This is a genomic window from Sorangium sp. So ce836 (assembly GCF_028553905.1).
GTDB lineage: Bacteria > Myxococcota_A > Polyangia > Polyangiales > Polyangiaceae > Sorangium > Sorangium cellulosum_D.
Genome location: NZ_CP102233.1, coordinates 7301543 through 7356873, shown reverse-complemented (window position 1 = coordinate 7356873; position 55331 = coordinate 7301543). Strand labels below are relative to the sequence as shown.

At 72.5% G+C, this 55331-nt stretch carries 51 protein-coding genes, 1 tRNA gene and 1 pseudogene (2 of these 53 running past the window's edge); 28 read left to right on the top strand and 25 right to left on the bottom strand.

Annotated features, from left to right (window positions below; translation table 11 throughout):
- Both NQZ70_RS26430 and NQZ70_RS26425 read left to right on the top strand, forming a co-directional pair.
- Nucleotides 1-766, top strand: the 3' portion of a protein-coding gene (locus tag NQZ70_RS26430) for a PAS domain-containing protein (protein ID WP_129576682.1). The gene continues 134 nt to the left of window position 1, outside the view; only the last 766 of its 900 coding nucleotides appear in the window; the start codon falls outside the window, past its left edge; the stop codon is at nucleotides 764-766.
- A gap of 220 nt (nucleotides 767-986) precedes the next feature.
- The gene (locus NQZ70_RS26425) at nucleotides 987-2075 is read left to right on the top strand and encodes a lysylphosphatidylglycerol synthase domain-containing protein (protein ID WP_129576681.1); all 1089 of its coding nucleotides are present in this window, start codon (nucleotides 987-989) and stop codon (nucleotides 2073-2075) included.
- A gap of 262 nt (nucleotides 2076-2337) precedes the next feature.
- On the opposite strand, the gene NQZ70_RS26420 is transcribed toward NQZ70_RS26425, so the two are convergent.
- Nucleotides 2338-2862 (bottom strand): DUF1801 domain-containing protein, encoded by a 525-nt coding sequence (locus NQZ70_RS26420; protein ID WP_237244077.1) that lies wholly within the window; start codon nucleotides 2860-2862, stop codon nucleotides 2338-2340.
- A gap of 224 nt (nucleotides 2863-3086) precedes the next feature.
- Between NQZ70_RS26420 and NQZ70_RS26415 the strand changes: the two genes are divergently transcribed.
- The 3 genes from NQZ70_RS26415 to NQZ70_RS26405 all read left to right on the top strand — a co-directional run bounded on the left by NQZ70_RS26415 (nucleotide 3087) and on the right by NQZ70_RS26405 (nucleotide 5498).
- Nucleotides 3087-3260, top strand: coding sequence for a hypothetical protein (locus NQZ70_RS26415; protein ID WP_207217486.1), 174 nt, complete (start codon nucleotides 3087-3089; stop codon nucleotides 3258-3260).
- Nucleotides 3261-3693: 433 nt separating this feature from the next.
- The gene (locus NQZ70_RS26410) at nucleotides 3694-4611 is read left to right on the top strand and encodes a DMT family transporter (RefSeq protein WP_129581587.1); all 918 of its coding nucleotides are present in this window, start codon (nucleotides 3694-3696) and stop codon (nucleotides 4609-4611) included.
- A gap of 446 nt (nucleotides 4612-5057) precedes the next feature.
- Nucleotides 5058-5498: a hypothetical protein gene (locus tag NQZ70_RS26405; protein WP_129576679.1), complete on the top strand. Its 441-nt coding sequence runs from the start codon at nucleotides 5058-5060 to the stop codon at nucleotides 5496-5498.
- Here the strand turns inward: NQZ70_RS26405 and NQZ70_RS26400 are convergent.
- The 4 genes from NQZ70_RS26400 to NQZ70_RS26385 form a co-directional block, all read right to left on the bottom strand.
- Nucleotides 5458-6225, bottom strand: coding sequence for a hypothetical protein (locus NQZ70_RS26400; protein ID WP_129576678.1), 768 nt, complete (start codon nucleotides 6223-6225; stop codon nucleotides 5458-5460). The genes NQZ70_RS26405 and NQZ70_RS26400 overlap by 41 nt on opposite strands.
- Before the next feature lie 468 nt (nucleotides 6226-6693).
- A complete protein-coding gene (locus NQZ70_RS26395; RefSeq protein ID WP_129576677.1) occupies nucleotides 6694-8481 on the bottom strand; it encodes a hypothetical protein in 1788 nt (595 codons plus the stop codon).
- 183 nt (nucleotides 8482-8664) lie between these two features.
- A complete protein-coding gene (locus NQZ70_RS26390) occupies nucleotides 8665-9492 on the bottom strand; it encodes an alpha/beta hydrolase (protein ID WP_207217485.1) in 828 nt (275 codons plus the stop codon).
- A gap of 26 nt (nucleotides 9493-9518) precedes the next feature.
- Nucleotides 9519-10691, bottom strand: coding sequence for a S1C family serine protease (locus NQZ70_RS26385; protein ID WP_129576675.1), 1173 nt, complete (start codon nucleotides 10689-10691; stop codon nucleotides 9519-9521).
- Between the two features lie 173 nt (nucleotides 10692-10864).
- On the opposite strand from NQZ70_RS26385, the gene serA reads away from it, so the two are divergent.
- On the top strand, nucleotides 10865-12124 hold the full coding sequence (serA, locus tag NQZ70_RS26380) for a phosphoglycerate dehydrogenase (RefSeq protein ID WP_129576674.1): 1260 nt from the start codon (nucleotides 10865-10867) through the stop codon (nucleotides 12122-12124).
- A gap of 86 nt (nucleotides 12125-12210) precedes the next feature.
- Here the strand turns inward: serA and NQZ70_RS26375 are convergent, their stop codons facing one another.
- The 5 genes from NQZ70_RS26375 to NQZ70_RS26355 form a co-directional block, all read right to left on the bottom strand.
- Nucleotides 12211-13434, bottom strand: coding sequence for an MFS transporter (locus NQZ70_RS26375; RefSeq protein ID WP_129576673.1), 1224 nt, complete (start codon nucleotides 13432-13434; stop codon nucleotides 12211-12213).
- A 130-nt stretch (nucleotides 13435-13564) separates the two neighbouring features.
- Nucleotides 13565-14437: an alpha/beta fold hydrolase gene (locus NQZ70_RS26370; RefSeq protein ID WP_129576672.1), complete on the bottom strand. Its 873-nt coding sequence runs from the start codon at nucleotides 14435-14437 to the stop codon at nucleotides 13565-13567.
- 131 nt (nucleotides 14438-14568) lie between these two features.
- Nucleotides 14569-16200, bottom strand: a complete 1632-nt coding sequence (locus NQZ70_RS26365) for a hypothetical protein (RefSeq protein ID WP_129576671.1) — start codon at nucleotides 16198-16200, stop codon at nucleotides 14569-14571.
- Nucleotides 16201-16771: 571 nt separating this feature from the next.
- Nucleotides 16772-18178 carry an FAD-binding oxidoreductase gene (locus NQZ70_RS26360; RefSeq protein ID WP_129576670.1) on the bottom strand — a complete coding sequence of 469 codons (1407 nt, stop codon included), beginning with the start codon at nucleotides 18176-18178 and terminating at the stop codon, nucleotides 16772-16774.
- 50 nt (nucleotides 18179-18228) lie between these two features.
- Nucleotides 18229-19053, bottom strand: a complete 825-nt coding sequence (locus NQZ70_RS26355) for a GNAT family N-acetyltransferase (RefSeq protein ID WP_129576669.1) — start codon at nucleotides 19051-19053, stop codon at nucleotides 18229-18231.
- Nucleotides 19054-19162: 109 nt separating this feature from the next.
- Here NQZ70_RS26355 and NQZ70_RS26350 point away from each other — a divergent pair, with 109 nt between their 5' ends.
- From NQZ70_RS26350 to NQZ70_RS26325, 6 genes are all read left to right on the top strand, one after another.
- The gene (locus NQZ70_RS26350) at nucleotides 19163-20242 is read left to right on the top strand and encodes an alpha/beta hydrolase (RefSeq protein ID WP_129576668.1); all 1080 of its coding nucleotides are present in this window, start codon (nucleotides 19163-19165) and stop codon (nucleotides 20240-20242) included.
- Nucleotides 20243-20881: 639 nt separating this feature from the next.
- Nucleotides 20882-21292: a hypothetical protein gene (locus NQZ70_RS26345; RefSeq protein ID WP_129576667.1), complete on the top strand. Its 411-nt coding sequence runs from the start codon at nucleotides 20882-20884 to the stop codon at nucleotides 21290-21292.
- Nucleotides 21293-21824: 532 nt separating this feature from the next.
- Nucleotides 21825-22649 carry a CBS domain-containing protein gene (locus NQZ70_RS26340; RefSeq protein ID WP_165374178.1) on the top strand — a complete coding sequence of 275 codons (825 nt, stop codon included), beginning with the start codon at nucleotides 21825-21827 and terminating at the stop codon, nucleotides 22647-22649.
- 337 nt (nucleotides 22650-22986) lie between these two features.
- Nucleotides 22987-24204 (top strand): glycosyltransferase family 4 protein, encoded by a 1218-nt coding sequence (locus tag NQZ70_RS26335; RefSeq protein ID WP_207217484.1) that lies wholly within the window; start codon nucleotides 22987-22989, stop codon nucleotides 24202-24204.
- Nucleotides 24205-24363: 159 nt separating this feature from the next.
- Nucleotides 24364-25380 (top strand): NAD-dependent epimerase/dehydratase family protein, encoded by a 1017-nt coding sequence (locus NQZ70_RS26330; RefSeq protein ID WP_237244076.1) that lies wholly within the window; start codon nucleotides 24364-24366, stop codon nucleotides 25378-25380.
- 3 nt (nucleotides 25381-25383) lie between these two features.
- Nucleotides 25384-26499, top strand: a complete 1116-nt coding sequence (locus NQZ70_RS26325; RefSeq protein WP_129576666.1) for a glycosyltransferase family 4 protein — start codon at nucleotides 25384-25386, stop codon at nucleotides 26497-26499.
- A gap of 57 nt (nucleotides 26500-26556) precedes the next feature.
- On the opposite strand, the gene NQZ70_RS26320 is transcribed toward NQZ70_RS26325, so the two are convergent.
- The 3 genes from NQZ70_RS26320 to NQZ70_RS26310 form a co-directional block, all read right to left on the bottom strand.
- Nucleotides 26557-28341: a hypothetical protein gene (locus NQZ70_RS26320; protein ID WP_129576665.1), complete on the bottom strand. Its 1785-nt coding sequence runs from the start codon at nucleotides 28339-28341 to the stop codon at nucleotides 26557-26559.
- 126 nt (nucleotides 28342-28467) lie between these two features.
- The gene (locus NQZ70_RS26315) at nucleotides 28468-29547 is read right to left on the bottom strand and encodes an HmuY family protein (protein ID WP_165374671.1); all 1080 of its coding nucleotides are present in this window, start codon (nucleotides 29545-29547) and stop codon (nucleotides 28468-28470) included.
- Nucleotides 29544-31406 (bottom strand): TonB-dependent siderophore receptor, encoded by a 1863-nt coding sequence (locus NQZ70_RS26310; protein WP_272825697.1) that lies wholly within the window; start codon nucleotides 31404-31406, stop codon nucleotides 29544-29546. The genes NQZ70_RS26315 and NQZ70_RS26310 overlap by 4 nt, the downstream gene beginning before the upstream one ends.
- 771 nt (nucleotides 31407-32177) lie before the next feature.
- On the opposite strand from NQZ70_RS26310, the gene NQZ70_RS26305 reads away from it, so the two are divergent.
- Nucleotides 32178-32417, top strand: coding sequence for a hypothetical protein (locus tag NQZ70_RS26305; RefSeq protein ID WP_129576664.1), 240 nt, complete (start codon nucleotides 32178-32180; stop codon nucleotides 32415-32417).
- 186 nt (nucleotides 32418-32603) lie between these two features.
- Nucleotides 32604-32678, top strand: a tRNA-Glu gene (locus NQZ70_RS26300).
- Nucleotides 32679-32867: 189 nt separating this feature from the next.
- On the opposite strand, the pseudogene NQZ70_RS53430 reads toward NQZ70_RS26300, so the two are convergent.
- Together NQZ70_RS53430 and NQZ70_RS26290 are read right to left on the bottom strand one after the other, a co-directional pair.
- Nucleotides 32868-33317: pseudogene (locus NQZ70_RS53430) on the bottom strand (tyrosine-type recombinase/integrase); the annotation flags it as partial.
- Between the two features lie 583 nt (nucleotides 33318-33900).
- The gene (locus tag NQZ70_RS26290) at nucleotides 33901-34275 is read right to left on the bottom strand and encodes a hypothetical protein (RefSeq protein WP_129576657.1); all 375 of its coding nucleotides are present in this window, start codon (nucleotides 34273-34275) and stop codon (nucleotides 33901-33903) included.
- 167 nt (nucleotides 34276-34442) lie between these two features.
- On the opposite strand from NQZ70_RS26290, the gene NQZ70_RS26285 reads away from it, so the two are divergent.
- A complete protein-coding gene (locus tag NQZ70_RS26285) occupies nucleotides 34443-34799 on the top strand; it encodes a hypothetical protein (protein WP_129576656.1) in 357 nt (118 codons plus the stop codon).
- Between the two features lie 15 nt (nucleotides 34800-34814).
- Here NQZ70_RS26285 and NQZ70_RS26280 read toward each other — a convergent pair whose 3' ends face one another.
- The 10 genes from NQZ70_RS26280 to NQZ70_RS26235 form a co-directional block, all read right to left on the bottom strand.
- Nucleotides 34815-36059, bottom strand: coding sequence for a phage antirepressor N-terminal domain-containing protein (locus NQZ70_RS26280; RefSeq protein ID WP_165374177.1), 1245 nt, complete (start codon nucleotides 36057-36059; stop codon nucleotides 34815-34817).
- Nucleotides 36060-36513: 454 nt separating this feature from the next.
- Entirely contained in the window at nucleotides 36514-37422 is a 909-nt protein-coding gene (locus NQZ70_RS26275; protein ID WP_129576654.1) for a DUF2303 family protein, read from the bottom strand.
- An 11-nt stretch (nucleotides 37423-37433) separates the two neighbouring features.
- Nucleotides 37434-37823, bottom strand: coding sequence for a hypothetical protein (locus NQZ70_RS26270; protein WP_129576653.1), 390 nt, complete (start codon nucleotides 37821-37823; stop codon nucleotides 37434-37436).
- Nucleotides 37824-37837: 14 nt separating this feature from the next.
- Nucleotides 37838-38416 carry a hypothetical protein gene (locus tag NQZ70_RS26265; RefSeq protein ID WP_129576652.1) on the bottom strand — a complete coding sequence of 193 codons (579 nt, stop codon included), beginning with the start codon at nucleotides 38414-38416 and terminating at the stop codon, nucleotides 37838-37840.
- Nucleotides 38413-39249 carry a hypothetical protein gene (locus NQZ70_RS26260; RefSeq protein WP_129576651.1) on the bottom strand — a complete coding sequence of 279 codons (837 nt, stop codon included), beginning with the start codon at nucleotides 39247-39249 and terminating at the stop codon, nucleotides 38413-38415. The genes NQZ70_RS26265 and NQZ70_RS26260 overlap by 4 nt, the downstream gene beginning before the upstream one ends.
- On the bottom strand, nucleotides 39242-39898 hold the full coding sequence (locus NQZ70_RS26255; protein ID WP_272825691.1) for a pentapeptide repeat-containing protein: 657 nt from the start codon (nucleotides 39896-39898) through the stop codon (nucleotides 39242-39244). Before NQZ70_RS26255 ends, NQZ70_RS26260 begins: the two co-directional genes overlap by 8 nt.
- Nucleotides 39899-39916: 18 nt before the next feature.
- Nucleotides 39917-40810, bottom strand: coding sequence for an ERF family protein (locus NQZ70_RS26250; RefSeq protein ID WP_129576650.1), 894 nt, complete (start codon nucleotides 40808-40810; stop codon nucleotides 39917-39919).
- Nucleotides 40811-40820: 10 nt separating this feature from the next.
- Entirely contained in the window at nucleotides 40821-41066 is a 246-nt protein-coding gene (locus NQZ70_RS26245) for a hypothetical protein (RefSeq protein ID WP_129576649.1), read from the bottom strand.
- Complete coding sequence (locus tag NQZ70_RS26240) at nucleotides 41063-41338, bottom strand: hypothetical protein (protein WP_129576648.1); 276 nt, start codon at nucleotides 41336-41338, stop codon at nucleotides 41063-41065. The genes NQZ70_RS26245 and NQZ70_RS26240 overlap by 4 nt, the downstream gene beginning before the upstream one ends.
- A 111-nt stretch (nucleotides 41339-41449) precedes the next feature.
- On the bottom strand, nucleotides 41450-41971 hold the full coding sequence (locus NQZ70_RS26235) for a helix-turn-helix transcriptional regulator (RefSeq protein WP_165374176.1): 522 nt from the start codon (nucleotides 41969-41971) through the stop codon (nucleotides 41450-41452).
- Between the two features lie 497 nt (nucleotides 41972-42468).
- On the opposite strand from NQZ70_RS26235, the gene NQZ70_RS26230 reads away from it, so the two are divergent.
- The 13 genes from NQZ70_RS26230 to NQZ70_RS26175 all read left to right on the top strand — a co-directional run.
- Entirely contained in the window at nucleotides 42469-42942 is a 474-nt protein-coding gene (locus tag NQZ70_RS26230) for a single-stranded DNA-binding protein (RefSeq protein WP_129576646.1), read from the top strand.
- A gap of 3 nt (nucleotides 42943-42945) precedes the next feature.
- Nucleotides 42946-43446, top strand: a complete 501-nt coding sequence (locus NQZ70_RS26225) for an ERCC4 domain-containing protein (RefSeq protein ID WP_129576645.1) — start codon at nucleotides 42946-42948, stop codon at nucleotides 43444-43446.
- On the top strand, nucleotides 43443-44078 hold the full coding sequence (locus tag NQZ70_RS26220; RefSeq protein WP_129576644.1) for a methyltransferase: 636 nt from the start codon (nucleotides 43443-43445) through the stop codon (nucleotides 44076-44078). The genes NQZ70_RS26225 and NQZ70_RS26220 overlap by 4 nt, the downstream gene beginning before the upstream one ends.
- The gene (locus NQZ70_RS26215) at nucleotides 44078-44884 is read left to right on the top strand and encodes a DNA methyltransferase (protein WP_324293066.1); all 807 of its coding nucleotides are present in this window, start codon (nucleotides 44078-44080) and stop codon (nucleotides 44882-44884) included. Before NQZ70_RS26220 ends, NQZ70_RS26215 begins: the two co-directional genes overlap by 1 nt.
- Nucleotides 44884-46047, top strand: a complete 1164-nt coding sequence (locus NQZ70_RS26210; protein ID WP_129576643.1) for a CHC2 zinc finger domain-containing protein — start codon at nucleotides 44884-44886, stop codon at nucleotides 46045-46047. The genes NQZ70_RS26215 and NQZ70_RS26210 overlap by 1 nt, the downstream gene beginning before the upstream one ends.
- The gene (locus NQZ70_RS26205) at nucleotides 46044-46331 is read left to right on the top strand and encodes a hypothetical protein (RefSeq protein ID WP_129576642.1); all 288 of its coding nucleotides are present in this window, start codon (nucleotides 46044-46046) and stop codon (nucleotides 46329-46331) included. The genes NQZ70_RS26210 and NQZ70_RS26205 overlap by 4 nt, the downstream gene beginning before the upstream one ends.
- A complete protein-coding gene (locus NQZ70_RS26200) occupies nucleotides 46331-48241 on the top strand; it encodes an ATP-dependent helicase (protein WP_129576641.1) in 1911 nt (636 codons plus the stop codon). Before NQZ70_RS26205 ends, NQZ70_RS26200 begins: the two co-directional genes overlap by 1 nt.
- A complete protein-coding gene (locus tag NQZ70_RS26195; protein WP_129576640.1) occupies nucleotides 48238-49983 on the top strand; it encodes a hypothetical protein in 1746 nt (581 codons plus the stop codon). Before NQZ70_RS26200 ends, NQZ70_RS26195 begins: the two co-directional genes overlap by 4 nt.
- A 579-nt stretch (nucleotides 49984-50562) precedes the next feature.
- A complete protein-coding gene (locus NQZ70_RS26190) occupies nucleotides 50563-51186 on the top strand; it encodes a hypothetical protein (RefSeq protein WP_207217481.1) in 624 nt (207 codons plus the stop codon).
- Complete coding sequence (locus tag NQZ70_RS26185; protein ID WP_129576638.1) at nucleotides 51183-52814, top strand: hypothetical protein; 1632 nt, start codon at nucleotides 51183-51185, stop codon at nucleotides 52812-52814. Before NQZ70_RS26190 ends, NQZ70_RS26185 begins: the two co-directional genes overlap by 4 nt.
- Nucleotides 52811-53041 (top strand): helix-turn-helix transcriptional regulator, encoded by a 231-nt coding sequence (locus NQZ70_RS53425; RefSeq protein ID WP_129576637.1) that lies wholly within the window; start codon nucleotides 52811-52813, stop codon nucleotides 53039-53041. Before NQZ70_RS26185 ends, NQZ70_RS53425 begins: the two co-directional genes overlap by 4 nt.
- 57 nt (nucleotides 53042-53098) lie before the next feature.
- On the top strand, nucleotides 53099-54337 hold the full coding sequence (locus tag NQZ70_RS26180) for a DUF935 family protein (protein WP_129576636.1): 1239 nt from the start codon (nucleotides 53099-53101) through the stop codon (nucleotides 54335-54337).
- Nucleotides 54334-55331, top strand: partial view of a S49 family peptidase gene (locus tag NQZ70_RS26175; RefSeq protein ID WP_129576635.1) — the 5' portion only. 406 nt of this gene lie beyond the right edge of the window; the window shows 998 of its 1404 coding nt (coding positions 1-998); the start codon lies at nucleotides 54334-54336; its stop codon lies beyond the right edge, outside the window. Before NQZ70_RS26180 ends, NQZ70_RS26175 begins: the two co-directional genes overlap by 4 nt.

The following is a 55331-nucleotide window of genomic DNA, read 5'->3' as shown; positions in this document are numbered from 1 at the left end:
GTCGCGCCTGTTCGGCGCAGAGGCGCCCGAGGAGGCCCCCGACCTCCTCCATGGCCTCAGGTTCACCATCGAGTCGGCCCACTCGGGCATGGATGGAATCGCGCTCGTCAAGGCCGATCCGAGCCGGTATTTCCTCGCCTTCGTCGACATGCGGATGCCGCCGGGCATCGACGGCATCCAGACGATCAAGGGGATCTGGAGCGTCGCGCCGGACATCTACACGGTCATCTGCACCGCCTACTCGGACTACAGCTGGGACGAGATCGCGAGCGAGCTCGGGTGTCCGCCGAACCTGCTCATCCTCCGCAAGCCGTTCGAGGCCATCGAGGTCCGGCAGATCGCCACCACCATCGCGCGCATGTACGACTCGCTCTCCGGCGTGAGGACGTCGGTGAGCCAGCTGGAGGAAGAGCTCGTGATCGCGATGGAGAGCGTGTCGCAGCTCGAGGAGCGGTCGAGGGCGCTCCTCGCCGAGATCGCCGAGCCGTGCCTCCTGCTCGACAGCGCGGGGGAGATCCTCGGCGCGAACCCGAGCGCCCACGACCTCTTCGGCGTGGACGAGAAGCTCCTTTACGGGCGCGACGTCGCGTCGGTGCTCGTCGACGTGCAGGCCCCGCTCTCGGCCGCCCGCGCGGTCGCGCGGAGCCGCCTCGTCAGCCCGCACAGCCGCGCGCTCGAGGCGAGCGTGACGCTGACCCCGCTCGGGTCGCAGCCCGGCGCGGGGGGCGAGTTCATCGCGCGGATCCGGGTGACCCAGGACGCGTGAGCGCGGCGTCGCCCCTGCCGGCGCGGCGTCGCCGGCGGCAGCCCCCGCCGGCGCGGCGCCGCCGCCGGCAGACAAACTCGATGTGTCGCGGCGGGGTTGCGCGCGTGTCATGAGGCCGCGACGCGCCCGAGCGCTCGGAGTTGCGCGCGTGTCATGAGGCCGCGACGCGCCTGAGCGATACGAGCACCCGCGCGGCCGACGGCCCGCGCGCGAGCGTGCGATGACCCTCCTTGCCCACGACAAGCCGCCTTCGCAGGCGAGAGCGCGCCCCGGCGCGGGCGCCCTCGCGCTGAAGTGGCTCGGGGTCGCGGTCGCCGCGGCCGCGCTCTGGAGCACGCTGCGCGGCGCGGATCTCCCGAGCGTCGCGGCGCTCCTCGCGTCGACGTCCGCGCCGATGATGGCGCTCGCCCTGATTCCCAACCTCGTCGCGCGGCTGCTCCAGGCCGAGGCGAGCCGGCGCGTCTTCGGCGCGCTCGCGCCGCCCGCGCCGTTCGGGCGGTACCTCTCGCTGACGCTGTCGACCGAGGCGCTCAACATGAGCGTCCCGGCCGGGGCCGCCCTCTCCGAGTCGGTCACGTTCTACCTGCTCCACCGGTGGTGCGGTGTCCCGGGGCCGCAGGGCATCGCCGGCATCGCGGCGCGCAGGTCGCTGATCCTCCTCGCCAACGCCGCCTACGTGGCGATCGCCCTGGCGCTCGGCTACGGCCACCTGGAGCGCGCCTCGGGCCCGCTGCTCGGCGCGCCCGGGCTCCCGTGGCTCGTCGTCCTCTCCGGGCTCGGCCTGCTCGCCGCCGCGCTCGCGCTCGCGGGCGCGCTCCTCTCGGGCACGGTCGCGTCGCGGCTCTTCGCGCAGCTCAGGCGGCTGCCCGGCCGCCGCGTGCGGGCCTTCGTCGAGGCGAGGGCCGCGGGCTTCTCCGCTGCCGATCGGCACGCCGCCGCGCTCGGAAAGCGGCGCGGCGCGCTCGCGGCGGCGGCGCTCCTGCTGCTCGCGATGTGGCTCGCCGAGGGGCTGGAGACGCTGTTCCTGCTCCGGCTGCTCCAGGTCGACGTCTCGCTCGCCGAGGTCCTGTCGTTCGAGGTCGTCCTCGCGCTCCTCCGCGCGGCCGCCTTCATGGTGCCGGCCGGGCTCGGCGTGCAGGACGCCGGCTACGTCGCCTTCCTCGGCGCGCTCGGCGTGCCCGCCGCGGCGACGGTCGGCGCCGCCTTCGTCCTCCTCAAGCGCGCCAAGGAGCTCGTCTGGATCGCCCTCGGCCTGCTCGTCTTCTTCGGCGGCCGCGCGGCCTTCCGCCCCGCGCCCGAGGCGGCCTGAGCCGGGCCGCCCGCGCGCGCCCGTTCCCGGCGAGGTGACAGGTACCTGCGTACCTGCGGCAGGTCTTGTATGCCCTCCGGCGGCCCGAGCGGGCGCGCGAGGCGGCGGCTCCCGCGGGAATGAGCGCGTCTATCGATCTGCGTTATCTCTCTTTCTCTTCAGGCCGCTCGCGGCCCCCAGCGCCACCGGCAGCCCGAGCAGCCGGCCTATCGCATCATGAGCTCACATCACGCGAATCCCACGCGTCGGGCGCTCCAGAGAATCAGACCCATCGGATCCATTCTCGCAGGATGGCCTCCAGCGCAGGCCGCTTGGCCTGGATGTCGTCTCCGTCGCTGAACGTCACGAGGCAGCGGTCCTTCGCGAGCCACTCCAGGAGACCCGCTGGGTCCGCGATCTTCACGCCGCTCGTCGCGGTCTCCTTCACCTTTGCCCCCATGTGGAGAACGAGCCGGACCCCCTCCTTGCCGCGCAAGTTGAACGTCGCGAAGTACTCCGTGGTCCGGAAGCTCGGCGCGTTCCACTTGATCCCCTCGCGGATCTCGGGGCTGGTGCCGAGGATGATCTGCCGAACGGCCTCGACGTCCTCCTTGCGCGGATGATCGAGCTCGCGCAGGAACGCGACCACGGCCTTGTCCTGCTGCGAGCTGCCAGGCTCGCGGGGGGCGGGCGCGTCCTTCCGCGTCTTCGCGCGCGGCTTGCTCGTTTTCTCGAGGGGGCTCGTCTTCGTTTTTCCAGGGGCCAAGGAGGCAGCTTCGCCGAGCGGCGACGCCTCGACAAGGCCCATCGGGTCCTCCTCGAGCGCCATGTTGGCCGCAGCGGGGCCGCTCAGGGAAGCGGTCGTGCACCTTCCATGCTCGCGGCCAGGACATCCACCCGGTCCGCTTCAGGTCTGCCCGCCGCCCGGGCGCCTTCGCTGGCATCGTTGCTCGCCGCTTGATATCGCGGATCGCTATCAGCTCCGCAGCGACCCTGCGCGCCGACGCCGCGCACATCCCTTTTATCCTCGACATGATGGAGGACTTCAACGCCGGCGAGGAGATCCCGTGGGATCGCGGCGCGATCGAGGCGAGCCTCCGGCGGCTGCTCGCCGGCGCCTCGGGTCATGATGACCAAGGAGCCCGAGGCGCGGTCCGGCGGGTGAGCGCCGGAGGGCACCTTCCGGCGGGTTGCGCGCCGGGCTAGCATCGCTGCCCGAGAGGCCAAGCTCCTCGCCGGCGAGACGCTGGCGCGCTGGATGGAGGCGCTCCCCGGAACGGGCGCCGCCGCGCCGGCCGAGGCGGTGCGGCTCGTCGAGGCGGTCGGCGCCGCGGTCGACAGGGCGCACGCGGCCGGCGTCGTGCACCGGGATCTGAAAGCCGGAACCGATCCAACCGGTCCAGGAACCGATCCAACCGGTCCAGGAACCGATCCAACCGGTCCAGGAACCGATCCGACCGGTCCAGGAACCGATCCAACCGGTCCAGGAACCGATCCGACCGGTCCAGGAACCGATCCAACCGGTCCAGGAACCGATCCAACCGGTCCAGGAACCGATCCAACCGGTCCAGGAACCGATCCAACCGGTCCAGGGCCGAGCCCTGGTCCCGGCCTGAGCGGCGCCCTAGTCTGCGCGGCGATGGACCCCGCCGCCGCCCGCGATCAGCGTATCGCCCAGATCCTGCTCTTCCTCACGCCCGCCATGTTCGCCGCCAACACGGTGCTGGCGCGCGCCACCGCCGACTTCATCCCGCCGGTGGCGCTGGCCGCGCTGCGCTGGTCCGGCGTCGTGCTGCTGCTCTTGCCCTTCTGCGGCGCCGAGCTCCGCCAGCGCCGCGACGCGCTGGCCCGCGAGTGGCGCGGCCTGCTCGTCCTCGGCCTGCTCGGCATGGGCATCTGCGGCGCCGGCGTGTATCTCGCCGCGGCCACCACCACGGCGACCAACATCGGCCTGCTCTATTCCTTCTCGCCGATCGGCATCATCCTGCTCTCGCGCGCCATGTTCGGCGAGCGCTTGACCCTGCGCCAGTCGCTCGGCGCGGCGCTGGCGCTCGCCGGCATGCTGGTCATCGTGCTGCGCGGCGATCCGGCGACGCTGCTCCGCTTGAGCTTCACCACGGGCGACCTGCTGATCCTGATCGCCGCCATGTCCTGGGCGCTCTACACCGTGCTGCTGAAGCGCTGGCCCAGCGCCCTCGGGGTCAACGCCCGGCTGACCGCCATCGCCGCGGCCGGGGTGATCGTGATGCTGCCCCTCCTCGCCTGGGAGCTGGCCGTGAAAGGCCCGCCGGCCTTCGATGCCCGCACGGTGGCGGCCGTCCTGACGCTGATCGTCGTGCCGGGCGCCGGCGCCTATGCCGCCTACAGCTATGTCACCAAGCACCTGGGCCCGAGCCGCACCGGGCTGATGCTCTATCTCTCGCCCATCTACACCGCCGCCATGGCGTGGCTGTTCCTCGGCGAGGCCTTCGCGGCCCACCACTGGATCGGCGCGGCCCTGGCCGTGCCGGGGCTGTACCTCGCCACCCACAAGCCGGCGCCGCCCGAGACGCGCTGATCATGCCCGTGCCGGCGCGGCCTCCTTGCGCGGCCGCCCGGCGGCGCTGGGTCCCGCGGGCGCAGCGCGCGCCGCTCGCCGCCTCGGCGAGCGTGGTCCTCGACCCGTCAGCGCGAATTACGTCTTAAGCGGCCATGCATTCGCGATCGCCTGTTATGTGGACATCTATGTTCCAGTAGAGTGCCCGCGCCATGATGTCTCTGTGGACCATGCAGATCCCCAGGTAGTCGAGGTTCGGGGAGGTCGACTCGCTTTCCGCCCTGTTGGCTGCAGCCCGGAGGGCCTTGAAGAAGGCTTCGAGCTTCGATTGTTCCGATTCCGACCTCAATCCCGCGCAGGGGCAACCGCAGCAAGGCGCGCGACTGTGGACGTGGGGGGACGTCGTGGCGTGAAAACGTGGACCACGGCAGGAGCGCCAAGGTATCCTTCCCCCGAGGTCTTGCGCGATGTCCGTCGAGGTGGTCGAGGGGGCAATCTTCGCCGGCCGTTACCGGCTGATTCGCCGCCTCGCCGCGGGCGCCATGGGCGCGGTGTACGAGGCGCTCCACCTCGGGACGGATCGCCGGTGGGCGCTCAAGGTGATGCTCTCCCACATCATCGAGCGCCCCGAGCTCCGGAGGCGGTTCGAGCTCGAGGCGCGCGTGACCGCGCCCATCGAGAGCCCATACATCGTGGAGGTCTTCGACGCCGGGGTCGACGACGCGACCGCACAAAGGGAATGTCACCGCCGTGGCGAGCGAGATGGGCAAGGCGCGGATGCAGATCCAGCGCTGGCTCAAGCGGTATGGGATCGACGCGGAGCGATTCCGGAGATGACCGCGCTCCCGACCGGCGGCGGGCGCGACGTCAGTTGCAGCTCTTGCCGCAGACGCTGGCGACCTTGCTGACGCAACGGCTGTCCCAGGCGTCCGTGCAGCAGGACGAGTCGACCGCGCAGAGGCTCGCGACGCAGTTGGCCTGGGCCGCGTCGCAGCCCGAGGTCAGCGCGGCGCCGGTGGTGCAGGGCGCGTGCGCGCAGGAACCACCGCCGCAGGCCAGGCTGTTGGCGATCGTGCGCACCTCCGTGACGCAGAGGTTATCCCAGCTGGTGTTGCAGCAGTAGGCATCCGCGTTGCAGACGCTCGCGATCGTCCGGCTGCACTCCTTGGCGAGCGGCGCACCGGTCGTGCACTTGTCGTGCGAACAACGGTCTTCTTTCTGCTCGATCCGATAGAAGCAATCCCCACAATTCAAAGTGGCGGCGTCGAAGATGTTCACCTTGACACGGCAGTCCCGAGCGTCGTTCGACGCCCAGCCCACCGCATGGCAGCTCCCGTTCCCGCCGTTCCACACCTCGTGGGAATCACGCACGTAACCTGGTCCGCAGTCGCCACCTACGACGAGATCGAAGCTCCTCGCTCCCCCGAGGTTGCCGCAGTGATGGACCGAAGAGTAGTAGGCGTTGATCTCTTGTTGCGCCTCGGCCACGTCCTCCGCGGGATCGTCGGCCTCATCGGACCCGCCCAGCTCGGGGTCTCCAGCGGCGCTCTCCGCGTCCACGGCGCAACCGACCGCGAGCGAGAAGACAAGAGCAAGCGCGCCGCCGAGGGCGCTCCGGCAGGTGATGCTGGTCATCGTATCTCTCCGAAATGAAGGTTGTAGTTCGAGCCGCCCGTGCGGGTTCGCTCGGACGCGTGCACCAGAGAGTCCCCCGTGCAGCGCGACTGCACCGGGACAATCAGCAATGCACGTGCCACTCGGGATGAGCGGGACCATCCGCGCTCGCGGGCGGGGACGGCGCTCGTCCGCCCGGGGAGGTCACGGGTCGAGCGCCTGTCGCTCGCAGCGAACGAGCCGCGAAAGGAGCCGCAGCGCGGCGGCGCAACAGCGCAACAGCGCTCGCGGAGCCCGGCGTCGCCGCGGCAGGCGGCGGGGAGCGGCCCTTTCCCCGGGCACATGCAGGGGTGCCACAAGGACTGCCACGCCTGCAACCTCGGGGCGCGGCACAGGCGCTCCCGGACACCTCGTCGCTCCGCTCGATCGAGCGCCGGAGCTCGATGTGCCGTGTCGAGGCGGTCGGCGCGAACTATCGCTCGGATGAGCTCAGAAGAACCCGATCGGCCCCGGCGACCACGGCAGCTCCACCGCCTCGCCGATCGCGGGCAGCGCGACGCGGCGGAGCCCCCCGTCGCGCCACGCGAGGAGCACGAGCCCAGGATCCTCGAGCGGCGCGCCCAGATCGATCTCGAGCCGCGAGGGCCTCCCGTCCTCGACCTCCGCGACCCTGATCGTGGCGCCGCACTGGCGGACCTCGTAGCCCGGCGGGATCGGCGCCGACGGCGCGCGGTAGAGGGTCTCGAACGCCCCGAGCAGCATCGTGCGGCCGAGCGGCGCGAGGGTGAACGAGGACGGGCCGGTGCGCGTGAGGCGGTGCGGCGCCTTGGCCGTCGAGAGCATCGACCAGCACGAGAAGGCCTCGGGCGACTCCAGGGCGAGGACCGCCTGAGGATAGATGGACGCCATCGGATCCGAGGAGGCGGCGAGGAAGACCCGCTTGCGGGGCGGCGCCCCGATCTCGGCGGTGCGGGCGATCTGCTCGAGCTTCCGCGCGGCGTACGCGTTCGACAGCGTGGCGACGAGGAACATGGGCGGCGCGAGCGCGACGTGCACGACGCCGAAGAAGCCCGCGCCGGCGCGGCGGGCCCACGACGCGAGCCCGGGCGACGGGCCCGGGCGGAGCCCGCGCAGGATGAGAACGGCGAGGAGCGGCGCGATCCCGAGGTTCGGCAGCATCAGGACGCGCGACCCCGGGAAGCCGCCGACGGTCGTGATGAGCGTGAGGAGCGCCCCGGGGACGAGCCAGCGCAGGGCGGCGCGCTCGCGCTCGGGGATGGCGGGCAGGCAAGCGCGGTAGAGCAGGGCGACGCCGGCGGTCGCCGCGAGGCCGACGGCGATGAAGGCGCCCACGGGGAGCGCGGCAGAGAACTCGGCGGGCACGCTCACGAGGGCGTTGGCGATCAGGGCGGGCAGGCGCACCGCCGCCGTGGCGGCGAACCGGAGCGGGTTGGAGAGCGGGTCGACGTAACCGCCGGTGTGCGCGGCGCCGCCGCCCACCGCCTTGTAGGCGGCGAAGTACACGAGGAGGCCGAGCGCCGGGAGCGCCGCGGTCGCCCGGGCGCGAACGCCGGCCGCGCGGCCCGGCGGCACGGGGCCGGCGAGCTGGTAGGCGACCCAGTACGCCGCCCCGCCGAGGGCCGCCTCGCCGCCGAGGAGCCCGATCCCGAGCCCGAGCGGGCCCAGGTACCGCCCGGGCCGCCAACCCTCGTCGCGGTAGCGGAGATACGCCAGGAGCCCGAGCACCACCGGGAGCGCCGTGATCAGGAAGTGCTGGCAGGAGATCCAGCCGGCCGGCTGCATGTGGCTCGCGCTCACCGCGAAGATCAGCAGCGCGAGCGCCGCGGTCGCGCGCGGGAGCACCCGCAGAAAGAGCCTGCCGGCGGCCGCGACCACCGCGATGTACAGCGCGATGGAGACGAGGTGGTACCCGAGCGGGGCGTGGCCGAAGACGGCGCGCTCGAGCGTGATCAGCGCGCTCGTCAGGGGGCGGACGAGGTGGAGCCGGAGCTCGGGATCGGTCCACCACGGCATCCCGGTGAGCGCGATGTTCGCCCGCGTCTCGTGCGGGTCGCCGCTGACGAATTGGTAGAGATCGTACCAGGGAGGCGAGCCGGGGATCAGCTCGGCGAGATAGCACAGCAGGAGGTAGTCATCGCTGTAGAAGCCGACGATCACCGTGAACGCCGCCAGGGCGAGCGCGAGGAGCAAGACGGTGTCGAAGAAGCGAGGGTGGCAGAGCCACCGCTCGAAGCGATGGGAAGGGGCCGGTTCCATTCGAAGCTGCGACATAGGGCACGCGCGGCGCGCCGTGTAGATCGACGCCGCGCGCCCCGCGCCGCGGCGCCGCGCCCCTGCTCCCTCGCTCGAGTCTCTCCGATAGACGTCGAGGTCGAGCGGACCGCGGCGTCAGGGCAGCTCCTCGCCGCGGCGGAAGACGAGGGGCGAGTCGGGCGGCGGTCACCGCATCTCCGCGGCGGCGCCGCGGATGAGCTGCAGGAGGTCGCGCCGCATGTCGCCGCTCACCGTGTGGCCGACGCCCGGGTAGCTCTCCAGCCTCGCCTTGACGCCGCGCCCGGCGAGCGCCGCGATCGCGTCGCGCGTCGGGCCGAACGGCACGCGCCGATCGGCGTCGCCGTGCAGCGCGACGAGCGCCGGGGCCGCCGGATCCGCCGCGCTCGCGCCGGACAGCACCGCGGGGGGGACCCAGCCGCTCACGGGGAAGGCGGCGCCGACCACGCGCGGGTGGTGCAGGGCGAGCGCGAACGTGAGCGCGCCGCCCTGGGAAAAGCCGGTCACGATGGCCTTGCCCCGCGTCGGCCGCTCGGCGGAGATCCGCTCGATCGTCGCCGCGAGCGCGGCGGCCGCGCGCAGGATGCCCTGTCCCACGGCGTCGCTCGCGAGCGCCTGCTGGAGCGGAAACCACGAGTAGCCGTCGCCGTACGGCGCGAGCCCGCGCGGCACGACGAGGCGCGCCTTGACGTCGGCGCCCGACAGGAGCCCCGCGAACGACTCGGGCCTGTCGCCGAGCCCGTGAATGGCGACGATCAGGGGGAGCGCCTCGCTCCTGTCCGCGCCGCCGGTGATCTCCTCGAGGAACTCGACCTCCGCGGGCGCCACGGCGGCCGGCGCGCTCGCGGCCGGCGCCTCCTTTGCGGGGCCCGCCGGAGCGCCCCCCGACGGCGGCGCCGCCCGCCGCTCGCAGCCAGAGACGGCCGCGAGCGACGCGAGGGCGAGCGCCGACCAGGTGGAGACGAGCCGAGCGCGGTAGGTGCGCATGAGCGGCATACCCGAGTGGTCCCCCTGCCGGCCGCTCAGCTGAGGAGCTCGACCTGGACCTCGACGGTGGTCTTCTGGCCGCCGCGGAGCAGGTCGACCTTCACCTTCTCGCCCGGCTTCTTGCTGTCGAGGGCGTTGTAGAGCGCGTCGTAGTCGTCGACCGGCGCGCCGTCGATCCCGACGATCACGTCGCCCAGCACGAGCCCGCGGTCGCCCTCGGAGAGGCCGCGCAGGCCCGCCTTGGCGGCGGGGCCGCCGGGGACGACGCCCATCACGATGACGCCGCGGATGCCGTTGCGCCGCTCGAGGCGGTGGGCCGGGTCGAGCTGGATGCCGAGGCCGACCGTCTCGGCCTTGCCGGTCCTGATGATCTGCGGGACCACCCGCGCGATCGTCGTCGAGGGCACGGCGAAGCCGATGCCGGCGGAGGTGCCGCTCTTCGAGAAGATCATCGTGTTCATCCCGATGAGGTGCCCGCTCGAGTCGAGCAGCGGGCCGCCGGAGTTGCCGGGGTTGATGGCGGCGTCGGTCTGGATCATGTCGCGGATGGTCACGCCGCCCGCGCCCTCGACCTGGCGCCCGAGCGCGCTGATGATGCCGGTCGTCAGGGTGTGATCGAGGCCGAACGGGTTGCCGATGGCGATCGCCTTCTGCCCGACCTCGAGCGGCTCGCGCAGGGGCGCCACTTGGATCGGCTTGAGCATCTCCTTGGGCGCGTCGATCTTGAGCACGGCGATGTCCTTGCGCGGCTCGACGCCGACGAGCTTCGCCGGGAACGTCTTCTCCCCCTGGAGCTGGACGACGAGCGACTGCGCGTTGTCCACGACGTGGAAGTTCGTGACGATGTGCCCGTCCGCGTCCCAGACGAAGCCCGAGCCCGAGCCGGCGGGCACCTCGACCGCGGTGCCCCAGAAGCGGTCCACGACGAGGCGGCGCTGCGTCACGAACACCGTCGCCGGCGCGACCTCGCGGAACACGGAGATCGTGTTGCGTTCGTCCTCGATGAGCGCGCTCTTCGACGGCGGCGGGACGGGCGGCGGCATCGTCTGGAGCGTCGCCGAGGTCGTCGGCGCCGCGGGCGCGTCGGGGGCCGTCGTGGCGCTCTGCGACGGGCCGCCGGGGCTGGGCTTCCCCTTGCATCCAGGGGCGGCGGCGAGCGCGGCGACGGCGACGAAGGCGGGGAGTCGAGCGTGTCTGCGGTGGCGCATGCGGCGCAATCTAGCCTGACCTAGGCGAGGCGTCTCCCCTGCGGCGCGCGCCGCCGGGAGGTGCGGCGGTCTGCCGCGCGCAACGGATGCGCGGACGTCCGCGCATCCGCGTCGGCGCCGGATCGGATCCGAGATGCAAACCGGCCAAGTTGCGGTAGAGGTGGCCCTGACGGATGAAGCCCATGACGCCAACTTCAACGAAACTTCAGACCACCCCCCCGGCCGCGAAGGAGCCCGTCAAGGTGCTCCTGCTCGAGAACATCCACCAGAGCGCCCACGAGCTCTTTCGAACGCGGTCGTTCGAGATCGAGACGCGTAGCTCCGCGCTGAAGGAGGACGAGCTGATCGCCGCGCTCGAGGGCGTGGACATGATCGGCATCCGCAGCAAGACGCACGTCACCGCGCGCGTCCTGGAGAACGCCCCCAAGCTGCTCTCCATCGGCTGCTTCTGCATCGGCACGAACCAGGTCGACCTCGAGGCGGCGAACCGCCGCGGGGTGCCGGTGTTCAACGCGCCGTTCAGCAATACGCGCAGCGTCGCCGAGATGATCATCGCCGAGTGCGTCATGCTCGCCCGGCAGCTCGGCGACCGGTCGCGCGAGGTGCACGCCGGCACGTGGAAGAAGGTCTCGAAGGCCTGCTACGAGGTCCGCGGCAAGACGATCGGCCTCATCGGCTACGGCCACATCGGCCAGCAGCTCGGCGTGCTCGCCGAGGCGATGGGGATGCGGGTCGTCTACTACGACATCGCCCAGAAGCTCCCGATGGGCAACAACCGCCCGCTGCCGACGCTGGAGGCGCTGCTCGCGGAGTCGGATTTCGTGTCGCTCCACGTGCCGGCGACGCCGGAGACGCACAAGATGATCGGCGCGGCCGAGCTCGCGCACATGCGCAAAGGCTCGTACCTGCTCAACGCGAGCCGCGGCTCGGTCGTGGTGATCCCGGCGCTGGCCGAGGCGCTGAAGAGCGGGCACCTTTCGGGCGCGGCGATCGACGTCTACCCGGAGGAGCCGGAGTCGAACTCGGACGGCTTCCACACGGAGCTGCAGCGGCTGCCGAACGTGATCCTGACGCCGCACATCGGCGGCTCGACCGAGGAGGCGCAGGAGGCCATCGGCCGCGAGGTGTCGCGCGCGCTGACGCAGTTCGTGACCACGGGGGCGACGACGGGCGCGGTGAACTTCCCGAACGTGGAGCTGCCGCCGCTGAAGGGCACGCACCGCATCCTCAACGTCCACCGCAACGTGCCGGGCGTGCTCCGCGACGTGAACCGGATCGTGTCGGACGTGAACGCCAACATCGACAGCCAGGTGCTGTCGACGGACGCGAACATCGGCTACCTCATCATGGACCTGTCGCAGGACGTGTCGGCGGAGGTGGGCCGTCGGATCGGGGCGCTGGAGACCAGCCTCCGGACGCGCGTTCTTTACTGAGGAGCGGCGCGGGGCGCTGCCGCGGGCTGCCCGGCCGCCCGCGGCGCGCGGCCACGTCGATGGGGGGATCGCGGAGGCGATCCCCCTCAGGCCGGGGCCTCGACCCGGCCCCGCGCGCGCCGCGACGCCGGATCGTCCCCGGCGAAGATGAAGGCGAAGACGACGAACGCGGCCCACAGCGCCGCGAGGTGGTAGAGCATCGCGACGCCGCCCGAGGCCTCGTAGATGGCGCTCGACGCCGGGGGGCCGAGGAGCATCCCGGCGGCGTAGAAGACGTTGTAGATCGAGTTCGCGCGGCTGTAGTCGCGCGGCGCGGTGACGACGCCCTGGAGCGCGAGGCTGAGCGGCGAGATCGACGCGAGCGTCGCCCCGGCGACGAGCACCGCCGCGCACATCACGTCGTAGCGATCGAGGTACACGAAGCCGAGGATCATCAGCGTGCCGATCGCGCCGAGCGCGCGCATGAGGGACAGGTGGCCGCGGCGGTCGCCGAGCCGGCCGAAGACGTTGGTGAAGGCGAGCATGCCGGCCGCGAAGTAGGCGGGGATCTGGATCGTCTGATCGCGCGTCACCCCCTTCGACGCCATCAGGTAGAGCGGGAGGAACAGCACGACCGAGGCCTGGAAATAGCCGTAGGCGAAGGTCGCGAAGCACGCGGTCTTGATGCGCCACAAGATCGACGCGGAGGACGCCGCGGGCTCCGCCAAGGCCGCCGCCTCGGGCTCCCCGTGCGCCCCGGAGATGCCCGGTAGATCGCGGTCGAGGCGCGCGAGCACGAGGACCGCCGCGATCAGCGAGATGACGCAGGAGAGGAGGAACGCCGTGCGCATCGAGGAGAGCGCGAGGATGGTCGGCGCGCAGAGCGGACCGAGGACGTAGCCGAGCGCCATCGAGATCGCGTAGATGCTCGTGATGAACGCCTTGTTGTCCTTGTCCGAGCGGGCGAGGAGGATCGTCTCGCAGCTCACCCAGATGCCGACCGAGCAAGCCCCGTCGAGGAAGCGCACCGCGGCGATCGCGGCGAAGCCCGGCAGGAGCGGGAAGGCGCCGATCGCGGCCGCGTACCCGGCCAGCGAGAGCACCAGCGTGGTCTTGGCCGAGAACCGGCGGATGAGCGCGTCCATCGGCAGCGAGAGCAGGACGATGCCGAGCGCGAAGCACGACGCGAGCAGCCCGATGTCGGTCTTGGTGAACCCGCGCTCGTTCAGGAAGACCGCCGTGAGGGAGATGGCGATGCCGTAGGCGAGGCCGAGAAGAAAGATGGCGCCGTAGATGAGCCAGATATTCCGATCAGGGATGCGGCGGAGCATGATCGCCGGGCAGGTTCGATCGGCCGCTCCGCCGTGTCAAACGGGTCCATGGCGGCGAAAAGCCGCGCTGACGCCGCTCCTCGGGCTGGCGCGCGCGCGACGACCTCAGCGTCGCGCCGGCGCGCGGGCTTCACCGCAGGAACTCGAGCAGGAGCTGATTGACCCGCTCCGGCCGGTCGTACAGCACGCCGTGGCTCGCGTCGGGGATGCGGGCGACTCGCGCGTTCGGGACCAGCTCCGGATCCGGCGCGGCGAGCTCGGCGCCGAGATAGCGATCGTGCTCGCCCCAGATCACCAGCACGGGGACGTCGACGCGGGTCGGCTTGGAGATCCCGCGCAGGCTGCCCGGGCGGAACATGGCGCGGTAGTAGTTGATCGTGGCCGTGAGCGCGCCCGGCTGCGACCACGACGCGACATAGCGGGCGAGATCGTCGTCGCTCATCGCGCCCGGGCGCTGCGGATCGTTCTTCAGCGCCTCGCGGAGCAGCGCGTAATCGCTCCGCTGGGCGACGAGCTCGGGGACCCTCGGGAGCTGGAAGAAGAACATGTACCAGCTCTTGCGGAGCTGCCGTGCCGTGCGGAACCCGGCGAGCAGCTTCTGGGGGTGAGGACAGTTGAGGATGACCAGCCGCTCGAGGAGCGCGGGATACTGCATCGCGAACGTCCAGGCGACGCCGCCGCCCCAGTCGTGGCCGACCACGGCCGCGGCGCGCTCCGCGCCCGACGCCTCGATGAGCGCCGCCACGTCCGCGGTCAGCTCGCCGATCGCGTAGGCGCCGACGCCGCGGGGCTTGTCCGAGAGGTTGTAGCCGCGCATGTCCGGCGCGATCACGCGGTAACCCGCCTCGACCAGCGCGGGGATCTGGTGGCGCCACGAGTACCAGAGCTCGGGAAAGCCGTGGAGGAGCACGACCAGCGGCCCCTCGCCCGCCTCGACGTAGTGAAGGCGCACGCCGCTTCGTTCGGTGAACCGGTGCGATAGCTTGGATTCGTCGAGGGTCATCGTCTCCCCTTTCTTCAGGACGGCCGCGGGGGCCGATCGCGCGCTGAACGGCTGGTTGTTGGCACGGTGCTAGAGGCCGCTCGAGGCTCCGGGAGGGCGAGCGCCTCCCGTCGAGCGAGGCCGCGGTTCTATCACGGAGGGCCGCCGCCCCGGAGCGCCGCCAGGATCGCGCGCCGGCCGCGGTGACGATCGCAGAGCGCCCGGAGCTCGTCGCGAGCGAGCAGCCGATCCACGTAGAGCTCCGCCATCACCGGATACGGCACGTCGTGCACGAGCACGCCATACCGCACCTCCACCTCGGGCGGCGACGCCTCGCGGCCGTCCGGCGCGAACACGCGCACGAGCGGCGGCCGCTGAAAGGACACCAGCACGCGCTCCGCGCTCCACCCCAGGAAGACCCACGCCTTCGTCTTCCGGCGCTCGCGGTCGTAGAAGACGGGCACCATCATCCGGGCGTCCCGCCCGAGATCGGGGTCGTCCTGCGCGCGAAAGCGCCGGAACTCCTCGACGTCGTGCTCGCGCCCGCGCCCCGACCCGAGCGCGCCGTCCTGGTCCGGCAGCAGGCCCACGAGCGCGCAGGCCGCGCGGAACGCCGGATCCATGGCCTCGTCGAGCGACATCCCGAGATCGCTCGCCGCGGCGGCGGCCGCGCCGAAGAACAGCCCCTCGATCCGGGCGAGCTCCTCGGAGAGCGGGAGCTCGACCGGCCCCTCGGGCGTGAGGCGCTCGAGGCGCGCCAGCGCGTCGGCGCCGAACGCGCCCTCGAGCGCCTTCCGGACGAAGCGGTACCCGAGCGAGCGGCGGAGGAAATACGAGACCGTGGGCTCGGCCGCGAGCTCCGGCAGGACGTCGATCTCGACGCGCGGCTGGGGGCGCGGGAACGGCGGGGCGCAGCTCGGCGCGGGCACCGCGAGCTGCTTGACGTGCGCCTCGCGCGTGAGCGCGAGGACGCCCTCGAACAGCGCCAGCAGGTGCTCGCGGTACCGGCGATCGAGCGACACGCGCGAGGCCTCCGGCGCGCGCTCCGGCGCGACGAGCGGCTCGAGCGACCAGGTCTGGTAGTCGTACCAGCCGGAGCGCTCGGTGGGCCGGAGATCCACGCGGCCGTCGCGGATGCGCGCCGCGAGCTCGCCCATCAGGTCGAACCCCTCCGGGATCGGGCCGTCCTCGAAGAGCTTGTTCGCCAGGTCGGCCTCGACGGAGCGCGACGGCGGGAAGATCGCGTGGGCGCGCCCGATCTCGACCTGGCCGCGATCGAGGGAGCGGAGCACGGGCGTCAGGTCGGGGGTGTCCGGCGGGCCCGTGAGCCGCGACGCGAGGGCGAGCACGCCCTCGTACGTGGTCCGCGCGGCCGCCTCGTCGCGCAGGGCGCGGGCGAGCGCCTCGACCTGGCCGGGCTCGTCGAGCGGCGTCTGGAGCAGCCGGTCCTGCTGGAAGACGCGCCGGAGCGGCTCGCTCCACGTGTAGATCCCGAGCGGCTTCGAGCGGCGCTCGTCCGCGAGGAACTCGCCGCGCACGCGCGCGACCTCGGCCGCGAGCGCGGGTGGAACGTCCCTGGCCGCCCCGCCGAGCCGCGCCGCGGACAGCAGCAGCGCGGCCGGGATCGCCGGGGCGCCGTGGGGGAGGGCGGCGAGCCAGGTCTCGATCAGGTAGGCCTTGCCGCGCAGGCGCCCCGCGCCTTGCTGCGCGGCGAGCTCCACCGCCGCGACGAGGCCGTCGTCGAACTGCTTGGCCTTGTGCGCGAGCAGCGCCGCCGAGACCATGCGCGACGCCAGCCGGGCGTCCCGGAGCGTGGCGAAGAGCTCGGGCTCGTCCTCGTCTCCCTCGGCCGGGATGGAGAGGCAGAGCGTCTGATGCGCGAGATCGGCCTCGACCCGGTAGCCCTGGACCAGCCAAGACCGTCTCCTCGACGGCGCGGAGGGCGCCGTCGCCTCTGAGCGGGTCGAGCCGTCTGCCGCCGTCCCAGGGCCGTTCGCGCGAGGCGCTGGCGGTTCCGGCCGAGGCGCTGGCGATTCCGCGCGAGGCGCGGGCGATTCCGGCCGAGGCGCCGGCGCCCCTCCACACGGCGCCGCTCCGTCGGCGCGCGGCGCCAACGCCTCTGTCGATGCCGGAAGACCACGCCGTCGCCGGAGCCAATCGAGCAGTCCCATGCGTCTCGGCGGGGAGTATGACCGCGCGGGCGCCCGGGCGCGACGCCGAGCTCACGAGAGCGGTTGTTCTGGCAGGCCGGGTGAGGGGAGCTGAAGAGGGCCAGAGACGGCGGCTTGTGTCCGGGTCGGAGCGCGTCTGCCCCTCACGCCGGGGCCCTTCGGCCGAGCGGGCCTCGCGGCGCGCTCAGACGTCGATGATCTTGCCGGGGTTCATGAGGTTCAGCGGATCGAGCACCCGCTTGATCGAGCGCATGATCGCGAGCTCCTCGGCCGAGCGCGAGTAGGGCAGGTATTCCTTCTTCAGCAGGCCGATGCCGTGCTCGGCGGAGATGCTGCCGCGGTACTTCTTCACGAGCGTGAAGATCGCGTGATCCGCCTCGTGGGTGCGCCGGAGGAACTCCTCGCGCGTGAGGCTGTCGGGCTTCATCACGTTGATGTGGAGATTGCCGTCGCCGATGTGGCCGAAGAGCGCGATCTCCCACCCTGGATAGCGAGCCTCGAACAGGCTCTCCAGCTCGGAGCAGAAGCCCTCGAGCTCCTGGATCGGGAGCGACACGTCGTTCTTGTGCGGCAGCCCGGTCGCCGACAGGCTCTCGCTGATCCCCTCGCGGAGCGCCCAGAGCTCGGCGGCCTGCGCCCCGTGCTGCGCGAGCGTGCCGTCGGTGACCAGCCCGCGCTCGAACAGCGAGGTGATCCACGCCTCGAGCGCCTCGGGCTCGCCGCGCTCGACCTCGATGAGCACGTAGTAGTCCGACGGCGCGGAGAGCGGCACGCGCACGTTGCGGTGGCGGCGCAGGCGCGCCTGGCACTTCTCGGTGAAGAACTCGTAGGCCATCACGACGAACGGCCCCATCCGCGCCTCGCGGAACAGCGCGAGCACGCCGGCGAGGTCCGGCACCGCGAACAGGAACACGTTGAGCCCCTCGGGCACCCGCGTGAGCTTGAGGGTCGCCTCCGTGATGATCCCGAGCGTGCCCTCGCTCCCGATGAAGAGCTGGCGCAGGTCGATCCCGGTGTTGTTCTTCTCGAGCGCGCCGTTCATGTCGAGCACGGCGCCGCTCGCGGTCACGACGGTGAGCCCGAGCACCCACTGGCGCGTGAGGCCGTAGCGGATGACCTTCACGCCGCCGGCGTTCGTCGCGATGTTGCCGCCGACCTGGCTCGACCCCTTGGAGGCGAAGTCGACCGGCCAGGTGAGGCCGTACGGCGCGACGTGCTGGTGCACCGCCTCGGTCACGGCGCCGGCCTCGACGCGCACGGTCGCGCCGAGCACGTCGACCGGCCCCATCTTGCGCATCCGCTCGAGCGACACGACGAGCTCGCCCCGCGCCGCCACGGCGCCGGCCGCGAGCCCGGTGCGCCCGCCCGAGGGCACCACCGGGACGCGGTGCTCGGAGCAGAGGCGCAGCAGCCGCGAGACCTCGTCGGTCGAGCGCGGGAGCGCGAGGGCCGAGGGCTTCGGCTCGTGGACCTTGGTCCAGTCGCGGCCGAACGTCGCGAGGTCGGACGCGTCCGTGGAGAGGAAATCCGCGGGAAACTCGCGCTGGACGGCCGCGAGGAAGTCGCCGGGAAGGCCGGGAAGTGGGGTCATGGCCGGCTCGGTACTGCGGCGTGGCGGCGAGGGCAAGCGGCCTTCGCGGCTCAGCCGACGTCCGGGATCTCGCCTCGGAAGTGCGCGCCGACGAGCTGCACGGTCGCGCCCACCGCGCGGAGGGCGGCGGTGAGCGCGTCGTCGTCCTCGACCGTGACGAGGAGGGCCTCGAGGGCGCGCGGGGCGTGGGGGCGGATGGCGTCGAGCAGGGGAGCGGCGAGCTCCGGCGCGGCCACGCGGAAGGGAAACGCGCCGGGGAGGAAGGGGTCGAAGTTGGCGAACCCCAGCGGGGCGGCGCCCGGCGCCGCGGGGTCGACGAGGCAGAGGAGCACGAGGCCGCCCCGGCCGCGCGCCTCGGCGACCTGGCCGGGCAGCAAGCCGAACGCCGCCTCCACCGCGGCGTCGTCGGGCGGCTCCGCCGGGCGGGCGGCGACCGGGCGCGCAGGGCGCGGAAGGCGAGCCGCGGCGTCCCAGGCGAGCTGGAACGTGGTCATGGCGTAGACCTGCTCCATGCCGGCGCTCCGGTAGAGCCGCACGGCGGCGGTGTTGTCCGGCTTGACGTTGAGGCACCAGCGCGCGCAGCCGCGGCCGCGGAGGTGCGCGGCGACGGCGCGCATGACGTCGGCGCCGAGCCCGCGGCCGCGGTGGGACGGCGCGACGACGATGTGCCGCACATAGCCGACCCCGCGCAGCGGCTGGACATAGGCGTAGGCGACCACCTCGCCGCCCTCCTCGAAGAAGAGGGTGTCTTTGGCCAAGGCGCTCTCCCAGCGCTCGCGCGGAAGCACCGGGTTGTCGATGCCGAGCTCCACGAACAGCCGGGCAAAATGGTCATAATCCGATGGGCGCGCCGGGCGCGCGATGAGGCGAAGCATGGGGCGAGCTTACAGTCGGGGGCGCTGCGCGTCCCACGGATCCCGGGCGCGAGCCGCTCGCCGCGCGAGCGTTGCGGCGCCGCGTCCAGCACGGCACCGTGATGGGGCCATGAGCAACGCACTCGGCGTGGACGGTGGCGCGGGCGCCCGCGGCGCGCTCGAGGGCGCCGCGGCTGCGGGCGCGGCCAGCGGGTCGATCCTCGCGGGCCGCGCGGCGCTGCTCGCCGCGCTCGCCCTCGCGCCGGCCGCGTGCGACCGCGCGGCCGCCGGGGCGCCCTCGACCGACGGCGGCGCCGCGGCCGACGGCGGCGCCGCGGCCGACGGCGCGTCGGCCGGCGATGCGGCCAGCAGCGGCGCTTCCGGCGCGGACGGCGCTTCCGGCGGGGGCGACGCTGGCGACGGGAGCGACGCTGGCGACGGGAGCGACGCTGGCGACGGGAGCGACGCTGGCGGCGACGGAGGCGAGGGAGGCGGCGGGGAGGGCGGAGCGCTGAGCTGGGAGCCGGTCGAGACGGACTGGTGCTCGGCGGGGTGGATCGGCCTGGACGAGCACACCTGTTTCCACGTGCCGGAGACCGCGCCCCGCGGCGCGCCGATCCTTTATGTGCTGCACGGGGCCATGGCGCCCGACGCGCTGCCGGTGGCCCTCCAGGCGATCGCGGCGGAGGCCGCCGCGGCGCTCGGGGTCGTCGCGGTGTTCCCGCGCGGAAGGCCGGGGCTGTGCACCTGGGATCCGTCCGTCGAGACCTATTTCTGCTGGCCGACGCGCCGCGAGACGGTCGACGCTGCGGCGCCCGCCCTGCTCCAGGAGTGGATGAGCGCCGAGGCGCGGATGGCACGGATCCTCGGGGGAACGTTCGGCCGGCGTTACGTCATGGGCTTCTCCAACGGGGGGTATTTCGCGAGCTACGTGGCGCTGGAAGGCCTCGTCCCCGTCGACGGCGCCGGGCTCGTCGGCGCCGGCCGGATGGTCATCGAGGAGCACCTGTTCTCCCAGGAGAGGCCGCCGATCCATATCGCCGTCGGCGGTGAGGAGCTCGCTTCCACGATCGCGAGCGCCGAGAACCTCGCCGACGTGCTCACGCAGCACGGCTGGGAGCACGAGCTCGTGGTGCACCCCGGGCGCGGCCACGAGATCCGCGCCGACGACTTCGCGCTGGCCTGGAAAACCTGGGTCGCCGTCCCCTGAGCGCGCCGGCCGACGCCGCGCGCGCCGTCCCCTGAGCGCGCCGGCCCCGCCGCGCACCGGCCCGACAGGAGCGCTGGTGCGCGCGCCGCGAGACGCCCGGAGCGCTCTTCCCGAGCACCTTTGCTCACATGGGCGCAGAGGAGATGGGCCGAGCGCGCCGTGCGGGCGGCGCGGATCGCCCGAGAGCGGTGAGTGTCAGTATGCCGCTGTCGCTCATTGCCCCACCTTGCCGGTGAGGAGGCCTCGAATCGTCGGAGACGCCTCGTGGAGGCGCCCTGCGTCGAGAAGTCCACCGCTCGTGAAAGGCGTGTTTTGCGTGGCTCGTCGCGTCGCGCGAGGGCGCCTGCCGCGGCGAGCGCCTGTGCGCTGCGCGCGCCCCGAAGCGCCTTATCTGCCCAAGCGATCCGGCGCGGGTGAACGGGCCTCCGCCGCCGCGTCGTGCGCTGTTTAGGATTGTCGGTTTGTCGCTGCCTCCCACCCGCCGCGCGGGCCGCCGGGCGGCAGCCTGTGCACACCGGCTCTCGGGCATGAGCGCTGCTCTCTGCGCAATCCGACTGGCCTGACGCCCCGCGGATGTCGCGGGTCGTGGAAGGGGGAGAAATGGTCGAGCTGATGAAGAGCAGGTGGATGCATGTTGCGATGGCGATGGCCGCTCTGACCGCCGGGTGCGCGGCGGGCGAGGCTGGCGCCGACGAGGCCGACATGGACGAGCCCGAGGCCGTTGAGGTCGAGGAGACCTCGCAGGCGCTGTACGGCTTTCTGAATCCGCGGAGCTGCGGCTTGGGCGGCGGGAACTGGGGCGGCGGGAACTGGGGCGGCGGGAACTGGGGCGGCGGGAACTGGGGCGGCGGGAACTGGGGCCCGGGCTGGGGCGGCGGGAACTGGGGCGGCGGAAGCTGTGGCGGCGGGAACTGGGGCCCGGGCTGGCCGACCTTCCCGCCCAAGCCCTGCTTCGGCAACAGCTGGAGGCCGTTCAACTCGTACAATCCGTTCAACTCTGGCAACTTCAGCCCTGGCTACGGCTTCGGCAACTGCAACAACAGGTGGTAGTCCCCCGGAGCCGGCGCAGCCAGGCGAACGCGAGCTCCGGCCCCGCGCCACGGCGCGGATCGCGCTCGGGGCCTCGTGAGGGCGTCGCTCGGTGCCCGGCGCCTGAGCCGCGGGTGGCCTGAGACGAGCCGCCGGGGCCTGGCCGCCGGGAGCGCGCGTAAATGCGCTGCTCCCGGCGGCCGGGCGTCCGAAGTCTGCGATTCCGCTAAGGCCGTGCTGCGACGGCTGCGTTGCACGGCACCCCACGTGATGCATTTTGGGACATCGCCGGCCGGCGTGGATGAGCTCGGCTCGGGCGCAGAGAAACTGCCCAGCTCGCAGCACACCCCGGCGCAGATGGCGCGCCCAGGCGCGGTGTCTGCGCCGGCGCCGCCGGCGGTGAGCCCGCTCGCGGCGCCGCGCAGCGCCCGGCGCCTGCGGCACCGGGCTCGTCGGCGCACTCCGCATTCCGGATCGCTTCTTGCTCCGGTCCGCTGCGCGCTGACGCGCCGCCTGCCGAGATCCGCGCCGGCGTCCTCGAGGAATCCTCCCCATGATGCGCTTTGCGACACCCGTCTCGCGTTACATGACGTGCGCAGTCATCACGGCGCCCGACACGACCCCGCTGCCCGAGGTCCACCGCTTGTTGGGCGAACACGCAATTTCTTGCGTACCGATCCTGGACGCGGCGTCGCGCGCGATCGGCGTGCTGTCTCGCACCGACCTGCTCCGGCTCGGCCGGTTCGAGACGAAGACGAACAGCCGCGGGATGCTGCTGACCTTGCCCGATGTCCCGGCGCGCGACGTCCTGCGCCCGGGGATCATCACGGTCGGGCGCACGACGCTGGTCGTCCAGGCGGCGAGCGTGCTGCTGAAGCACCGCATCCACCGCGTCTTCGTCCGCGATGACGACACCTTGACCGGGGTCTTCAGCACGAAGGATCTCCTCTTGGCCCTCGTCGAGGCGCGGGAGGCGACGCCGATCGCCGAGCTCATGTCGGCCCCCGCGTACACGATCCCGCTCGACGCGCCGCTCGCGCTCGCGGCCGATCGGCTCACGACGGCGCAGGTGAGCGGGCTCGTTGTGGTGGACCCGGGCGGCTGGCCGGTGGGGATGTTCACCCAGACCGAGGCGCTGCTCGCGCACGGCGTGCTCTCGGACTCGCCGGTCGAGGACGTGATGAGCCCTGCCATGGTCTGTCTCGACGTCCGGACGCCGCTCCACCGGGCCGCGGCCGCCGCGCACGCGGCGCAGGCGCGGCGCGTGCTCGTGGTGCAGGGGCGGCGGCTCCGCGGCGTGCTGACGGGCCTGGACTTCGCGCGCGCCGTCGCCGGGACGGGCCTGATCTCCACGGCCGCGAGGTCCAAAGCCGGCTAGCGCCGCCCGCCAGGAGGCCAGCGCCGCCCGCCGGGAGGCCAGCGCCGCCCGCCGGGAGGCCAGCGCCGCCCGCCGGGAGGCCAGCGCCGCCCGCCGGGAGGCCAGCGCCGCCCGCCGCCAGGAGGCCGGCCACGGATGGCCGGCGCCGGAGCCAGCGCGGCCGCAAAGCGAACGCCAGACGCTGCTCGAGGATGTCTCGCCTTGGCACACCTTGTCTTACGTGCAGAGTTCCGCTCGCGCGAGGGCGCTCCGGGGCTGCCGACGGGGGATGCGCCATGAGAGCGCGTCGAGCTCGCCGGTTGAATGTCGGCGGGCATCCGTGCACCGAAGTGGGGCGGTGAGGTTACTCCTTATATCTCAGTGGTATCACCCCGAGCCCATTTCCCGGGCCCACCTGCTCGCCGAGGCGCTGGCGGCGCGCGGGCACGAGGTGACATCGATCACCGCATTCCCGAGCTACCCGCACGGCCGCCTCTACCCGGGATACAGGCAGCGCCTCTGGGACGTGGAGCACGTGAACGGCACCCGGGTGATACGGCTCCCGATCTACCTCGACCACAGCCGATCGCGCCTGCGACGGACGCTCAACTACGCGAGCTTCGGCGCCTCGACCGCGCTGCTCGGCCCGGCGCTCGCAGGGCGGGCGGACGTCGCCTGGGTCCACAATCCGCCGCCGAGCCTCGCTGTCGCGGCCTCCTGGCTCGCCGCGCTCCGCGGGATCCCGTGGGTGTACGAGGTCCAGGACCTGTGGCCCGAGACCGCGGCCGCGTCAGGCATGCTCGGCAACCCGCACGTGTTCGCCGGCATCGATCGGGTGAACCGCGCCCTGTACCGGAGGGCCGCGTCGCTCATCGTGATCAGCCCTGGCCTCGCGCGCGCGCTCACGCGCAAAGGCGTCCCGGCCGACAAGGTGCACCTGATCCCGAACTGGGCGGACGACCGCATCTATCAGCCGGTGGAGCCCGATCCGCAGCTCGCCGCGGAGCACGGGCTGACAGGGCGGTTCGTGGTCCTGTTCGCGGGCAACATGGGCGCCGCCCAGGCGCTCTCCAGCGTGCTCGACGCGGCGGCGCTGCTGCGGGACCTCGACGACGTGCGGTTCGTCATGGTCGGTGACGGGATCGACGCGCCCCGGCTCCGGCGCGAGGCCGAGGTGCGCGCCCTGTCCAACATCGTCTTCATCGGCCAGCAGCCCCACGAGCGCATGCCTCATCTCTTCGCGCTCGCCGACGTGCTGCTCTCGCACCTGAAGCGGGATCCGTGCTTCGAGCTCACGATCCCCTCGAAGATCCCGGCCTACATGGCCGCGGGCCGGCCGGTGCTCGTCGCGGCGAGCGGGGATCCGGCGGATCTGGTCCGGGAGAGCGGGGCGGGCCTCGCCTGCGAGCCCGAGGATCCGGCGGCGCTCGCGGCCGCGGTGCGGCGGCTGCGCGACATGACGCCCGAGGCGCGGTGCGCGATGGGGGAGGCGGGCCGCCGCCATTTCCTTCGCTGGTTCACGCGCGACGCGCTGGTGACTCGCTACGAGGAGGTCTTCGCGCGCGCGGCGAGCTGAGCGCGTGACGAACGCGCCGGCGCATTCGTGCGCCAGCGCGTGAATGCGCCGGCGCATTCGTGCGCCAGCGCGTGAATGCGCCGGCGCACGGACGCGCCGGCGCGCAGCTGGAGAACGGGAGGACGCAGCGCGCCGGCGCGTTGCGGAGAGGAGGATTCCATGCGCGAAATCACAGAAGAGATGGCGAGCATCCGGCAGAATTACAAGGGCAGGCGGGTCATCGTCACCGGGGGCGCGGGCGCGATAGGCAGCTCCCTCACTGCGGCCCTGGCCGACGCGGGCGCGGAGGTGATCGTCGTGGACGATCTCTCCTCCTCGTACCGCTGGTCCGTTCCGGCGCGGGGCAGCGTGCGCTTCGTGGAGGGGAGCGTCGTCGACGACGACCTGCTCGCGGAGGTCTTCCGGGACGAGACCTCCCACGTCTTCCACCTCGCCGCGCTGTTCGCGAACCAGAACTCGGTGGACAACCCGGAGCGGGATCTCGAGGTCAACGGCCTCGGCACGCTGCGGGTGCTGCGCCACGCGCGGCGGCGCGGGGTCCAGCGCGTCGTCTTCGCTTCGTCCGGCTGCGCCGCCTATGGCAGCGATCCGCCGCGGCCCGTCCCGGAGGACTACACCTCGCTGGACGTGCATACGCCTTACCAGGCCACCAAGCTGCTCGGCGAGCTCTATTGCAATTACTTCACCGGACAGGAAGGGCTCAGCACCGTTCGGGTCCGCCTCTTCAACTCGTACGGTCCGGGCGAGGTCCCTGGCCGCTACCGCAACGTGATCCCCAACTTCGTCTACTGGGCGCTTCGGCGCGAGCCTCTGCCGATCACCGGCACGGGAGAAGAGACCCGCTCGTTCACGTACGTGGGCGACATCGTCGATGGGCTGCTCCGGGCTGGCACCACGGCGGGCGCCTCGGGCGAGGCGCTCAACCTGGCGTCCGGCAACGAGACCGTCATCCTCGACCTCGCGCGCGCCATCAACGAGATGACGGACAACCGCGCCGGCATCCGGTTCGTCGAGCGGCGCGCGTGGGACACGCAGCGCCGTCGCGGAGCGTCCACCGAGAAGGCCCGGCGCGTCCTCGGCTTCGAGGCGCGGATGGACCTGCACGAGGGGCTCGCGATCACCGTGGCGTGGTTCCGCGAGCACTGGGAACAGATCGTCGCCGAGGCGCGCTTCTAACCCATGCGTGTCGCGCTCTGGGGCCCCCTCCCGCCGCCCGCCGGCGGGCTCACGCGGTGGATGCGAACCTATCTCGACGCGGCGCCGGCGGCGGGGATCGAGGCGGAGGTCATCGACACTTCGCCCCACAGCGCCGCCATCGACGCGAAGAGCAGGTTTCGCCCGGCGCGCGTGGTCCGCGCCGGCGAAGCGCTGTCCGAGCTCCACCGGCTGCTCGCGCGGCGGCGGCCGGACGTCGTTCACCTGTGCACCACGCTGTTCTGGGCGACCGCCCGCGACGGCCTCGCGGTGGAGCTGTGCCGCCGCGCGGGCGTGCCGGCGGTGCTCCACCTGCACTTCTCGACGCAGATCATCGACTGGCTGCGCGCCCTTCCGTGGCCCACCTTGCAGGCGGTGCGCGCGGTGCTCGGCCGCGCCGCCGCCGTCGTCGCGCTCGCCGAGGAGCTGCAGGAGTACGTGCAGGGCCTGGTTCCGGGCGGCCGCGTCGTCTATGTCCCGAACCCGGTCGACACCGAGGTCTTCCACCCCGCCGCCGCGCCGCGCGCGCCGGGGGGGCCGCTGCGGGTGCTCTTCGCGGGCCTGATCACCCCGCACAAGGGGGTCCTCGATCTCGCGCGGGCGACGCTGGCGGTCGAGGGGGTGACCCTCGCGCTCGCGGGGCCCCGGGCCGCCGGGTGCCCTGCGGAGTACGCCCGTCGCCTGGACGAGGCGCTCGGGGCGCTCGCGCGGCAGGGCCGCCTGGACCTGCTCGGCGAGGTGCCGGCGGCCGCGATGCCCGCGGCCTACCGCAGCGCGGACATCGCCTGTTTCCCGAGCCACGCCGAGGGGCTGCCCAACGTGGTGCTCGAAGCCATGGCGAGCGGCCTGCCCTGCGTCGTCACGCCGGTCGGCGCCGTGCCCGAGGTCATCGAGGGCGAGGACGGCCGCGCGGCCCTCGCGGTGCCCCCGAGGGACGAGGCGGCGCTGCGGGATGCGCTTCGCGCCCTGCGCGACGACCCCTCGCTCAGGGCGCAGCTCGGCGCGGCCGCGCGCCGGCGCGCCGAACGCCGTTACGCGACCCGGACGATCATGGGCGAGTACGCTGCGCTCTATGGGCAGCTCACCTCGGGCACGCGGTGAGCTGCTGCGCGATCACGCGCTCGTCGGGGGCCCCCTCGCCGAGCGCGTGACCGGAGCTCACCGCGCCGCGCGGGCGGCCATCCGCTCGACCACATGGTCGGGGTCGGCGGCCATCCGCGCCGCGAGCGCGCGGGCCGCGTCGGGCGAGGCCGAGGCGACCCCCTGGATGGCCCCGAGCCGCGCGCGCCTCGGCAGGCGCGGATCTTCGGCGAGGGCCTGCAGCTCCGCGGCCACGCGCGCCGCGGGCGCAGACGCCGCGGCGGCGCGGCCGGCCGCGGCGAGGGCGCGCGCCCTGGCGTGCGCCGGCGCCCCTGGATCGCGGCCGACCGCGAGCAGCCGTTCGGCGTCGGCGCCGCCGGCCGCGCGGAGCCACCCGAAGAAGCCCGTGCCCCGGGCTGCGCTGTGGCCGCAGAAATGCCCCTCGAGCAGGGTCGCGGCGCGCGGCGGGAGCGCGGCCGCCCAGGCGCGGCGGTCGGGCGCGCCGGCCCGGGCCGACCCGCCCGGGGCCGGCGGCGCCACGGGCGCCTCGCTCGCCGACGCACCCGGATCGGCCGGCAGCGGAGGCGCCGCGCCGCCGCCGTCCTCGACGACGCCCCGGTAAAACGCGCTCGCCTGCACGATCCTCGCCTGCTGCGGCGTCATCGTGCTCGAGAAGTCGCCCCCCGTCGGAAACATGACGTTGTTGTAATCGGGGCAGCGCTCGTACGACAGGCTCATGTCCTCGCACTCCGCGGTGTCGTCCAGCGGATCCGCGTAGCCGGCCTCCATCTCGGTGGTGTGGAACAGGCCGGCGAAATGGCCGAGCTCGTGGCGCAGGATGACCGCGTCGGCCTCGAGGTCCCCGAAGAGCGCGACGACGATGCCGCTCAGGTGCGTCCCGTGCTCCACCGCGACGGAGGGCGCGGAGGGCGTCGCGCCGGCCGCGCCCGCGAGCCGCCCGGTGAAGTCTGCCACCGCGATCACGTTGAGCGCCGGCCTGCCGGCGGCGCCCGCCGTCTGCTCGAGCACGCTGGGGAGGAGCTCCTCGTCGATGACCGCCCACTCCGACCCGAGGTGATGGACGGTGACATCGCCCAGGTCGAGCCCCACGAACCCGCGGTACGCAGAGCGCAGCGCGCGCTGCATGTACTCCTCGGAGACCGCGTTTCCGGCGATGAAGGCGTTGACGTCGATCTTCCCGCCGTGAAAGCGCCCGTCGAGCGTCTGGCGGCGCCACACCGAGAGGCGCGCCGGCCCCGCCAGCATGCCGGTGTCGCCGCCGCCGACCGTGATCCAGTACGTGCCTGGCACGAGTGGCACGGAGGCCGCTGTGCCAGTCTGCGGTACGGCGGCCGTGCCAATGCCATGATTGAAGAAGTGGGCCAGGGTGCCGGGGATCGAGTAGTTCGTCACCAACGTTCTTCCGTCGGGGCCGGTGATGGTCTCGATCCCGACCGGATCCCAGCTCGGCGTCGAGGTCACGAGCTGAGCGACGGCCGTGATGCCGAGCGTGCCGGGCGGGACGTGCACCGGGATGCTCTTTCCGGCGGTGACGTCGGGGAACTCATTCTTCACGAGGGGCGGAATCGGCGGCGCGCCGCCCTCGCCGATATTGCCGCCTTGACCGACGCCCGAGGAGCCTGGCGTGGCGGAGCTCGTGGTCGCGCCGGAGCCGCCGGTGCCGTCGGTCGGCTCGAACCCGTCGACCACCACGTTGCCGCCGCAGGCGCCTGCGGCGAGCGCGGCGAGCGCCCCCGCGGCGAGCAGCCCCCCACGGCGCGCCCGCGTCGCCCCGCGCTCGCCGTCCTGCGTCCCGGGGGACGGACCTGTGGCGCTCGATGCGGATGCAGGCGACTCTGTCATAAGCATGCTCCTTACCACGGCTAAGGGCGTCCCTTGGCGAGCGCGCAGTATGCTCGGGTCCTGGCGCGATGTCACGCGCCGCGCACCCTTGTGACCGTCCCGCAACGCAAATGGCGGGAGTGGCGGTCATTCCACCTGCTTGACGCGCATTATCACTCGACCTGGGGAGGCGTCCGTCGCGCCCTCGAAGCGCTCGATGACGGTCACGTAGCGCGACTGGCCGTCTGCGCTCTGGACGAGCCACGCGGCGTCCTTCGCCGGCGCGGGGGGGCTCGCCCCGCGATCGAGCCAGCGCCCCGTGAAGGCCGTGGCGATGTGGTCGCCGCGGTACGCGACGGCGGCATCGGTGAGGGCGGCGTGGTCGGCCGCGTCGAACCGTGCTTCCTCCGAGGCGGCGGTCCGCTCCTTGACCTCGGCGAGCGACTCGGACCTCGCCTCCTGCTCCTGGAGATCGGCGCCGCGCGCGGTCCCTGGGCCGCCGAGCTCGCCGTTGACGCCGATCTGCGACCTGCGGAAGCAGACGTGCCACGCCGTCGACGCGCGCGCCTCTTCCGGCGTGAGCATCCGCTGCTCGCCGCTCGCGAGGTCGAGGCAGGCGCTCGGCGCGGTCTCGGGCATGTCGATGCCGCCCGCGGTCGCGTCGAGATCCTCGATGTCGACCGTCGGGCCGGAGCCGTCGGGGAGCACCTCGGCATAGCGGAGCTGGTAGAGCCCCGTGACCGGCGCTCCGTCGACCTCGCCGTAGAAGGAGAGGATCTGGAGCTTCCAGTACCGCCCTTCGTGCTCGATCGCGTGGATGTGATACCGGCTGAAGGCGACGTGCGTCTCGCCGTCGTAGGCGTACCACCCCGTGAAGGCGCCGCCGGCCTCGTCCTGGAGCAGGAAGGGGGTGCTCGGCAGCTGGCCTGCCGTGTAGTCCTCGAGGGTGAGCGGCAGCGCCCCGCCTTCGCCCGGGCCGCTGAGGCCGCTGTTGGTGAACACGTCGTACCCCGAGAACGCGAGATCCCAGTCGGTGGACGCCGCGGGGTCGCCGGAGGGGACGACGACCTCCGGCGTGGCGAGGCGGAGGAAGACGCGGCCCGAGGCCGGCACCTCGACCTCGAGGAGCGCGCCGTCCTCGGTCTGCTCGCCGCCTCCGCCTCCCACGTCGTCGCTGCACGCCGGGGTGAGCAGGAGAAGCGCTGTTGCGACGGACCATCGTGTCATGAGTCCTCCCACGGTAGCTCGGCGACGACGCCGAGGTAGACGGTGCGCCCCTCGAGGGGCCGGTGATCGTTGCGGCGGCCAGGGTCCTTCTGCGCGCCCAGCAGGTTCCTGACGCCGACGTAGGCCTGCGACGAGGGCCAGAGCGGCCGCGCGAGCCGCGCGTCGAGCGTGGTGAAGCCGGGCGCGCGGCGGGTCACGCCGCGGTCGTCCACCTCGATGAACGCGCTGGAGATCGTCCGCAGCCGGGCGACGAGCTCGAGCTGGAGGGGCAGGTCGGCGCGGAGGGCCGCCTGCGCGGTGTGCGGCGGCTTGCCGGAGAGCGGCTGCCGGGGATTGCCCGTGTCGTCGCGCGTCCAGAGGTAGGCGTAGCCGGCCTCGGCGCGGAGCCACGACGCCGCCTGGAACGTCGCCGAGAGCTCGACGCCTGCGGTCCGCGCCTTGGCGACGTTCATGTAGGTATACGTGTCGACGCCGCCGGAGGTGTCGATGGGTTTCGGGTCGAAGTCGATCAGGTCGTCGACCCAGTTCGCGAAGGCGCCGGCGCGCACCGTCAGGCCTTCTCTGGGGCTCCACGTGACATCGCCGTTCGCGCCCCAGGACGTCTCCGGGGCGAGCCCCGGATTGCCCTCGAGCTTGTAGCCGAGGCCCGAGTGATCGAACGAGAAGCCGAGCTCTTTCGCGCTGGGCGCCCGGAACCCGCGGCCGCCGGAGATGCGCAGCGTGAGCGACGGCGCGGGCCGGTAGGCGACGGCGAGGCGCGGGGCGAGGACGGCGCCGTAGCGCGGCCAGTACTCGCCGCGGACGCCGGGCATGAGGGTGAGGCTGTCGGTGAGCTTCCACGCGAGCTGGCCGTAGACGGCGGCGCTGCCGAGCTCGGTGTCGGGCACCTCGTCGACGGTGCTCTCGAAGACGCCCGAGGTGGAGACCGTGGTGCGCTCGAGCTCCTGGGTGAGCGACTCGACCTCGGCGCGCGCGCCGGCGACCCACGTGAGCCGTCCCTGGGCGATGGTGGCGATGGCCTCGTAGCTCTGCAGGGTGCCTGTGCGCTCGCGCAGCTCCGACTGGGGTGAGCCGCGCAGGTTGCGCTCGCTCGTCCGGTAGGCCCACTGCCGGCCGGCGGCGAGGCGCAGGCTGGAGCCTCCGCCGAGATCGAGCGTCTCGGTGAGGTGCAGGGTGAAGCGGTCGGTCACCTCGGGGACGTCGATGAGGTAGACGCCGAGGCCTGGCAGCGGCGGCGGCTGCTCGATGCCGTCCTGCTCGTCGTGGATCCACCGCGCGCGGAGGCGCACGTCGATGCCGCGGCCGAGCGCGGCGCCGGCGCGCAGGCCGACGAGGTGCTGCGCGCGCTCGGGCAGGGCGGTGGCGGCGCTGTCCTCGAGGAGGGTGAGGCTGTCGTCCCGCTGGAACGAGGCGTCGGCGCTGGCCCAGGCGTGCTCGCCGCGGTAGGCGCCGGAGGCCTGGGCGAGGAGCCCGGCGCGGCTGCGTCCCTCGAGGCGGCCGCGGCCGCTGAAGCCCGGGTGGGCCGGGGGTGCGGAGAGGACGTTGACGACGCCGCCGATGGCGCTCGCGCCGTAGAGCGAGCTCGTCGGCCCGGTGACGAGCTCGATGCGGGAGACGTCGCTGAGCGGGAGGGAGGAGAGGTCGATGGCGCCGCCGCTGTCGCCGATGACGCGCTCGCCGTCCTCGAGGACGAGGACGCGGTCGAGGTCGAAGCCCTGGATCTGGATGGCGCTGGGGTTGCCGAGGGCGCCGTAGGCGCTCGGGTTGACCTGGACGCCGAGCTCGCCGTCGAGCGCCTCGCCGACGTTCGTGGCGCCGCGGCGCTCGGCCTCCTCGCGGGTGACGACGCGCGTGCGCACGGTGGCGCGCTGGCTGCTCTCGGGGGTGCGGGTGCCGGTGACGACGACCTCGAGGGGGGGCGGGGCGGGGGGAGGAGGGGGAGGCGAGGGCTGCGCGGGCTGGGAGGGCGCGGGTTGGGGCTGGGTGGCGGGCGCGGGTTGGGGCTGGGCGGGCGGCTGCGCCTGGGGCTGGGCGGAGGGCGCGGGCTGGGGCTGGGTGGCGGGCGCCGGTCCGGGCTGGGTGGCGGGCGCCGGTCCGGGCTGGGTGGCGGGCGCCGGTCCGGGCTGGGTGGCGGGCGCCGGTCGGGGAGGCTGCGCCGGCGGCGCAAGCTGCGCGCGCGCTGGGCGCGAAGGGGCGGCCGAGAGGAGCGCCGGACCGAGGCAGAAGGCGAGCGCGGCGCGCGTCAGGCGCCGGCGGCGGTGCACGGTCCTCCCTGGGACATCGAAACGGCAGGCTCGAGGCGCAGCAGCGAAAGCATGGGGGAGAGCTCTGCCTGTGTGGCGCAAGGTAGGTTGCGCGGTGCGCATGGTCGCCCGATTCATCGTGGCCGTCCAGCGGTTCGGGCGCGGGGGGTCGCGTCGCGGAAGGCGCAGGGACGCGGCGCGCAGGCCGCGCGGCGCGCGGCGCAAGGGCAGGGCCCTGCGCCCGCAAGGCGAGATCGCGCGCCGGGAGGGAGGTCCGTGCCGGACGAGCGGCCGCGCCGGGCTCACCGGCGCCCGGTTGGCCCCTTGCGGTGCGCTTCGACGGCTCCAGGTGGTCTGGAGAAGCCGGAACAGCCCGAGGAGGTGCGCATGAAGCCGAACGAGAAGGGATCGGAGGAACGAGGGACCGAGACGTCCAGGAGCGCCGCCGACGCGCCCTCGCACGACCGGAAGGCCGGGAGCGGACAGCACAGGCACGTCCCGGGGGACCCCGTGGAGGGCCACGAGGCCACGGCGGACAAGGAGCCGGAACAGAAGGTGGACGAGACCGTGGAGGACTCGTTCCCCGCGAGCGATGCCCCCGCGTGGACGCCGGCTCAGCCCGGCTGAGCCCACGCCAGCGGGCAGCAAGGCCGCCGGGACCGGCGCCTGCTCCCGCGAAGCCCGCCGCGACGAGCCGCCGAGCGGCCGGTTCGCGCAGCGGGCTTCGCGGGGGCGGGACCGGACGGAACGGGCGACGCGAGTTGGGCTTGCATTGCTCGACGACGGACGGTAGGTTCCCGCGCCGCATCGCCGGTCCCCATCGTCTAGCCCGGCCCAGGACTCAGCCCTTTCAAGGCTGCTACGCGGGTTCGAATCCCGCTGGGGACGCTTAGAGGATCTCAATGATCCCGATAGCTTACCGCCTGCCGAGCCCCACCCTTTCGAGTCTTGGGGCAGCGATTGGGGCAGAAGTATTTCAGGAAACACTGAGGCCGGGTCGGCGTGGAGCATGCCCGCCAGGCGGATGTAGCCCATGGTCGTCTCCATGTTCTCGTGGCCGCACCGGGCCATGACGACCTGCGGGGCCTCGCCGCGGATGGCCAGCCAGGTCGCCGCCGTCGCCCGGAGGTCGTGCCAGGTGATCTGCTTCGAGGTCGGCGTGGTCTTGTAGAGCTCCGCGCGCTCGACGCCGGCCCAGAGGAGGTACTTCCGCAGCCGGGCCGCGAGATCGCAGAGCGCTGGCATCTCGACGAGCAGCGCCCGCCCCGCCGCGCGCGCCTCGGCGACGAGGGCCTCGAGCAGCGGCATGATGTTCGGCTCGATCGGGATGCGGCGAGGGTTGTTCGTCTTCGTCTCCTTCATCGCGCCGCCGTGGTCCCGGTCGACGGCGCGGTGGATGTGGATCGTGCGGTGCGCGAGGTCGACGTCGTCGACGTGGAGGGCCTCGAGCTCGCCGGCGCGGCAGTAGAGGTAGATCTGCACCGCCACGAGCCGGCGCCACCGAACGGGCACGCGCTCGCACGCCATGAGGGAGAGGAACTCGCTGGGGTAGATGAACTGCTTCCCCCGCGCGGGGCCCTCGTCGGGCGGCCGCACCTTCTCCGCCGGGTTGTCCTTCCGGACGCGCAGCTCGAGCGTCTTCGAGCGGGCCGCGTCGTCGAAGGCCTTCGAGGCGAGCCCCCAGACGTTGCGGGCCGTCTTCCAGGCGAGCTCTCCCCCGCGGACGGCCTCGTCGAGGCGCTGGACGAGCCGCTCGAGGTCCTCGGTCGTGACGGCCACCATGTGCAGCGCGCCGAGCTGCGGCTCGATCCACTTCGCCCAGCGGCCGCGGTCCGTGCGCACCGAGGCGAGGCCGCGCCGCTCGCGCTCGTCGAGCCAGGCCTCGCCCCACTCGGCGACGGTGGGCCCCTTGGGCTGCTCGGCGCCCGCTGGCGAGCCGGCCTTCGTCGTGCCCTTGCGCTGGGCGAGCTCTGACAGGGCCTTGGCCTTCTCGCGGGCCTGCTCCTCGGTCGCGCCCTTGGGCAGCGGTACGCGCGCGCCGCGGCTCCCGTCGGCGAGGGTTGGGCGCGCCCACCAACGGCCAGACCGGAACTCGAAGGTACCTGTCCGGTCAGCCACGGGCGGCGCGCCTCCTGCGCGGGGCGGCGGAGGCGGCGAGCTCCGCCTCGAGGGTGGCCCGCTCCTCTCGCCGCCTCGAGCCGGGCCGCGAAAGGATGTAGGCGTCGACATCGGCCCAGAGCGCGCGCACCTCGCGCCCGACCTTGTGCGACGGGAAGTCCCCGCGCCGGGCGGCGTCGAGGAAGGCGCGCGAGCTCCCGATCGGGTTGTGCTTCGCCGTGGCGTAGCGCGGCGGCGCCGCGGCCTGCTGGCGCTGCTCGATGATGCCGACGGCGAGCTCCGCGGCGAGGCGGGCTACCGCGCGGCCGAACGCCTCGAGCGCGTCGGGCGGGACAAGGGTACTGGGGGTGGCGATGCCGGGCTTCATCGCGAGCCCCCTTGCGCCCCGGCCGCCCGGCAGCGTACCCTTTGAGGCAAGGCCCCGAGTCGAACCACCGGCTCGGAGCCCCGCGGGAAAAGCGGGGCCGGCAGGAGAACCACCTCCCACCGGCCCCTAGCCGCAACCTGCAACGCTTCCACGTTCGAGGTTACGACATGTCCAAATCCGTACACCGCGCCCCTCGCGGCGCCAAGGAATCCGTGCGTCCCGAGGAGCCTACGGCCGCGCAGATGGCGTTCTTCGATGAGGTCCGCGCCGCGGCGCGAGAGCTCGAGCGGCGCGCCTGCCGGCTCACGCATTCCCGGCGCGGCTCGCCCGAGCAGATCGCGACCGTCTACCTGCTCGACGTCCTTCGCACGACGCTCCGCTACGTCGAGGCCGCACGTGCGGAGGGGCGCCCGCTGGAACTGCGGCATCCGGGCGGATGGGTCACCTGCTACCTGGCCGTGGGCGAGCCCCCGGCCAAGGTGATTGACATGCGGGCTTACGTGGAGCGTCGGCGACATCGTTAGTCTCCCTGGGTCAAGTCACTCAGCGGCAACAGGGTCTTTCGGGAACGGCAGGACGTTCGTCTTCGACTTCTGCCGCTCCCAAGCCGCCTTGAAGAAGTCGAGCCCTTCCGTGGTGACGTAGAGCTTGTCGAGCCCCTTCTCGCTGCGGACATGCGCCTTCAGGATTCGAAGGATCTTGAGCAAGCAGGCGCGCCGCTCCCCGCTGCCGCCGGACGTGCGCAGCTGCCCTCCGGCCGAGGACTTCAAGTACGTCTGCGCCGGGGTGCCCGCGTCGATGCCGGCCTTCTCTCTGACCATGGTGGCGAAGGCGTCGACCTGCTCAGGGAACGCTCGGTAGGCGTACACGAACGCGGCGCGCGGCAGCGTGCCGAACTCCTTCGTGGGGAGAGCGCGGAGCACCCAGTCGACCGCGTCCCTGTTCTCCTCGTAGGTGTCGCGGATCTCGTCGGCGCTGAGGTTGCCCGTGTTCCCGTCGATGAGGCGCATGGCCGAGACGATCGCGGCGAGGTTGTCCGCCACCGCCTTCTCGACGACGCCGGCCATCGCGAGCACGTCCCCGTTGCTCTTCGTCCGGCCCGTGTCGCACTTGAGCTTCGCCTCGCGCGCGAGCGCCTCGTCCTCGTAGAACGTGACCATCATGGTGCAGGCGACGCCAGCCCTGACGATCGCGCCGAGCCGGTGCTGCCCGTCGATGATCTCCCCGCCTGGCCCGAACGCGATGCCCTGGTGCGTGGTCAGCCAGCGCCCTTTCTTGATGTCGGCGACGTACTTCGCGATCACGCGCTCGCGCATCGGCCGGTTGCTGTTGTTGCGGTGTTCAAGCCACTCCCCGGCCATCTCCGGGGTGACGACGATTACCTCGGTGCGGAGCCCAGGGAGATTCAGGCGCACTCCATCACCGCGCTTGCCCATGAAGTGGTCGGCGAGTACGTCGGCTGCCTCCATCTGGAACCGCGCGAGCTTCTCTCCGAGGTTCGCGGCCGTCGATCGCGACGGCTCAATTGTCGCCAGCCACATCGGGAGCGAGCGGTGAGAGAGACAAAATGTCTCGTAATTCTTGCCGTCTGGGCCAGTTGATATGTTCAACATACTGACTGCCCAGGGCTTCTTCTTGAGCTTCTCCACCTGCATGTTGGGCGAGATGTCCAGCACCTCGCACACGCGCCGCACGCTCACCCACACGTGCTCGCCATCGTGGCACGCGTCGAGCTCCTCACCGCACACGTTCACTTTCGTCATGGTCTTCTTGTCGTTGCTCATCGCCTCTTCCCTCTCTCCCTCATCGGCCTCATGGCCCACACCATCTCTGCGAGCGCGGCGGCGCCCTCCTCGGGCAGTGCCCGCACCGCGGCGGCCAGCTGCGCGTCTGGCATCGCCAGGAGCGCCCCAGCGAGGTCCCGCGGGCCCCTGGCTCCCGTCGACTTCACCGCACCGCCAAGCCGTCTCACTGCGCGGCGCCATCTCCTGCGGCGGGTCTCCCGGGTCATGCCGACGACCCCCCGCGCGCGCGGAAGCGCCTCTCGACTACGCGCCACCGGCCGACGACGCCGGGTAGGAGCCCGGCAAAGCCGAACAGCGAGCACGGCCAGCGGCAATGGTGTCGTCGTGATGGTGTCCCGCAATCGCCACATCGCATCGGGGCCTCCCAACGCCGCGAGCCCCGCCACCTCGGTTTGCCGAGGAGCACGGGGCGGAGCTCGCGAGCGCGCCGCTGTCAGCTCTCGGGCGACCCCACGAAGAGCGGAAGGCCGGTCTCCTTCGTCGCGACCAGCTTCGCCTCGTCGAAGGCGTCGGCCATCATGATGTCGGCGCGGTGGAGCTCGACGCGCCAGGAGATGTCGCCCCGGCTCACGCTGTACCGGAGCCGCACCGGGATCTTGTAGAGGACGCCGGACCGGAAGACCGGGATCGCGATGACGAACGCCGTCGGGACGCGCAGGGGCTCGCCGCGATCGTCGCTGTGCTGCGTCTCGTAGTGGACCTGCACCTCCCCTGTCGACAGGTTCACGGCCTGCTTCACGGTGGCGCCGACCCGCACGCTCATCCCGCGCGAGAGCTGGAGCAGCTTGAGCGGGGACGCGAACTCGATGCCTCCCAGCTTGGCGGCGAAGTCGGTGGACGTTTGGCCGACGTCGACCGGCTCGACGACATCGACGATGCGGGTCTCGAGGAACTCCGCGAACTGCTGCTGCGTCATCGGCTTGCCGTGCGCGCCCTTCCACGCGACCCACTCCTCCGACAGCGGGAAGGCGCAGATCGCTCGGTGCTCGCCGAAGCGCGCGTCGCCCTTGTCCGCCGGCTCGTGGTAGTCGAGCACCGACATCAGGTGCGGCTTCGCCGGGTCGTCCGACGCGAAGAGAGCGCTGCCATCGTCCTTGAAGCGGTTCGTGTGGTCGATGAAGCTCGCGAGGTCCCCGAGCCGCGCCGTGCCCCTCCGGCGCTCCGGGCGCTCGCGGTACTCGTCGAGGAACGGCTTGATCGACCTGATGACGTAGCTGCCGTTCGTGTCGGGCAGCACGAGGACCTCGGCGGTAACGTCGATGTCCTCGAAGGTCATCCGCTCCGGCGCGCGCGCGCTCTTCTGGGCCAGCTCGATCACCGCTTCTGCGTCCGACTTCGCCATGACTTGCTCCTTCACAGGGCCTTGACGCCCTTGTTGCCGATCACGTCCTTCGCCTCTTGCTTGCCGCCCGCGACCTCGCGGAACGGCAGCGCCGCCTGGTGCGGATTCGTCGCCGTCAGGTTCCCGCCGTCCGTCGCGTAGAAGAGCGACTTCGAGCGCACAGGGGCCGGCAGCTTCGTCTTGATGTCGGCCCCGACCTCCACGCGCCCCTTCTCGTCCGTCTTGAGCGAGAGCTTGATCACCAGCTCCCCGCTCGCCTGCCGGCACGTCGCCGAGGCCTTCTCCGATGTCGCCTTCACGACCTTCTGGAGCTCCTCTCCGAGCTCGCCGATGAGCGCCCCGCCGTCGATCTCGCTGAGGACCACGCCGAAGTTGCGCGGCCCCTCGTCCTTGTCATCCATCTACCATGCTCCCTTCAAGCCGCCTCGGGGCGGCCCCACCGGCGCCACACCGCGCCGAAGTCGATCACCCACCGCACCCGGCGCCCGTCGTCGACCGGCGGCACGCCCGTGATCTCGTGCGTCTTGACGCGGATCACCTGCTGTCCTCTCTCGCACCGCTGCCCGCCGTCGAGCCCCGTGACGATCGATGTCGTCGCGTCGGGGTAGCCCTGCCCGGTCGCGTCGAGCACCGTCCAGACGTGCTCGGGGCCGCCGTACCCGAGCCCGCCCACGATCACCACGTCGCCCGGGTACACCACCGGCAGTTCGTCGCGAGCCTCGACGAGGGCCTGGCTGTCGAGCGCGATCTCGACGAGGTCCGTCACGGCGCGCCCGGTCCGGTACGGGGTGCACAGGATCGGGTGGTCGACGCCCGCGCGACGCCACATCCCGCGGACGGTCAGCGCGCAGCCGGAGAGGGTCGCGAGCTCGCGGGCGCGTGACAGCGTCTCGCCGTCGCCGATGAGCTTGAGGTAGTCGACGGCGCTGCTCGTCATCCCCACGCCGTCGAGGCTCCGCGCGAGCTCGACGAGGGCCTTCCGCGCGGGGATCACGCGGCACCCCGGCGCAGCGGCGCGCAGCGGGCGATCTGCCGGTCAGCGACGACGGCGAGCTCGAGGAGCGCCGTGATGGTGTCCCACCCGTGGGACGAGTCCAGGCCAGCCGCCGCGTCGCTGCAGCGCTGCTCGCGCATCTCGTCCGCGACCTGCTGCGAGAGCGTCCGGACGAGAGACCACCACCTAAACTCGGCGTATTCCGAGTCCCACGCTTCGCAGACGTGGTTCGGCGGCGGCAGGTTGCTTCCCCAGTCGCGCGGCCCGCCCGGCAGGCGGCAGTGCGCCTCAGTCGAGAGCAGCGCCAGGTCGGCGTGCTTCACTGCCGCGGGGAACTCGTGCGGCAGGTGCATCCGGTCGCGCACGGCGCGCTCCGCTCGCCTCGACATCCAGCGCATCCCCCAGGCGACTTGCCGACCGACGAGGCCACGGCCCCAGAACACAGGCGCAAGGACGTCGCCAGGCGGATAGACCTCGTGCGCGTCGTGGAGCAGGCCGAGGAGCTGCACCGCCGGGCTCTCGCCGCGCGCCGCGAGCAGCTTGGCCACGCGGTATTGGTGCTCCGCGACCGTCACCGTGCCGGCGTGCCCTCCCCACCGCAGCACGTATGCGCACGCCCCGAGGTCCTCGAGCTGCACGTCCTCGGGGCGGCACGTGTACGGGTACCAGCGCGCGCCGCTACGCGTCTGGATCCAGGGTCCGCGCCGCCGCTCCTTGCGCTCCGCTCGGCGAGCCCGGGCGCGCTTGACGAGGCGAGCCCAGGCCCGCTCGGGCGTGAGCGCCAGGGCGAGGCAGAAGCACAGCATGCACGCGAATTCGACGTGCTCAAGCATCCGAGCCCCCCTTCGTACGCCGGAGAGGTGCCGGGCAGCAGTCGCATTCGTCGCCGACGACCTCCCAGCCGACCAGCACCGGATCGGTGCGACGGCGGCGAGCCCCGGCGAGGTAGGCCCCGTCGAGGTTGGCCCCGGCGAGGTAGGCCCCGTCGAGGTTGGCCCCGGCGAGGTTGGCCCCGGCGAGGTAGGCCCCGGCGAGGTTGGCCCCGGCGAGGTAGGCCCCGGCGAGGTTGGCCCGGGCGAGGTTGGCCCCGTCGAGGTAGGCCCCGGCGAGGTTGGCCCCGTCGAGGTTGGCCCGGGCGAGGTTGGCCCGGGCGAGGTTGGCCCCGTCGAGGTTGGCCCCGTCGAGGTTGGCCCGGGCGAGGTAGGCCCCGGCGAGGTAGGCCCCGGCGAGGTTGGCCCCGTCGAGGTTGGCCCCGGGTACCAACCCCTTGCCCACCAGCCAGCCGAAGAACGACGGATAGGCCGTGGCGGCCCAGAGCGTGTGGAGCCGCGTCCAGCGCACGACGAGGCCGCGGCGCGCTGGCTTGCCCTCCGCGGCGCGCTGCTCATCGGCGAGCGCCTTGATGCTGTCGAAGAGCGCGAGACCATCGGAGCAGGCCCCCTCGCGCGTGAGGGCCTGACGGGTGAGAGACACGGTGATCATGGGTCCTCCAGCGGTCGATCAGGTGGACTGCGTGGCCGGCGCGACCCGCGCGCGGGCCTGGGTGATGGCGGCGCCGATCGCAGCGGCGGGGCGCCCCTTGGGGAAGCGGAGCGAGTCGCAGAGCGCGGCGAGGTCCTCGACGGCCTGCGAGCTCTGGAGCGTGGCGGCGTGCGCCTCGACGGCGGAGGCGAAGGCGGTGTCGGCGAGCAGCAGCTTCTCGGTGCTCTTCTCGGCCTTCGCCTCCGATCGCCGCTGTCGGAGAAGACGCAGCTCCTCGGCGAGCTTCGGATCCGACGGATCGGGCGGCGAGGCCTGCCCGCCACCCTGCGCCGGCGCGCTGCCCTGGGCGCCGCGGGACGGCCCCGGCGATGCCTGCCCGCCGCGGCCGCGGTCCTGCCCGCGCTGGCCCTGCTGCCTGTCCTGTCCCCCGCGCGGCCCTCGGTCGTCGCCGTCGCCGCGCCCGGACACGTCCAGCGCGTCCTGGCGCGGGATGAGGAGCAGCTCGCGCAGCATGTAGCCGAGCCCCTCGGTGCGCGCGGCGAAGATGGCCTTGTCGAGCGGGCGCACCCACCCGCGTTCCTTCGCCGGCTGGGGGCACACCGCCTCTTCGGTCGTCATCTCGTGGACGTGGCCCGAGGCGCCGTGGATCAGGCGATACGAGATGTCGAGGAACCCGCACGCGCCGGCGTTCTCATCGAGCGTGCCTGTGCTGCGCCGGAACTTCGTCGCGACAGGGAGCAGTGCGAGATCGGCCTCGGCGAGCGCCTCGCGCGCCACCGCGATCACGTCCTCGGCGCTGGCGTACTTGAACCCATGGTGGGTGTTCGTCTTCGTCTTCTCGACCGAGCGCGCGACCGCTTGCGCCTTCGCGAGAGCGGCCGAGATCTCCTTGGGCATCGTCGCTTGGTCCACGGTCCCCTCCTCACATCAGCGGGTTGGCCACGTACGCATCGAGCCCCGCCTCGAGGGCGGCGCGCGCGCGGCTGTCGACGAGGCCCTCGTGCGGGAGCCCCACGATCTCGCCGTTGACGAGGCGGCCAACGCCGATGACGAGCCAGCGCCCGTGCAGGTGCTGTCGCAGGAGCTCCACGCGACCGCCCTCGAGGAGGTCAGCCCCGAAGGTCTCGCTGCCCGCGGTGCAGGTGACGCGGCAGATCGAGGCGCTCACGGCGCACCCCGGTAGAGCTCGAGCCAAGCGTCGATCGACGCGCACGTCTCGACGTCGTGCAGGTAGTAGGCGCGCACGCCGCGGAGCTCCGCCGCGATGCGGTCCAGGCGCGCGACCGCCGGGTTCACCGACACGCAGGGGAGGAGACGCGCCGCGAGGCGCAGGACGCGCTCGCGAGCCGTAGGAGCCGCCGGCGGCGCCGCGGGAGCGCTGGGCTCGATGGAAGTAGATGGCGCCGTCAGGGCCGCGCCGCCGCCCGATGCGTGAAGCATGGGCTTGACGATACGCATGCGTATACGAATGTCAAACGGAATTATACGCGAACGTATGCGCGCGCCGGCGGGTGAGCCGCCGCCCTGGCCATCCGCACGAGGCGGAGGCGGTTAGCCCCGCGGGGAGCCGCTCCGGCGCGTCTTCGGGGGGACGCCTCCGCCGCCCGTGGGCCGGTCGCCGCTGTGCGGCGGGGGGTGCTGTGCCGCTTCAGCCCAGCGCCTGCGGTCGCGCGCCCGCAGGAACTCGAGGATCCAGTAGATGTCGCCTGGGTCCGGGCCGACGTGCGCGGCGATGGCTCCTCGGATGTCCTCCTCGCTGCAGTCCATGACGCGAGCGGCCACCTCCGCCTTCGCGCGCGAGGGATACTCGGGGTCAACCGAGCTGCGGGGGACGACGCCGGACTTGCTCGTCGGGTCGAGCAGCTCCAGCGGATTCTTGCCGAGCAGCGACGCGACGCGCATCGCCACGTGCGAGCTGGTCCCCTGGACGCCCGAGAGAAACCGCGACAGCGTGGCCTGCTCCACTCCGATGAGGGGCGCCACCTTCGTCTGGCTGCCGCCGTGGAGCGCGAGGAGCTCCCGCACGGCGGCGCGCACCCGCTCGTTCTGCTGTGAGGTTAGGGACTTGCCCACCACACCGGCGACCGTAGCAGGGGGGTCCGTCCCGCACGCGTATGGTTTCGAGCTCGGCCGTACGTCCGGCTCCCCTTGACATTCTAGACGCATACGTATACGTATTCGGGTCAATGGGCAATGCTTCACGCAAGCTCCGGCTGGGGCCGGAGCACGCACGCGCGTCCATCCGAGAGTGGATGGCGCTACACGGCCATTCGGAGACATCGCTGGCCGAGATGCTCGGGACATCTCAGGCGAGCGTGAACCGATGGCTGAACGTGTCGCGCCCGGAAGAGGCGTTCCGCGTCGCTCTCGAGACCGTCACCGGTACTCCGGCGGAGCTGTGGCGGACCCCGAGCGAATGGGACGTGATCGACCGGGCAGCGGCTCTGACTGGCTGACGCGGTGTCCTATACGACCGCGTATAGCCGCTGTCCAGCCTTTTTGCAGTGTCCGCTCGCTTCTCGCTGGACGGACGACGGACGTGCGCGGCCGACGCCGCGAGGAAGGTGCTCATGGCTGAAGGTCTGAATCGCGTGCTCGTGATGGGGAACCTGGGCGCCGACCCCGAGCTGCGCTTCACGCAGGGCGGGGCGGCGGTCCTGAACATGCGGATCGCGGTCACGGAGTCGTATCTCGACCGCGACAAGGTCCGCAAGGAGCGGACCGAGTGGGTCAACGCCGTCGTCTGGGGGGCGCGCGCCGAGGGCCTGAAAAAGGTCCTCGGCAAGGGCTCGCGCCTCCTCGTCGAGGGCTCGCTCCGGACCTCGAGCTACGACGACCGCGACGGCAACAAGCGCTACAAGACCGAGGTCGTCGCGAACAACGTGGTGCTCTGCGGCGGCGGGCAGAGCGGCGGCAACGGTGGCGGCCAGGGCAGCGGAGAGCAGCGCGGCCGCGGGCAGCCGCAGGGCGGCGCCCCGCCCGACGACTTCGGCGGGGGCTACGGGGGCGGCTACGGCGGCGGCGACGACGACATCCCCTTTTGAGCCATGGCGCGCCGCTACCCCCCTCCGCGCATCGTGGTCGACACGCGCGAGCAGCGCCCGTGGACCTTCCGGACGCCCGCCGTGCTGCGCGCCCACGGCGAGCTCGCCGTCGCGACAGGCACCCTGGCGACCGGGGATTACTCGGTAGAGGGCCTGACCAGCGTCGTCGCGCTCGAGAGGAAGTCGCTGCCCGACTTCATCCAGTCGACCACCCGCGAGCGTGAGCGCTTCTGGGCGGAGCTCGGCCGGATGCGCCCGCTCCTGCACCGCGCCGTCATCATCGAGGCCTCCCTCGAGGAGGTCGCCTGCGGCGCGTACCGGAGCCTCGCGACGCCCGCGAGCGTCATCGGGAGCGCCGGCGCGATCATGTTCGACTTCGGGATCCCGGTCATCTGGGCCGGGTCGCGCGACGAGGGCGAGCGCCACGCGGCGTGGTGGCTCGTGCGCGCGTGGAAAGAGCACCGGGCCGCCATGGGCGCGCCGGAAGGAGCGACGACGTCATGAGCGCGACAGGACGGGGCGGCGCCGCGCTGGCGCTGCCGGGCCTCGAGGACCTCGTCGGTCGCCACCCGGACGACTTCTACCGCACCCCAGTCGATGCGGTGTGGCCGGTTCTGCCGCACCTCCGCCCGCCCCGGCGCGTGGTCGACCCGGGCTGCGGCGACGGCGTGATCGCCGAATGCGTGATCAAGCACTGGCCCGCCGCGGAAATCATCTGCGTGGAGAAGGACGAGCAGCGCGCGCGGGACGCCTCCGGGCGGCTCACGTGCCCGGTGTGGAGCGACGACTACCTGCGCCGGGGCGCCGTGTGGGAGCCCGACTGGGCCGATCTGGTGATCGGGAACCCGCCCTACTCGCTGGCGCTCGAGTTCCTTCGCCGCTCCCTCGAGCTCGTGGCGCCCGTCGGCGGCGAGGTGGCGCTGCTGCTGCGCCTGGGCTTCCTCGAGGCCGAGCGCTACAGCGAGCGCGACGAGCTGCTCGAGCAGCACCGGCCGGACGTCTACGTGCTGGCCAAGCGGCCGCGGTTCCGCGGGCCGGGCGACGGCGGCGACTCGGCCACGTACGGCTGGCTGGTGTTCGGCCGCGGGCGCGGCGGGCGGTGCAAGCGCCTCCGCTCGCCGGGGAGGGCCGCGTGATGGAGAGCATGGTGGACGATGTCATCTCAGGTCGCGCGCGCTGGTGTGTCGTCCGAGGCGAGGCGCTCCGAGTTCTGCGAGAACTCCCGGACGAATGCATTGACGCCCTCATCACAGACCCGCCGTACTCGTCTGGAGGTGCGACACGTGGCGATCGGATGGCCTCGCCGTCGGTGAAGTACGTGCAGCAAGGGCAGCAGCTCTCGCGGCCGGACTTCGCCGGAGACAACCGCGACCAGCGCTCGTTCCTCGCTTGGTGCGCCCTCTGGCTCGCTGAGGCGCTGCGCGTCTCCAAACCAGGGGCGCCGATCTGCGTGTTCACCGACTGGCGACAGCTCCCGACGACGACGGACGCGGTGCAGGCCGGCGGGTGGGTGTGGCGGGGCATTGCCGTATGGGACAAGACGGAAGGGGCTCGGCCGCAGCTCGGGCGCTTCAGAGCGCAGGCTGAATTCGTCGTCTGGGGCAGCAAGGGCCCGATGTCCGTGGACCGGGACGTCGGCGCGCTGCCGGGCGTGTGGAGCGTCATGCCGCGTCCGGGCGAGAAACGCCACATCACCGGAAAGACGCCCGGTTGCATGCTCAACGTGGTGCGGATCTGTCAGCCGGGCGGCGTCATCCTCGACCCGTTCTTCGGCGCTGGCTCGACGGGGATCGCTGCGCTCCGGGCCGGCTACCGAGTGATCGGCGTGGAGCTCACAGAGGCCTATCACCGCGCTGCGGTCGATTGGATGTCCGCCGAGATGCGCGAGACCTCACCGGAAGCGCCGCGACAGACTGCGCTGTTCGGCGCGGAGGAAACGTGATGCTCGCCGGCGCCGACGTCCTCGCCATCAAGCAGGCGCTCGCCTCCCCGGCGGACGTCTGCCGGCGCCTCGGCCTGCTCGAGCGCTCCGCCCGCGGCCGCTACGTCGTGATCCGCTGCCCGGCGCACCAGGAGCGCTCCCCGAGCTGCTCGGTGTTCGTCGGCAAGGCCGGCACCCTGGGCGCGCGCTGCTGGTCCTGCGGCTGGACGGGGGACGTCTTCGCCCTCGTCGCCGCCGCGCGCGGCCTCGACGCCCGGGACTTCCCCGCCGTGAAGCGCGCCGCGGCCGAGCTCGCCCACGTGGACCTCGCCGCGCCGCCGCGCGCCCGCGAGCTCCCGCCGGCGCCGCCGTCGCAGCCCCCGCCGCTCGCCGAGGTCGCCGCCCTCCTCCGGCAGAGCGCCCGGGTCGACTCGATCGCCGGCCAGGTCGCGCCATGGCTGCGCTCGCGCGGGCTCGACCCCGCGGCGTGCCTGCCGCTCGCGCGCGCCCTGCACGGCCCGGGGCCCCGCTGGACCATCCTGGGCGACCCGCAGCGCCGCCCGCCCCGCACCTGGCTCTCGGCGGGCTACCGGCTCGTCCTGCCCGTCTACGACGCCGCCGGAGGCCTCCGGAGCGTCCGCGCGCGCCTGGTGACCGGCGGCGAGGGGCCAAAGAGCCTCCCCCCGACCGACCACCGGAGCGCGGGCTACGTGCTCGCGAACCGCGGCGCCGTCGAGATGCTCCGCGCCGGCCCAGGAGGCGCCCCCGCGCGCGTCGTCGTGGCCGAGGGCGAGCCCGACTACCTGACCTGGGCCAGCCGCCTCGCCGCGGGCTCCTGGGCCGTCCTGGGGCTGCCCGGCTCGGGCGCGTGGACCCGCGAGCTCGCCGACAGGATCCCCGCCGGCTCCGAGGTCGTGATCCGCACCGACCCCGACGCCGCCGGCGACCGGTACGCGCAGCGCATCGTCGAGGACCTCGGCGGCCGCTGCGCTGTCCGGGTGAGCGCCGCGGAGAGCCGCCGCGCGCGCGCCGCCTGTGGCTGCCGCGGCTGCGTGCTCCACGGCTGGCGCTGGTCCACGCCGTGCGGACGCGCGTTCAGCCGGGGCGAGGACGACAACGCGCTCCTGCAGCGGGGCGCCCTGCCCGCGGACCCGCGCGAGGGAACGGAGGCGATCGAGCGATGATCATCGTGCTGACCTGCGCGGCGCTGATCTGGCTGGCCGCGCGCGGCGAAGAGCTGCTGCGCCTCTGGCCGGCGGCCGCCAGCGTGCTCGGGCCCGCGGCGCTGCTCGCGCTGGCCGGGTGCCTCGCCGGCGACGAGACCACGTCGCGCCGCCCGGGGCCGTGCCGCGACTGTCACCGCGACTGCGGCGTGCTGCGCGACGAGTGCCACGCGCGCTGTGACGAGATGGCGTTCTGTCAGGGGGACGAGGACCAGGGCGCCGGAGGCGCCGGAGGGGAGCCGTGATGTCCAGGTGGTTCGCCGGGCTCAACCCGGAGCAGGCCTCTGTCGTCGCCCACGAGCGCGGTCCGATCGCGGTGCTCGCCGGCGCCGGCTCGGGCAAGACCAAGACGCTCGTCGCCCGGATCGGGCGGCTGATCGAGACCGGGGTGGACGCCCGGCGCATCCTCGCCGTGACGTTCAGCAAGAAGGCCGCCGACGACATGAACGCCAAGATCGCGGAGAAGGGCGTCCGCGGCGCGCGCGTCGGGACGTGGCACTCCCTCTGCTACCAGATCCTCCGCGACGACCGCACCCGCTACGCGGAGTGGCAGATCGACCAGAAGGACCGGCACAAGACGATCGTCAAGCAGGCCATGGGCTACAAGCACGTGGACTGGAAGGACGGCGACCTCGGCGAGGTGCGGCGATTCCTGGGCTGGTGCAAGGCGAACCTGTGGGGGGCGGAGAGCGAGGAGGCGCGCGAGGAGGCGCGCCGCCGCTTCCCATCCGCGGCGCCGCTGGCGCTCGACGTCTATCGCGTCGTCGAGACGCTCCTCGAGGAGGCCGGCCTGCTGACGTTCGACGACATGCTCGTGAGGGCCCACGAGCACCTGCAGGACGAGCCGACCCGCCGACGCTGGGCGGGCCGGTGGCTGCACGTGATGCAGGACGAGGCGCAGGACGCGAACGCGGCGCAGGTCGCGCTCGCCGACATGCTCGCGCGCGACCACCGCAACTACATGATCGTGGGCGACCCGGCGCAGTCGATCTACGGCTTCCGGGGCAGCTCGCCCGAGTACCTCACCGCCTTCGCCGAGAAGTGGGGCGCGCGCGTCGTCTGCATGAACCGGAACTACCGCTGCGGCGCCGACATCGTCCAGGCGGCCAACGGTGCGATCCGCCCGGCGGCGGTCCGGCTGCCCGAGGACCTCCGCCCCGAGCTGCCCATCCGCGGCGCGGTTCGGCTCGTCGGCGCGGCCGACCTCGACGACGAGGCGCAGGAGCTCGCCGCCCACGTGGAGGCGCACGTCGAGGACCGCGGCGCCTTCGCCGACTTCTGCGCGCTGTTCCGCACGAACGCCCAGAGCCGCGCGATCGAGGAGGCGCTCCTCTCCCGCAAGATCCCCTACGTGGTGATCGGCGGCTGCATCTTCTACGAGCGCAAGGAGGTCCGAGACCTACTGGCCTACCTGCGCGTGGCCGCCGGGCGCGACGAGGACGGTGAGGAGCTCCGGCGCTGCATCAACGCCCCGTTCCGCTACCTGGGCCCGAAGTTCGTCGAGCGCGTGCTCGAGATGGCGCGCGCGCGCCGCGGCGCCTGGACCGCGATCGTGCAGTCCGCCGCGACGCAGGCCGGGATCCAGCGGCGGCAGCTCCAGAGCGCGACCGAGTGGTGCGACATGATCCGGGCCGCGGAGCGCGCGATCCAGAACGATGAGAGGCCGGCGAGCGTGCTCGGCGACATCGTGCGTGAGACGGGCTACCTGCAGTGGCTCGAGCGCGACCAGGGGGAGGAGTCGATCGAGGACAGCCACGCTGCGAACGTCCGCGAGCTCGTGCGCGTCGCCGGCCGGTTCGCCACCGTGGCCGAGCTGCTCGACTTCGTCGACGCGAACATCGAGGCCGCCATCCGGCAGCGCCGCGCGGACGAGCAGGTCGACCAGGTGCTTCTGATGAGCGTGCACCGGAGCAAGGGCCTCGAGTGGCCGCGCGTGTGGGTCGTCGGCTGCAACGACGGGATCCTCCCGCACGCGCACGGCGACCCACAGGAGGAGCGCCGGATCTTCTACGTGGCCGTGACCAGGGCGAAAGAGGAGCTGACCTTGAGCTACGTCGGGCGTCTCGCGACGAAGAGCGGCGTCCGCCGCGTCGATCCTTCCCCATTCCTCCGTGACGCGGGCCTGCTCGACTCCGAGCCCGAGGCGGCCGAATGATCGACCACGAGGACATCGAGCGCGGCGCGATCCAGGCGGAGGCGGCGCGACCGGCCCGAAAGAAGCGCGCGCCGGCGCCCGCCATGCCAGCCAACGACCCGGACGACCGACCCACGATCCGGATCGAGCCCGGGAAACTCTTCGACGCGATCCGAGATGGCATCGCCGCCCTCAAGGGGGACCCGGACGTCTATCGGCGTGAGACGGCTCTCGTTCACGTAACGAACGTGACGGCCGACGAGGAGGCCGATTCAGAGGGCGAGTTCCGCGAGGGGACGCCGCAGATCCACGTGATGAGCCCCAACACGCTGCGCGAGCGGCTCTCTCGATACGGGCGGTGGGTACGGCGCAACTCGAGGTCGGGCGATTGGATGATCACCGACCCCACCGACCATGTCGTGCGCGGGATCTCAGACCGCAAGGAGTGGCCTGGCCTCCGCAGGCTGACCGGCATCCTCGAGGCGCCATCGCTGCGACCCGACGGGTCGGTGATCGACGTGCCCGGGTACGACGCGGCGACCGGCTTCCTGTACGTCCCCAACCGCACCTATCCGGCGATCCCGGTCCGGCCGAGCCAAGAGGACGCGCGCGCGGCGCTCGCCGTGCTCGAGGACGTCTTCGTCGACTTCCCCTATGCGACGCCCGCGGGCCGATCGATGGCCGTGGCCGCCGCGCTCACGCTGATCGCCCGCCCGGCCATCCGCGGCGCGACGCCGGCATTCGTATTCGACGCGAACACGCCCGGAAGCGGCAAGAGCCTTCAAGCCGATTCCGCCTCAATGCTCGCGATCGGGCGCGTGGCCGGGCGCAAGGACTTCCCCACCGACAAGCGCGGCGCGAACGACGAGGTGAGCAAGGTGCTCTGCGCGTATGCGCAGCTCGGGACCAGGCTCATCAACTTCGACAACCTCGGCCACGAGATCCACTTCGGCGGCCCTGCGCTCGAGATGGTCCTCACCGCCGAGAGCACCGCCGAATTCCGCATCCTCGGCACCAACACCGTCACGAACCTACCGTGGCGCACGGTGATCTTCGGCTCGGGCAACAACGTGGCGATCGCCCGCGACATGCTGCGGCGCTGCATGGTGTCGCGCATCGAGAGCCCCTACGAGCGCCCGGAGCTCCGCCCGCTGTCCGACTTCGTGCATCCCGAGCGCGCCTTCCGGCTCAAGGACTGGATCAGGGAGACCCGCGTCGTGCTCGTGACAGCCGCGCTCACCCTCCTCCGCGCTCACGCCCTCGCCGGGCGCCCGTCACCCGCCCGCACGTGGGGATCGTTCGAGACCTGGTGCAAGGTCATCGCCGACGCGATCGTCTGGGCCGGCGGCGCGGATCCGCTGGAGTGCCGTCCCGACGACGCCGGCGACGCGGACCCCGAGCGACGCTCCCTCGCCGTCATCCTGCGGCACTGGACCCGGCTGGACCCCGAGGGCCAGGGCATCACCATCAAGACCGCCCTCGCCGCGCTCTACCCCACAGAGCGCCTGCGCGGGGAGCAGCTGCCGCCGGACGGGTTCGAGGAGATGCGCGAGGCCATCGAGCAGCTCGTGCCCACGAAGCCTCGCCAGCCGCCCGACACGAACGCCCTCGGCTTCGTCTTGCGCCGCTACAAGCGCAGCGTCGTCGCCGGGCACCGCTGCGAGACCGTGCCCGGTCGCGCCGGCGTTGTGCGCTGGCTCGTCAAGGCCGTCGGCGCAGCGGCGCCCCAGGCGGCGACCATCGGCAGCCCCGCCGACGTCTGATCGACCTGCGCACCCACCAGCTCAGAGACGACACGAGGGCCGGCCCTCGGTGGTGAGCTCCCAGGACCCCGAGCGTGCTCTGGGCGTCGAAGGGGCGCTCCCGGACGCGTCTGTGCACGCCCTCCGAGGGGAAGCCCACCGGAGTCGAAAGCCGTAAGTGCCCGTATTCACTAGATCGCACTGGTGGGCTTGGTTGGCTTGGTTGGCTTTATGCGGAACATACGGGCGACCCATCACACTTTGATGATGCATGCGTAACGCGTATAGGCCGCAACAAGCCCACCAAGGCCACCAAGCCCACCACGGCAGGCGGCGGGAGATCGGGTTGCGACGTGCCGTGTCGCACATGTAGGCAGAGACGCCGGCGTGTGCAGTGGGAGCGGAAATTCACCCACCCTGTAACAGTAACTGGGGATGCCGAGGCCCAAGGGGGTCGGTCCTTAAATCGGCCTGGTTCGGGCTGCGGTGGGCGATCCGGCCGCTCCTTTCGCCGCTGGATCCGGTCCGGATCCGATCCATGCGCGTGGTGCATGGTCCAGCTCGGTGCTATTCTCTCGGCGCATGCGAAGCAGTGGATCGGTGCAGCTCGAAGCCTGGGTGCAGGCTCAGGGGGGGCTGCGCGCCGCCGCTCGTCGCCTCGGGGTCGGACACGGCACGGTCCGGCGCTGGGTCGTCGGGGAGCACCTGCCGGACGACCGCGCCGGGCTCGAGCAGAGCACCGGCGTCCCGGCGGCGGCGTGGGACCAGGCCGAGCAGCCCCCGGCCCGCCAGGCCGCGCCGCGTCCGGCTCCAGCGGCGACGCGGCCCTCGCCACCGGCGGCGCTCCCGCGGAGGGCAGCGAAGGCCCCCGCCGCGCCCGTGGCACCCCCTTCGCCGCCCGCTCCGTCCGCGGAGGTCGAGCCGCCCCCGCCGGCACCGGCGACGCTGCCGGAGCTCCAGGCGCGGGCCCGCCAGATCCCGGGGGAGATGCAGCAGCTCCGCGGCCGCATCGCCTCGGGGGCGGTGGCGATGTCGCAGGGGGAGATCCTCGCCCGCATGCTCGAGCGCGAGGCGCGCGCGCTGGCCAGCGCCATCACCGCAGCCGGGACGGCCACGGTCGAGGAGGTCGAGCAGCTCCGCGCCCTCGTGCTCGACGTGACTCGGGGGTGCGACGGCTGCCGCGCCCGCGTGACGTCGGCGCTCCGGGGAGGGGCGCCGGCGTGACCACCGCGCGGAAGGGCCGGAAGGGGGAGCCGCTCGCCGCGCGCCTGCTGCGGGAGGTCGAGGCCGCCAAGGGGGAGCACCGCTGGCCGTCCACGCGGTGGCGGGACGATCCGGTCGGCTTCTTCCGAGAGGTGCTCATGGTCGAGTACCTCACCGAGGACCAGATCGCGATCCTCCAAGCCCTGACGCGCCCCCGCGCCCGGGTGAGCGTCGCCTCGGGCCACAAGACCGGCAAGGACTTCCTCGCCGGCGGGATCGCGTGGTGGTGGGCGTGCAGTGACCCGGAGGCGCGCGTCAGGGCGACGGCGGTCACGGCGCCGCAGGTGCGCGATGTGTTCTGGCGCGAGCTCCGCGCGCACTTCGACAGGTCGCACCAGCATCGCGACCCGGTGACGGGCTTCATGAGGCCGAGCCCCTATCCCATCGACGGCGTCGTGCCGAGCCTGCCTCACACCGGCTGGCGCGTCGGCCTCCGGGAGATCGTCGGCTTCACGGCGGACCAGGGCGAGGCCGCGGCGGGGATCAGCGGCCGGCGCGTGCTGTACATCTACGACGAGGCGAGCGGCATCGACGACATGATCTTCGAGGCCAGCAAGGGCAACCTCGCCGGCGGCGACGCGCGCGCGTTGATGCTGAGCCAGCCGACGCGGAACGAGGGGCACTTCTACGACTCGCACCACGAGAAGCGCGAGCTCTGGGCGTGCTTCAACCTCGACAGCGAGAAGTCGCCGAACGTGGTCGCCGGGCGGGAGATCGTGCCGGGCCTGGCCACGCGGGAGTGGCTCGACGAGCAGCGGATCGACTGGAACGCGCCGGACGGACCGATCTGGAAGATCAGGGTGAAAGGTCAGTTCGCCGAGGGCGACGGTCAGAAGGTCATGACGCTGCCGCTCGTGGAAGCCGCCGAGCGGCGCTGGCGCGACATGCCCGACCCGCGTGACCGGCTCGTGCTCGGCCTCGACTGCGCCGGGACAGGCGACGACGAGAACGCCGTCGCGGTGCGACGCGGCAAGAAGATCCTCGAGCTCGAGGCTTGGCACACGCCTGCGCTCCCCACGCCGGAAGAGCGCGCGAAGGCCGTCGCGGCGCGCGTGATGGGCATCGTGCGCCGGCACCGGCGTGAACGAGAGGGGCGGGCGCTCGTCGTCATGGACGCCGGTGGGACGGTCGGCAGCGAGGTGTATCGCGAGCTTCTTCGGTACGACGCGGAGATCGATGTACGCCCAGTGCAGTTCGGCGCCAAGTCGGCCTATCCGCGGGAGTATCAACTGCTCCGCGACCAGTTGTGGTTCACGTTCGCGGAGCGGTGGTTGCAGGATGGCGGCGCGCTCCCGCCCGACCGCAAGCTGCCCGCCGAGCTCACTGCGCCCGGGTGGGTGTACGACGTGCGCGATCAGCGACGGCATGTCGAGAGGAAAGACGCCCTCCGCCGACGTCTCGGGCGCTCTACGGACCGCGCGGACGCGTGCCTACTGTCGGTGTACGAGCCCCCATCGGTGCGCCATGACCGGCAGTCCGAGTCCGAGGATGGCGCGGTGGAGCAGGTCGATCCGGTCTACGGGGCGGTCGACCCCCGCGTGGGGGGGTTCGACCCGTACGCGGGCGCGATGCGTCGGGGGGCCCTGTGACGCCCCGGCGGACCCATGGCGCGGTGCTGCTGGCCAGGAGCGGGCTCCGCCAGGAGGACATCGCTCGGCGGTGCGGGGTCGCGCGCTCCACGGTCGGGCACTGGATGACGGGCGCTCGGCAGCCGAGCGGCGCCACGCACCTGATGATCCTGCGCGATGTCTACGGCATCCCGATCGAGGCGTGGGCTCAGGCGCACGAACAGGCGATTGCTACACATGTAGCGTAAGCAGCCGCCATAAGATGGCGTGCCCAGCCGTACGGTCCCTCCGCCGGAGGTGAGCGCGTGAACCTCTTCACGTCGCTCCTGACGCGCGTGAAGTCGTACGTGGGTCCGCGCGACCTCCCGACGGGGACCTCGTTCCAGGACGGCTTCGAGCGCCAGGCCGCGCCGATCCCGATCGTCCAGACCCGGTGGTTCCAGGCGGACCTCGAGGCTGCGGTCGTCACGTCGACGACCGGGAGCATGCGGCTTCCAGGTGCCCTGTGCCGCGCGCTCCGGCGAGACGGCATGATCTCCGGCGTCCTGTCGACGCGGACCGAGGGGCTCGTGCAGCTCCCCGTCCGGTTCTCCGGACCGGACGACGAGCTCGTGAACGCGCTCTCGCTCGACTTCCGATCGGTCTTCCCGTCCGCCGAGCTCGCGCTGCTCTCGGGGGACGGGCGCGTGCTAGGCGTGGGCGTCGGGGAGTTCGTGAAGATCGACGGCTCCTTGCCCGTGCTGCGGCGGCTTGACCCGGAGTTCCTCGAGTACCGCTGGTCTGAGGACCGCTGGTACTACCAGTCGATCCACGGCGTGGAGCCCGTGAACCCGGGCGACGGGCGCTGGGTGCTCCACTGCCCCGGCGGCGCCGTGCAGCCGTGGACGCATGGTCTCTGGCCGGCGCTCGGCCGCGCGTACATCGCCAAGGAGCACGGGTTCTTCCTCCGGGAGAACTTCGCAAACACCCTGGCCAACGCCGCGCGGATCGCGGTCGCGCCGGCCGGGTCCACCGACGTGGAGGCCTTCAGCTTCATGCAGAAGGTCGTCAACTGGAGCGTCAACACGGTCTACATGCTCCGCCAGGGCTGGGACCTCAAGCTGCTGGAGAGCCAGGGGCGCGGATACGAGGTCTTCCAGGACATCATCAAGACCTCGAACGAGGAGATCATCGTCACGATCGCGGGTCAGCTCGTCACGACGACGGGCGGCGCCGGCTTCTCGAACGCGGCGATCCACTCGACGATTCGGAGCGACCTGATCCAGTCCGACGCGGACGCCCTTGCGGAGACGCTCAACACGCAGGCGATCCCCGTCTGGGCCAACGAGCGCTTCGGCGCCGCCGCGGTCAGCAACTCGCCGAGAGCCGCGTGGGACACCACGCCTCCCAAGGACATGAACCAGCACGCCATCGCCGCGAACACGGCGGCCGGCGCGGCGAAGGCCTGGGACGAGCTCCTCAAGGAGGCCCGAAAGCGCGTGAACGTGGTCGAGCTCAGCCGGCGTTATGGGGTCCCGATCGAGGACCTCAAGGAGGCAGAGTGAAGCGCTACCGCTTCGAGCGCCGCGGGGTGCTCGCCCTCGCCGCGTCGGCCTGGGGGCAGGAGTTCGACGCCGCGCAGGCTCCCGCTGTCGCGCAGGAAGGGCCCGTCGCGGTGGTGACGATTCGCGGCCCGCTGACGCAGCACAGCGATTGGTTCTGCGACAGCTACGACGCGATCAAGGCGCGCGTGGGCGCGGCGCTCGCGAGCCCGGCGGCGAAGGTGGCGCTTCGGATCACGTCGCCAGGCGGTGACGTCGCGGGGTGCTTCGAGGCCGCGGCCGAGATCCGCGCGATGGCCGCTGCGGCCGGCAAACCTCTACACGCGTACGCCGACGGACAGGCATCCTCCGCAGCCTACGCGCTCGCGTGCGCGGCCGACACGATCCACCTCTCGTCGGAAACGCTGGTTGGCTCCGTCGGCGTGATCGCCGGGACCATCGACTGCACCGCGGCCGACGCGCAGATGGGCGTCAAGTTCCACCTGTTCACGAGCGGCGCGAGGAAGGCCGACGGGAATCCTCACCTCCAGATGAGCGAGGAGGCGGCGGCGGAGATCCAGCGGCAGGTGGACGAGTTCGGAGAGCTGTTCTGCGCGCACGTGGCCGCGCGGCGCGGGGTGAGCGTCGAGCACGTGCGCGGCATGGAGGCTCGGCAGTACAGCGGCCAGACGGCAGTCGAAAAGCGCCTCGCCGACGGCGTGACGACGTGGAGCGGGTTCCTCGCGATGGTCGCGAGAGGCGGAGCGGGCGGCGCGGCCGCCAAGGAGAGCAGAGTGGAATACGAGGAGATGGTGAAGGCCCTCCGCGCGCTCGCCGAGGGCGACGACGAGGAGCAGGCCAAGAAAGCCAAGGCGGCGCTCGTGGCGCTCGGCGAGGAGGAAGCCGAGGACGACGAGGAGCCCAAGAAGGACGAGGAGAAGTCCAAGGCCGAGGACGAGGGCGACGAGGAGAAGTCCAAGGCCGAGGACGAGGAGAAGGCCAAGGCCAAGGCGGCGCG

What these genes read in the sequence shown, in the direction of transcription:
- NQZ70_RS26425 (WP_129576681.1), top strand. Translation starts at nt 987, where the DNA reads ATGACCCTCCTTGCCCACGACAAGCCGCCTTCGCAGGCGAGAGCGCGC.
- NQZ70_RS26420 (WP_237244077.1), bottom strand. Translation starts at nt 2,862, where the DNA reads ATGGGCCTTGTCGAGGCGTCGCCGCTCGGCGAAGCTGCCTCCTTGGCC.
- NQZ70_RS26415 (WP_207217486.1), top strand. Translation starts at nt 3,087, where the DNA reads ATGATGGAGGACTTCAACGCCGGCGAGGAGATCCCGTGGGATCGCGGC.
- NQZ70_RS26410 (WP_129581587.1), top strand. Translation starts at nt 3,694, where the DNA reads ATGGACCCCGCCGCCGCCCGCGATCAGCGTATCGCCCAGATCCTGCTC.
- NQZ70_RS26405 (WP_129576679.1), top strand. Translation starts at nt 5,058, where the DNA reads ATGTCCGTCGAGGTGGTCGAGGGGGCAATCTTCGCCGGCCGTTACCGG.
- NQZ70_RS26400 (WP_129576678.1), bottom strand. Translation starts at nt 6,225, where the DNA reads ATGACCAGCATCACCTGCCGGAGCGCCCTCGGCGGCGCGCTTGCTCTT.
- NQZ70_RS26395 (WP_129576677.1), bottom strand. Translation starts at nt 8,481, where the DNA reads ATGGAACCGGCCCCTTCCCATCGCTTCGAGCGGTGGCTCTGCCACCCT.
- NQZ70_RS26390 (WP_207217485.1), bottom strand. Translation starts at nt 9,492, where the DNA reads ATGCCGCTCATGCGCACCTACCGCGCTCGGCTCGTCTCCACCTGGTCG.
- NQZ70_RS26385 (WP_129576675.1), bottom strand. Translation starts at nt 10,691, where the DNA reads ATGCGCCACCGCAGACACGCTCGACTCCCCGCCTTCGTCGCCGTCGCC.
- serA (WP_129576674.1), top strand. Translation starts at nt 10,865, where the DNA reads ATGAAGCCCATGACGCCAACTTCAACGAAACTTCAGACCACCCCCCCG.
- NQZ70_RS26375 (WP_129576673.1), bottom strand. Translation starts at nt 13,434, where the DNA reads ATGCTCCGCCGCATCCCTGATCGGAATATCTGGCTCATCTACGGCGCC.
- NQZ70_RS26370 (WP_129576672.1), bottom strand. Translation starts at nt 14,437, where the DNA reads ATGACCCTCGACGAATCCAAGCTATCGCACCGGTTCACCGAACGAAGC.
- NQZ70_RS26365 (WP_129576671.1), bottom strand. Translation starts at nt 16,200, where the DNA reads ATGGTCTCGGCGGCGCTGCTCGCGCACAAGGCCAAGCAGTTCGACGAC.
- NQZ70_RS26360 (WP_129576670.1), bottom strand. Translation starts at nt 18,178, where the DNA reads ATGACCCCACTTCCCGGCCTTCCCGGCGACTTCCTCGCGGCCGTCCAG.
- NQZ70_RS26355 (WP_129576669.1), bottom strand. Translation starts at nt 19,053, where the DNA reads ATGCTTCGCCTCATCGCGCGCCCGGCGCGCCCATCGGATTATGACCAT.
- NQZ70_RS26350 (WP_129576668.1), top strand. Translation starts at nt 19,163, where the DNA reads ATGAGCAACGCACTCGGCGTGGACGGTGGCGCGGGCGCCCGCGGCGCG.
- NQZ70_RS26345 (WP_129576667.1), top strand. Translation starts at nt 20,882, where the DNA reads ATGGCGATGGCCGCTCTGACCGCCGGGTGCGCGGCGGGCGAGGCTGGC.
- NQZ70_RS26340 (WP_165374178.1), top strand. Translation starts at nt 21,825, where the DNA reads ATGATGCGCTTTGCGACACCCGTCTCGCGTTACATGACGTGCGCAGTC.
- NQZ70_RS26330 (WP_237244076.1), top strand. Translation starts at nt 24,364, where the DNA reads ATGCGCGAAATCACAGAAGAGATGGCGAGCATCCGGCAGAATTACAAG.
- NQZ70_RS26325 (WP_129576666.1), top strand. Translation starts at nt 25,384, where the DNA reads ATGCGTGTCGCGCTCTGGGGCCCCCTCCCGCCGCCCGCCGGCGGGCTC.
- NQZ70_RS26320 (WP_129576665.1), bottom strand. Translation starts at nt 28,341, where the DNA reads ATGACAGAGTCGCCTGCATCCGCATCGAGCGCCACAGGTCCGTCCCCC.
- NQZ70_RS26315 (WP_165374671.1), bottom strand. Translation starts at nt 29,547, where the DNA reads ATGACACGATGGTCCGTCGCAACAGCGCTTCTCCTGCTCACCCCGGCG.
- NQZ70_RS26305 (WP_129576664.1), top strand. Translation starts at nt 32,178, where the DNA reads ATGAAGCCGAACGAGAAGGGATCGGAGGAACGAGGGACCGAGACGTCC.
- NQZ70_RS26290 (WP_129576657.1), bottom strand. Translation starts at nt 34,275, where the DNA reads ATGAAGCCCGGCATCGCCACCCCCAGTACCCTTGTCCCGCCCGACGCG.
- NQZ70_RS26285 (WP_129576656.1), top strand. Translation starts at nt 34,443, where the DNA reads ATGTCCAAATCCGTACACCGCGCCCCTCGCGGCGCCAAGGAATCCGTG.
- NQZ70_RS26280 (WP_165374177.1), bottom strand. Translation starts at nt 36,059, where the DNA reads ATGAGCAACGACAAGAAGACCATGACGAAAGTGAACGTGTGCGGTGAG.
- NQZ70_RS26275 (WP_129576654.1), bottom strand. Translation starts at nt 37,422, where the DNA reads ATGGCGAAGTCGGACGCAGAAGCGGTGATCGAGCTGGCCCAGAAGAGC.
- NQZ70_RS26270 (WP_129576653.1), bottom strand. Translation starts at nt 37,823, where the DNA reads ATGGATGACAAGGACGAGGGGCCGCGCAACTTCGGCGTGGTCCTCAGC.
- NQZ70_RS26260 (WP_129576651.1), bottom strand. Translation starts at nt 39,249, where the DNA reads ATGCTTGAGCACGTCGAATTCGCGTGCATGCTGTGCTTCTGCCTCGCC.
- NQZ70_RS26255 (WP_272825691.1), bottom strand. Translation starts at nt 39,898, where the DNA reads ATGATCACCGTGTCTCTCACCCGTCAGGCCCTCACGCGCGAGGGGGCC.
- NQZ70_RS26240 (WP_129576648.1), bottom strand. Translation starts at nt 41,338, where the DNA reads ATGCTTCACGCATCGGGCGGCGGCGCGGCCCTGACGGCGCCATCTACT.
- NQZ70_RS26230 (WP_129576646.1), top strand. Translation starts at nt 42,469, where the DNA reads ATGGCTGAAGGTCTGAATCGCGTGCTCGTGATGGGGAACCTGGGCGCC.
- NQZ70_RS26225 (WP_129576645.1), top strand. Translation starts at nt 42,946, where the DNA reads ATGGCGCGCCGCTACCCCCCTCCGCGCATCGTGGTCGACACGCGCGAG.
- NQZ70_RS26220 (WP_129576644.1), top strand. Translation starts at nt 43,443, where the DNA reads ATGAGCGCGACAGGACGGGGCGGCGCCGCGCTGGCGCTGCCGGGCCTC.
- NQZ70_RS26215 (WP_324293066.1), top strand. Translation starts at nt 44,078, where the DNA reads ATGGAGAGCATGGTGGACGATGTCATCTCAGGTCGCGCGCGCTGGTGT.
- NQZ70_RS26210 (WP_129576643.1), top strand. Translation starts at nt 44,884, where the DNA reads ATGCTCGCCGGCGCCGACGTCCTCGCCATCAAGCAGGCGCTCGCCTCC.
- NQZ70_RS26205 (WP_129576642.1), top strand. Translation starts at nt 46,044, where the DNA reads ATGATCATCGTGCTGACCTGCGCGGCGCTGATCTGGCTGGCCGCGCGC.
- NQZ70_RS26200 (WP_129576641.1), top strand. Translation starts at nt 46,331, where the DNA reads ATGTCCAGGTGGTTCGCCGGGCTCAACCCGGAGCAGGCCTCTGTCGTC.
- NQZ70_RS26195 (WP_129576640.1), top strand. Translation starts at nt 48,238, where the DNA reads ATGATCGACCACGAGGACATCGAGCGCGGCGCGATCCAGGCGGAGGCG.